We start from the raw sequence: 57,671 nt of genomic DNA, 5'->3' as shown, positions 1-57,671 counted from the left end.
CATATTCTTGCTCAACAGCCATCATAAAAATCATTCCAATGTTGGCTCCAACAGAGAAATTGGCTGCTTGATTTCCGATGACCAAACCTTGGTATTCTTTTTCAGATAAATCGATTGCTTTGTTAATAGCTTGTAAAACATCGCCACCAATGGTATTCATTTTAGATTGGAATTCTAAATTCAAAATTCCATCTCCTAAATCTTGTATAATTGCACCGCTATTGCTCCACACTTTTTTACTTTCGCGAATGTTGTTCAAGATGATAAATGCATCTTGTCCCGGAACTTTAGTTTGCAATTTCGTAGGAATATTATAAAAATAAGTTGCGCCTTCTTTGATGGTGTAAAAACTTGTATTACCAGCAGCCAACATTTTAGTTACCCAAACAGCAGGCTCTAAACCTTCTGCTTGCATCATTTCTATTCCCTTTTCAACACCAATAGCATCCCAGATTTCAAATGGACCATTTTCCCATCCAAAACCAGCTTTCATGGCATCGTCAATTTTATATACCTCGTCTGAAATTTCAGGAATTCTATTAGAAACATAAGCAAACATTCCAGCGAAGCTCTTGCGGTAAAATTCACCTGCTTTGTCTTTTCCAGTAACCAAAACTTTAAAACGATCAATTGGTTTATCAATAGTTTTAGTTAATTCTAAAGTTGCAAAAGAAGCTTTTTTAGCCGAACGGTATTCTAGAGTATCTAAGTCTAGGGTAAGAATTTCTTTTCCTTCTTTTTTATAAAAACCTTGTCCGCTTTTACTACCCAACCATTTATTTTCCATCATTTTGTTTACAAAATCAGGAAGTTTAAATAAGTCGTGTTGCTCGTCGTTCGGACAGTTTTCGTAAATACCGTTGGCAACATGTACCAAAGTATCTAAACCTACCACATCAACCGTACGGAAAGTAGCCGATTTTGGTCGACCAATTACTGGACCAGTCAATTTATCCACTTCTTCAATCGTTAATCCCATCTCTTTTACCAAATGAAACAAACTCTGAATGCCGTAAATACCAATTCTATTTCCAATAAAAGCTGGAGTATCTTTAGCCACAACCGACGTTTTTCCTAAGAATTTTTCACCGTATATGGTAAGAAAGTCCAGTACTCCAGTTGCAGTTTGTGGTCCGGGAATTATTTCGAATAATTTTAAGTAACGTGCTGGGTTAAAAAAGTGAGTTCCGCAGAAGTGTTTTTGAAAATCTTCGCTTCTTCCTTCGCTCATAAAATGAATCGGAATTCCCGAAGTATTTGAAGTAATTAAGGTTCCAGGCTTGCGGAACTGCTCAATTTGGTCAAAAACCAATTTTTTAATATCCAATCGCTCAACTACTACTTCAATAATCCAATCTACACCAGCAATCTTTGCCATGTCATCAGTTGTATTTCCAGTAGTAATTCTGCTTGCAAATTTTTGACTGTAAATAGGAGAGGGCTTCGATTTTAAGGCCGTCATTAAATGGTCATTCACTAAACGATTGCGAACTACTTTATCTTCTAATGTTAATCCTTTTTTAGTTTCAGCATCTGTTAATTCGCGCGGAATAATGTCTAATAATAAAACTTCCACACCAATGTTTGCAAAATGGCAAGCGATTCCTGAACCCATGATTCCGGATCCTACTACGGCAACTTTTTTAATTGTGCGTTTCATAAGTATTTTTTAATTTTTTTGTATTGGAAAAAGTGCTTTACTCAATTTTATTCAATTGCGGCACTTTCGTTGTCTTTCTGAGTAAATATATTTTTCTCTGCGATCAGTTCATTTATAATTTCTGCTACTTCAAAAAAATGCTCCAATTTTTCAGGAGATACATTTTGTTTGATGGTTTCATTAAATTTTAGAACTGTATTTTTAGATAACTCTCTTTTTTCTTTTCCAAATTCCGTTAAGTATATTAAAACACCTCTTCCGTCTGTTGGATTTTTTTTACGTACAATTAAACCTTTGTCTTCCATTGATTTTAACGTCCGTGTTAAACTAGTTGCTTCCATTCCCATGCGTGGTCCAAGGGCAGTTGAAGGTGTCCCAACTTCTTTGTCAATACTTAACAATGCAAATCCTGTGGCCATAGTTGCTTCATACTTTGAAGCTTCTTCATTGTACATCCGGGAAACTGCTTGCCAAGTTGCTCTCAGTATATAGTCTATTGTTTTTTCTTTCATCTATGCACGTATTATCGTTAGGTATTACAATTTAAGGACTCGTTTATACCTTATTTGATCGTTATAGTGCTTAAACAACTATATCGATTTCAAATATACTAAATAAATACTATGCGTGCATAATAAAAATACTTAAAATTTTTGTTTTGTTGAAAAAAAAATGATTTTCAATATTTTAAGTGTGAAATTTAGTGAAATTTAGCATTTATTTTTCGATTAACGAGCATTCCTGCAGTTAGATAATTGTTAAATCTATTTTTAAGAAGTTGCATGATTATTTTTTAAAATTGCTTCTCTCCCAAAAAAATGTAGGCATAAAAAAAAAGGCTGTCTTTATAGGACAGCCTTTTGTATTAATATCAAACAAGTACTTTTAATTATGAATGTAAATTTTGTCATACAGCCCCTTGTAGATTTCTTTTACGATTTTACGCTTCAATTTTAAAGTAGGAGTCAAGTGACCGCCTTCAATAGACCAAACATCTGGTGTTAATTCAAAACGTTTTACTTGCTCCCAATGTCCGAATTTTTTATTTATTTCGTTGATTTCTTCTTGAATTCGTTCGATAACTTTTTCATTCGTAACTATTTCTTCATTGGTTTTACCCACTTGAATTTTATGAATTTTAGCCCATTCTTTTACGAACTCAAAATTAGGTTGAATAAAAGCCGCTGGCATTTTTTCACCTTCACCAATAACCATAATTTGCTCAATGAAACGAGATTGTTTCATCATATTTTCAATCATCTGAGGCGCAATATATTTCCCACCCGAAGTTTTAAACATTTCCTTTTTACGATCGGTAATTTTTAAGAAACCATCTTTATCTATTTCTCCTATGTCTCCCGTGTGAAAGTAGCCGTCTATAATTGCTTCAGCAGTTTTTTCGGGGTCTTTAAAGTAGCCCAACATGACGTTTGGTCCTTTGCATAAAATTTCTCCATCAGCAGCAATTTTAACTTCTACATTCGGAATAATTTTACCAACGGTTCCCACTCTAAAACCTTTGTTCCTTTGATCGTTTACCGCAATTACTGGAGAAGTTTCAGATAAACCGTAGCCCTCCATAACTGGAATTTCGGCTGCAGCAAAAACGCGAGACAAACGAGTTTGCAAAGCGGCACTACCAGAGACCATTAAATCTAGGTTTCCACCCAAACCTTCTTTCCATTTACTGAAAATAAGTTTACGGGCAATGGAAAGTTGAAATTCGTACCAAGCACCATTTGCTCCGTACGGTTCATATCTTAATCCTAAGTCGATAGCCCAAAAAAACAATTTTTTCTTGATACCAGTTAACTCAGCTCCTTTCGTATATATTTTGTCGTATACTTTTTCTAAAAGTCTCGGTACTGCTGTCATCACAGTCGGACGAACTTCTTTTAAGTTGTCGCTAATCTTTTCGATAGATTCACCAAAATAAACAGATACACCATAATATTGGTATAAATATAAAATCATGCGTTCAAAAATATGACAAATAGGTAAGAAACTCAATGCGACACTATTACCAGCTTCAAACGGAATTCTAGTGGCGCTATTTAGTACATTACTAACGATATTTTGGTGCGACAACATGACACCTTTTGGGCGTCCTGTTGTTCCAGAAGTATAAATAATAGTAGCCATATCATCAGTTTTAATACTGTCTTTCAATGCTTCTACTTCTGGTTGGTTGCTCTCATCTTTACCTAAGTCTACTACTTCTGTCCAGTTTTTACAACCAGCAATTTTGTTAAAGGAATAAACTTCTTTTAAAGAAGAAACTTTGTCTTTAATTTCCATCACTTTGTTAAACACTTCTTCATCAGAAACAAATACATACGAACTTTCGCTATGATTTAAAATGTATTCGTAATCGTCGGCAGAAATTGTTGGATAAATCGGCACCGTTTGCGCTCCTGTTTGAAGCACTCCAATGTCCATAATATGCCATTCAGTTCTGTTATTTGAGGTAATTAAAGCAATTTTTTGATCTTTTTGCACGCCCATTTTAAGCAAACCTCTAGATATAGCGTTTGCTTTTGCAATATATTCGTCGGTAGATGTTTTCTCCCAAACTCCATTCTGTTTGGTTACTAAGGCGTCTTGTTTGTTGTATTTTTCTTTTTGATAATATGGGAAATCAAAAAGTCTTGTAATTGTAACCATAGCATGAAGTATTAGATTTGGATTGCAAATTAAATAAAATTAACGATAATTGTTATTTTTCTAACAATAAAAAGAAAAATTTAGCGGCATTGGCAAAAAGCACCAAAAACTATCGAATTTAAAGTTAATTATTTGTTGATGAGATAAAATTCTGAAGGTTTTTTAAATCATATTGCTACTTTAATTTGTTTTTTAGGTTCGCTGTATTTGCGTTCAACTCTTCTTCTGTGTAGCTTTTTACCCGTTCTCCCAAGATAAACATTTTCATCTTACTAAAATGTATCGAATATTGCACCTCATTCCAATTGTCTTCTCCATCATTTTTGTACCAAAGCGGATAGACGGCACTATTAAATCCTTCGGTGATATGCGGAATACCGATGTTTGAACATTCAATTCCCCAAGTCATAGCAGTTTGTGGTTTGTCGTGCAACTGAAAGATTCCACTTCCATTTTCGTTAAGTTGAATTACAGGTTCTTTTTTATTGTTAAAAAGATACGTGCCCGAAATAGGATATCCAATAACTGTAGTAATAAAGCGTGTTTTATTGTTCACTTCGATTTGATCGACTTTGATTTGTGCAAAAGTAGAAGTAGCCACTAAAATAAGAAGTGAAAAAAGTAATTTTCTAAGAGTCATAAAATGTAGGTTAGATGGGGTTTGGTATTAAATATTTGTTTGTTATCAATTTTTTTAGGAACGCAAATCTAGTAAAATAAGATTAAACGGCTAACCAAAAGCGACGCGGAATGCTGCAACAGCTTTTTATAAGATTAATGGTGAGTGCGTTAAAAAATAAAGGTCGATTCGTGATCTTTATTTTTGTAAGAGTTGTATGTTTTTTTTCTTAATAACACTAGTGAAAGTTGTATTACAGAAAAGTAATTCTTGAAAGATTGGCACTTGTTTATCTAATTTTATTAAAAAACGACTATAAAAAAATTAATATAAAATTATTCCGTTTATGCGTTTCTCTTGATTTTGCGAATCATGCTCAAGAATTTATTTAATACATTTATAAAAAAAATATGCGTTACTTTTTTTATCTTTTGATAGTGACCTTTGCTCTTACAATAGTTGGCTGTAGTTCTACAAAAATTACAGGTCAGCCGTATTTTACTGCTCCAATACCTCAAGAAACTGCGACACCGAAGTTGAATATTTTTGTTCCGAAGAATATTAAGTTTGATGCTCCAGTTTTAATCTTTGTTCATGGCGGGAATTGGAATAGCGGAAAAAGGAGCACTTATAATTTACTAGGTAGAAATTTTGCGAAAAAAGGTATTATTACTGTTATTCCAGATTATACGTTAAGTCCCGCGGCTAACTATAACGAAATGACCGAACAAATTGCTGCTGTAATTAAGTGGACGCAAGCGCATAGTAAAGAATACAAAGGGAATGCTAAACACATTTTTATATCGGGACATTCTGCAGGAGGTCAATTAGGAGCGCTAGCAGTTATGAATTCGAAATACGGAATTGATCCGAAAACAGTTTCGGGAATAATTTTAAATGATGCTGCAGGATTGGATATGGAGAGTTACTTAACGAAAATTCCGCCGACGAAGGAGAACGATTATTTGGCTACTTGGACTGCCAATCCTGAAAATTGGAAAGACGCTTCGCCTATTTATTTTATTGATAAAAATACGCCGCCGCTCTTAATTTATGTTGGCAAGAAAACCTATACTTCTATTAAAGAAGGAAATGCTAATTTTTTGAAAGCTTTACAACCGTTTCAACCCGAAGTGAGTCCAATTTATTTGAATAAAAAACACATTCCGATGGTTGTGCAATATTTTTTTCCGTGGAGCCATCGTTTTGATGAGATAAGCGATTTTATAAAAAAGAATAGCAATTAGAATTTGCCATAATCTAGTGTTGCAAAAGTATACGCAGAGATTTGCACTATATCTTCTTAATTTCCTTTGCTATTTCGTTTAGTCAAGTTAATGACTGGATGAGATAAAAGTTGTTTTTTTATTTCATTTATAGTAGTGAAAATAAACAGCAGTGCACAGTGGTTTGCGTGAGGGATGGAAGCGATATCCTTTTTGTACCGATTTTTATCGGGACAAAAAGATATAGTGTACAGCCCGACAGCATGGCTAAAAAAGAGCGCCTCAACGCAAAGTAGATGGCTCTTTTTTAGCTATGGTGGCACGCCCAAATGATATTTATACTATAAAAAAAAGCGGCAAATATAAATTTACCGCTTTTTGTATCGTGTTTATTATGCTGAAAATTATTTGTTTTCAAGCCATTTTCTTGCATTTACAAACGCTTCATGCCAAGGCGAAACTTCGTCGTTTCTGTCTTTTGGATAATGCGCCCAGTTCCATTGGTAAGTCGAACGCTCAATGTGTGGCATGGTTACCAAGTGGCGTCCTGTAAGGTCGCAAAGCATGGCTACATCAAAATGAGAGCCGTTTGGATTGGCTGGATAACCTTCGTAAGCATATTTACCAACAATGTGGTAGCGCTCTTCGCCGAGTGGCAATTCGAATTTTCCTTCGCCGTGTGAAACCCAAACTCCCAAGGTGGTTCCAGCCAAGCTAGACAACATCACTGAGTTGTTTTGCTGCACTTTTACCGAGGTAAAAATACTTTCGTGTTTGTTGCTGTCGTTGTACAACATTTTTGGCATTTGTTCGTGTTCTGAGTGGATGAGCTCCAGCTCGACAAACAATTGACATCCGTTACAAATTCCGACTGATAAAGTGTCTTCTCTTTTGAAGAAGTTGTTCAAGGCCGTATTTGCTTTTTCGTTGTATTTGAATGCGCCCGCCCAACCTTTGGCAGAGCCCAAAACATCTGAGTTAGAGAAACCTCCAACCGCTCCGATGAACTGAATGTCTTCTAGGTTTTCACGTCCCGAAATTAAATCGGTCATGTGAATGTCTTTGACGTCAAAACCGGCCAAATACATGGCATTTGCCATTTCACGCTCAGAATTACTTCCTTTTTCACGAAGAATAGCGGCTATTGGTCTTGGTTTTGAGTGGTCTATTTCTGGTTTTTTTCCCGTAAAATGAGTTGGGAATGTGTACTGTAAAGGTTGATTTTTGTAGTTATCGAAACGCTTTTGAGCCAATCCGTTTTTTGATTGTTTTTGGTCTAATAAAAACGAAGTTTTAAACCATACGTCTCTGTACTTTACAATATCTAATTTGCATGGGCCAAAGTCTAAAGTTGCTTCGCTAGTCGCTTTTCCTAATTTATAAAAAGAAACTCCGTTTGCGTTTAATTTACTTTCTAAAACAGCATCTTCTTTTGCTTGGAAAACGATTCCGATGTTTTCTGAAAATAAATATTTTATGATATCTTTTTCTTCAAAAACAGAGAAATCTATTTTCGCGCCCAAGTTTACATCTGCAAAACACATTTCTAATAAAGTAGTAATCAAACCTCCGCTACCTATATCGTGCCCTGCTAAAATTTGATTGTCTAAAATTAATTCTTGAACTGTATTGAAGGCTTTTTTGAAGAAAGCAGCGTCTTGGATAGTTGGTGTTTCGTTACCAATGGCGTTTAAAGTTTGCGCAAAAGACGAACCTCCTAATTTGAACTCATCTTGCGATAAATTGATGTAATAAATAGAACCACCGTCTTTTTGTAAAACAGGTTCTACTACTTTTCTAATATCGGTACAGTTTCCTCCTGCTGAAATAATGACCGTTCCTGGCGCAATTACTTCGTCATTTGGATATTTTTGTTTCATTGAAAGTGAATCTTTTCCGGTTGGAATATTGATTCCCAATTGGATTGCAAATTCTGAACATGCTTCAACTGCAGCGTACAAACGCGCGTCTTCACCTTCATTTTTACAAGCCCACATCCAGTTGGCCGAAAGTGAAATTCCGTCCATTCCGTCTCTAATTGGCGCCCAAACAATGTTTGATAATGATTCGCCAATTGCGTTTCGACTTCCTGCAACAGGATCAATTAACGCCGAAATAGGGGCATGACCTATAGAAGTGGCAACACCTTCAATCCCTTGATAATCCAAAGCCATAACGCCACAATTGTTCAAAGGCAATTGCAATGGTCCAGCTGTTTGTTGTTTGGCTACTTTTCCGCCAACGCAACGGTCCACTTTATTGGTCAACCAGTCTTTACAAGCCACGGCTTCTAACTGCAATACATTTTCTAAATAAGTTGATATGTTGCGAACGCTGTACTCCAAAGGGGGATAATTGTACGAAATAGTTTTGTCGTTCATTATTGTTTTTGGCGAACTTCCGAAGAAATCTTCCAAAGCATAATCCATTGGTTTTGCACCTGTAGATTTAGACTCAAAAGTAAAACGGTGATCACTAGTAACATCGCCCACTTCATAAATTGGAGAACGTTCTCTATCGGAAATGCGGTGTAAAATACCCAAGTCTTTGGTGCCAATAACCAATCCCATTCTTTCTTGAGATTCGTTACCAATAATTTCTTTGGCAGATAATGTTGGATCGCCAACAGGTAATTTATCTAAATTGATTAATCCGCCAGTTTCTTCTACCAGTTCAGACAGACAGTTTAAGTGTCCACCTGCGCCGTGATCGTGAATCGATACAATTGGATTGTGATCGCTTTCTACCAAACCACGAATGGCATTGGCCGCACGTTTTTGCATTTCTGGATTTGAGCGCTGAATAGCATTTAACTCGATTCCTGAACCGAAAGCGCCAGTATCTGCAGACGAAACCGCAGCACCACCCATTCCGATTCTATAATTTTCTCCACCCAAAATAACAATTTTGTCGCCTTCTTGTGGTTTTTTCTTAATTGCTTGATCTAGTTTTCCGTAACCAATTCCACCCGCCTGCATGATTACTTTGTCGTAACCAAGTTTGCGGTTGTTTTCTTCATGTTCGAAGGTTAAAACAGAACCAGTAATCAATGGTTGGCCAAATTTATTTCCGAAATCAGAAGCACCGTTAGACCCTTTGATTAAAATATCCATTGGGGTTTGGTACAACCATTTTCTTTCTTCCATGGCATCTTCCCACTTTCTACCTTCGGTCAAACGAGAGTAAGAAGTCATGTAAACCGCTGTTCCTGCTAATGGCAAAGATCCTTGTCCACCAGCCAAACGATCTCTGATTTCTCCTCCAGCACCAGTTGCAGCTCCGTTGAAAGGCTCTACCGTGGTTGGAAAATTGTGTGTTTCTGCTTTTAATGAAATAACCGAATCGAATTCTTTAATTTCGTAAAAGTCAGCTTTGTCGGCTGTTTTTGGCGCAAATTGTTCAACTCTTGGTCCTTTTACAAAAGCCACATTGTCTTTGTATGCTGAAACGATTCCGTTTAGATTTTCTTGAGAAGTTTTTTTGATTAACTTGAATAAAGAAGTTTCTTTTTCTACACCATCAATTACAAAAGTTCCGTTGAAAATTTTGTGGCGACAGTGCTCTGAATTGGCTTGTGAAAAAGCAAAAATTTCAGAATCTGTTAATTTGCGACCTAATTTAGTCGATAAATTGTTCAAATAATCTTCTTCCTCATTGCTTAAAGCCAAACCTTCTTGTTTGTTGTAAGCAGCGATATCATCAATTTCTAAAATAGGTTCGGGTTGAATGTGGATGCTAAAAATTTCCTGATTCAACGCGCTGTACTTTTGAGATAGCATCGGATCAAAATCAGTAAAATCTTCTGTAACATAGAAAAATTCCTCTATTCTAATTATGCCCGAAATAGCCATATTGTGCGTAATTTCAACAGCATTAGTACTCCAAGGAGTAATCATTGCGGCACGAGGTCCAACAAAAAAATCCGTCAATGCGGATTTTTCAATTTTATGTGCGTCGGCAAAAAGCCAGTTCAATTTTGAAATGTCTTGAGCTGAAATTTCGTTTTCCGTATGTACGGCAAAAACAGTTTTGCTTTGGTTTTCAAAGAAATGAATCATCGTTGTGAAGTTTGTTGTATTTCGGTGCAAATTTACGTTATTTTTTCAATCTCACAAAGGCCAAAAACAGCAAAGTTATGTGTGCAGTTTTTTAGTTGCGATTCGTGGGTTTATCTTTGCTTTATTGCTGCTTTCGAAAAGATTAGCTCAGTAGACGCGAAGCTTTTACGCCTTTTAAAATTTAATTGGTGATTTATTCATTTCGATTAAAATATAGAATTAAATCTCCTGATTTTTAATATTTTCTCTCTCTGAATCAATTGGATACACACTCAACTATTCCGTAATCTCATCGAAAACAAAGTCTGGTTTGCTAAAGTCAAAAGGAACCGTCTCATCAAAATAAGCAATTTTTAAGAAACTATGAACAAAGCCTTTTCCTAAAAGTAATTTGCCATTTTCTTCTAAAAAAATAATTGGTTTTCTCCGCCATTCGCCGCCGCCGTAAGGTTTAAAATGAAAAGTACCGCGAAGTGTATCTTTTTTGATGATACCCGTTACATCTCCTGAATCAATAAACGCTTTTCCATTATACCGAATTTCATATTGACCATAAAATTTATTTTCTAGACGAATAATAGATAAATAGGCAGTATCTTGATTCGCAATAGCACGATAAAATTGTTTGTTTTTTACATCGTGTTTCGCGCAGCCGAAGATTAGTTGTGTAATGAAAATCAATAAAAATACTCTTCTAATCATTTCTTTGCTAATTGTTTAGTTTGGTAAATACAAAGAAGCTTAAATAAACTTTTTTGTGTACTTTGAATTACTAATTTTTAATTTTTTTTTGCGATACAATTGTGAAACTATTTCTTTTTTTCTGGAAAATCTCTACTTTGATACGCACCCAAATCGGGAGGAAGTGTTCTTGTGTTGCCCAAAATATCAGCCGAAATTAAATAAGCTGGATATCCTTTCGCGAAAGCGCTAGAGGTTCTATCGATGTACAACTGATTTTTTGTCACGTTTAAGAATTGCGGACTTTCATTCAAAATTATATTTGCATAATGCTCACTATCGGCACCGATTTCTTTATTGGAAGATTTTAATAGACAGTTAGTGAGTTTATAGTTAAATGTCACATTAGCGGCTTTATCAAGTCGCAATGCATCAGCATAAGTACTATAAATGATGCAATTGTTGAAAGCAGCTTCAATTAAATCATTTCCATCATTTGAAGTGTTCTCTTTTAAATTACTAATGGAAACTGCCACTTGGTTATAGTTATTCCAATTGTTATTAAAAGTGCAGTGCGTAAACTCATAATTACCGCCAAAAGAACAAAATAAGTTCGCTTTTCCTGAATTATTAATGACAATATTAGAACCTTTAATTTTTGCATTCTCAGCTAAAATGCCATAATTGACGCAATTGTAAATTTGTGTGTTTTTAATTAAGGTTATTGTTTTATTGGTGTTTTGAATGTACAATCCTTCGGTTGCATTTTTTAGGGTCAGATGATTGATGGAATTGTTTAGACTTCCCTTTCCTAACCAAATTTTTCCCCATTGCCCAGCAATTTCATCGTAATTGGATTCTAACCGGTCGCCTTCAAAAATAACTTCGTGTTCTAAAAATTCAGTTGTAGAAACAAAGCCGTTAATCTGTAAAGTAGCATTTTTTCCCACATAAATACCAGAATTCGCATGAAAATATACACGAGTTCCCGCTTGAAATTGAACCGTTTTATGTTCGGGAACCGATGCATATCCGTAAATAACATACGGTTTTTGCTTGGTAAAAATCAGTTCGTTCCCGTTTTCTGGATCATTTTCGTTCAGATAAAAACCTTCTATATTTTTATCTTCGATAGTAATGGTTTCTTTACTTCCATCTGCATTTTTAGATGGATATAAAAAAATGGCATCTTTAATTAAAGTCACCAAATCGACCACTTGCTGATTCGGGCCAGTGTCAAATAGAATTTTATCGGTATACAAAAAAGATTTAGGGTCCGCATCGCTTACATCAGCCGTGGTTTCTATGAAAATAAAGAGACTGTCTTTGGCAAGTAATGTAACATTGCTGAAGATCCTTCCGTTCGTGCCAGACATGCCGTCAACGCTCATTCGATATTTTGAATGCAGTCCATTTTTAAATTGAATAGTCGGAATAGAAATGTCTTTTTTACTCTTATTATACACTTTCAGTTGATACGTACTTGAACCGATGTTTCTAAAAACGGTATCCAAATAAACCGTGTCTCTCGAAAAAAACAAATCGCCTGAACTCGGTACAGTTTCGAAATCACTTCGACATGAGCTAATACAGCTAAGAAGTAGGATTGCGAGAAAAAGAAAAAGGGTCCGCATTGTTATAAAGTTTATGTAAAAATAGAAAAAAACTAATTGCAGTACGTTTTGATTTAATTTTAGAAATACATTTAGACTTTGCTCGATTATCTTTTAGTAATTTTACGTTTCTAAAAACAATTTCAATGATATTTAGTAAAGAACAAGTTTTAGAATTTTGCAATCAGTTTTCAAAAAACACGTTAATGCAAACTCTACAAATTGAATATATAGATGCAGGCGAAGATTTTTTGGTCGCTAAAATGCCGGTCACTCCAGCGGTTCATCAACCGATGGGAATTTTACATGGAGGTGCTTCGGTTGCTTTGGCAGAAAGTGTGGGTAGTGCAGCTTCTCATTTTTTTATCAATCCAGAAAAGCAAGAAATTCGCGGAATCGAAATTTCGGCCAATCATCTAAAAAGTATTCGAGAAGGAGTTGTTTTTGGAACAGCCAAAATAATTCATAAAGGTAAAACACTACATCTGTGGGAAATAAAAATTACAGACGAATCTGGAAATTTAATTTCGCTTTGTAAATTGACCAACATGGTTTTGGATAAAAATGTAAAGTAAGACTAAAAGATGGATGATTTTTTTGAAAAAGTAGCGGAGCACAAAACGAGTCAACTTCCTTTTGTGATGTACAGTAAACCCAATTCGGATACCGTTTTTGGAATTTTACAAAATAACACTATTCTTTTTGAAGTGACCGATTTTTCGGAGAAGGGATTTGTTTTTGCATCATTTGATAAAAGTAAAATGATTTTAATTCCGGAAAATGAATCAAAAATAATTAAAACAGTTTTTAAGAACAACTCGAATTTTAGCATTGCGAACAACGATTCGCAGCACGATAATTTGGCTAAAATTTCGTTTGAGAATTTGGTAGAAAAAGGAATAAATGCGATCGTTGCGAAAGCATTCAAAAAAGTAGTTTTATCTCGAAAGGAAGAAGTTTCATTGACTGATTTCAATTTTATTGAAACTTTTCAGAACCTGATTCAATTGTATCCTGCAACTTTTACCTATTGCTTTTATCATCCTAAGGTTGGTTTTTGGATGGGAGCCACGCCAGAGCAATTGCTTAAAGCATCAGAAAACACTTTTGAAACTACAGCTTTGGCGGGAACACAGCAAGCAAATGATACTTCGACTGAAATAGTTTGGCAACAAAAAGAGAAAGACGAACAACAGTATGTAACCGATTTTATTGTAAAACGCTTGCAAAATGTGGCATCGCAAATAACTGTTACGAAGCCATACAGTTTAAAAGCAGGTGCAATTTGGCACATTAAAACCGATATTTCGGGCGTGTTAAATGAAGAGTCTACTTTAAAAGAAGTGGTTGATTTGCTACATCCAACTCCAGCGGTTTGCGGACTGCCAAAGGATAAAGCAATGCAATTTATTGTCGCCAATGAAAATTATAATCGAACGTTTTATACTGGGTTTTTAGGCGAACTGAACAGTAGTTTAACTTCAGTAACAAAAAGTTCTGATTTGTTTGTGAATCTTAGATGCATGCAAATAGAGAATGATAGCGCGATGCTATACATGGGTTGCGGGATTACTAAAGAAAGTATTCCCGAAAAAGAGTGGGAAGAAAGCGTGAATAAATCCATGACAATGAAGAAGGTTTTGTGGAAGGCAGAGAGATTAGCGCCAAGAAGCAAGATTTGAAATGCAGACGACAATACGCAGGAGTAATTAAGAAATAGATAGGAAAGAAAAACAAGAAAAATAATATAGTGGAAAATTGGGGAATTCATGAATTAATTTTTACCCTCAATTTAGCCAGACTTAAATATAAAAAGAATGAAATTAGACATATTAGCTTTTGGTGCGCATCCAGATGATGTAGAATTGGGTTGTGCAGGGACAATTTTGAAAGAAGTTTCATTAGGTAAAAAAGTGGGAATTGTAGACTTGACGCGCGGCGAATTAGGAACTCGTGGTTCGGCAGAAATTCGGGACCAAGAAGCGGCTGCCGGCGCCAAAATTTTAGGAGCCCAAGTCCGTGAGAATTTACAATTCCGCGATGGTTTTTTTACAAATGATGAGCAACATCAATTGGAAATTATAAAAATGATACGCAAATACCAACCTGATACTGTTTTGTGCAATGCTATCGACGACAGACACATTGACCACGGAAAAGCAAGTAAATTAGTATCGGATGCTTGTTTTTTGTCGGGCTTAATGCGAATTGAAACCGAATTGGATGGACAAAAGCAACAGCATTGGAGACCAAAAGCAGTATATCATTACATTCAATGGAAGGATATCAAGCCTGATTTTGTTGTTGATATTACTGGTTTTGAAGAAAAAAAAATTGAAGCTGTTTTGGCGTATCAAACTCAGTTTTATAATAAAAATTCAGACGAGCCAGCAACGCCAATTACCAGTAAAAACTTTTTAGAAAGCTTAAATTATCGCGCGCAAGACCTAGGAAGATTGGTAGGTGTCGATTTTGCCGAAGGTTTTACAGTCGAAAGATATTTGGCTGTCAACAGCTTAGATGATTTGATCTAAAAAGACGATACTTTTTTTGATTTTTTGTTTGCAAAAGTAAACATTAGTTGTATATTTGCAACCGCTAAGGCAAATGGTGGTTGTAGCTCAGTTGGTTAGAGCATCGGTTTGTGGTACCGAGGGTCGCGGGTTCGAGCCCCGTCTTCCACCCAGAAAGCAAAAGCCTCTCAGAAATGAGAGGCTTTTTTTGTGGACTAAACTTTCGTTTGATATTTTTTAAAATTATAAAACGAAAACATAGATATATGTGAAATTTTGCAATTGAAAATATTACGAAAAAACCACGGTCTTATTGCTATAAACCATTGTTTTTCGCTGCGCATGTAATTTGATAGCTCTCGCCAAAACAATCCGTTCTAAATCGCGACCTTTCATAATAAAATCTTCTACCGAATGAATGTGAGATACGCGAGTAATATCTTGCTCGATAATCGGACCTTCATCCAACTCCTCGGTAACATAGTGACTGGTTGCTCCAATAATTTTAACACCCCGTTTAAAAGCCGCATGATAGGGCTTTGCACCCTGAAATGCAGGTAAAAAAGAGTGGTGAATGTTAATTATTTTATTAGTGTATTTACTGATAATCGTAGGTGTGATAATTTGCATGTAACGTGCCAAAACGATAAAATTAATCTGGTAGCGTTCTAACAATTCCAACTGCAATCTTTCTCCTTCTTCTTTCGTTTCTTGCGTAAACGGAATATAATGAAACGGAATGTCAAAGCGCTCGGCAACCGTTCGCAAATCATTGTGATTGCTAATAATTAGTGGAATTTCAACATTCAACTCTTCCGCGCTGTATCGCCCTAAAATATCAAATAAACAATGGTCGTACTTACTGACGAACAAAGCCATTTTAGGTTTTTGTTCTTGGTTGTACATTTCCCATTGCATTCCAAAATCAGCAGCAATGGTTTGGCCAAAATCAGGTTTAATTGTTTCAAGTGTGTTTTTAACGTTTGTTAATTCGCATTCCAAACGCATAAAAAACACATTCTGCTCGTGATCTACATGCTGATCAATGTAGGTAATATTTCCTGCAATTTTTAAGATGTAATTGGTAACGGCTGCAATAATTCCTTTTTGATCTTTACAATGAATTAGTATTGTTATTTTTTGCATTGCGGTGGTTTGTGTAATTTATAGTTTTTTGGTTTATTTGCGATCCTGCATGGCAAAAACTTGCTTTAATAAAGGTGAAGTTCTTGCATTTAAGTTGGTTCGAATGTTTTTTTCTTCTACAGAAATCATCTTAAAAACACCAGTCATCGCTTGACTGGTCACGTAATCTGTCAAATCTGGATTAACATCTTTCGTTAGCGGTAAACTGTTGTATTTGGTAATTATGTTCTTCCAAATTTTATCAGCACCTACTTTACTAAAAGAGTTTTGTACCACAGGACTAAATTTGCTGTACAATACTGTAGAGGTACTTCCTTGCAAATAGGCAGTCGCCGCAGAATCATTCCCCAATAAAATATTTTTGGCATCCGTAAATGTCATTTTTTTAACAGCATCCACAAAAATCGGCGTAGCTTCTTTAACCGCGTCTTCAGCCGCACGATTCATCACTTTAATGCCTTCGTCTGCCAAAGAACTCAAACCAAATTTGCGCAAGGTCGCATCGACTTTTTGTAATTCTTCGGGCATCAAAATTTTTACTAAATCATTTTTATAAAAGCCATCAACGGCAGTTAATTTAGTGACTTGTTGAGTAATTCCTTTATTCAAGGCTTCTTTCAAGCCAGATCCGATGTCAATGCCGGACGCACTTTTTACCTGTGCTAATTCTCGTATTTGTGTCAATGTTGGGTATGTTTGAGCGCAAGATGCAATCGTAAAGCCCAACATCAAAAAGATAATTTTTTTCATTCTAGATTATTTATAAGAGTTTCAAATTTACTATTTATTCAAAATAAAAGCACACGAATTACAACAAGAGCAGAATTATTTGTGTTTTTACTACTAGTTGTCTCGCTGTACACTATATCCGCGCAAAAAAAAGCGCGGGATGCCGTTTCAATCGGGTCTAAGTCTGGGGTTTTGTACTTTTATTTACTTATTTTAAAATGTTTCAGTAGCACTGATTCGTCTGTTACATTTTGATCATTTGCGCTTTTTAACGTGACTTGTAGTTCTCCAACTTATTCAATTCTTGTTCAATTTCTCTAATCCACTGTTCTTGTGATTCAGTATTGCCGTAAACTTGGTTGTCATAGTCTATTTGCATTTTTTTCCAAGCCCTAGTATTTTCATCATAAACTTTATTGTAGTTCTGTACCGAATTGTCATTTCTAGCAGCCAAGATGTCAAACGCCTTTCTAATTTTTCTGGCATATAACTCTGTAATATCAAAATGAAGTTGCTCGTGCGCTAAAACAGCTTTTTTGTCGGTTTTAGTCCAAGAATTTTGTTTGGAAAAGGCAGCTTCAACGGTGTAATTACTAATTCTATTTTTAGAATATTGATAGCTTATTTTGATATTCGACGAAGTTTCAGCAACTTTATTGGAGTTTGCATCTCTCCGTCTTCCCTGAAAATCGTTCCAGATTAATTTTCGATTGCTAGACCAAATAATTTTGTCTCTTTCGTCAGCAATAGTTGTTGCTGTTGGTAATTCGAAAGGTATGTTTGAACTACAAATAAAAAGTAGTAGAAAATAGAATGTCATTTGCTTCATCATATTATTTTTTGCTTTCAGTAAAAAGTAGCGTATCTTTAATAGTAGGCGATCTGTTTTTACAATTAAATTGATATATGCCAAAAACTGAGCCACATTATAAAGAATTTAATTTTTTTATTTAAGGGAACGGCGGGAAGTAACGAATTATTAAAATATTTTGTAAATTGCACCTGTAAAATTATCATATTCATAAAATGGAACCACAAAAACCGTATATTCCTAAATATAAAGTAAGAATTGTAACTGCAGCCTCTCTTTTTGATGGTCACGATGCCGCAATTAATATTATGCGCCGAATTATTCAATCTACAGGAGTAGAGGTAATTCATCTGGGACACGATCGAAGCGTAGAAGAAGTGGTTAATACCGCAATTCAAGAAGATGCAAATGCTATTGCTTTGACCTCGTATCAAGGAGGTCATAACGAATATTTTAAATACATGTATGATTTGCTTAAAGAAAAAGGAGCAGGGCACATTAAGATCTTTGGTGGTGGTGGTGGTGTTATTCTTCCTTCTGAAATTAAAGAATTGCAAGAGTACGGTATTACACGTATTTATTCGCCAGATGACGGTCGTTCGTTAGGTTTACAAGGAATGATAAACGATTTGGTACAACAATCAGATTATGCAATTGGAGATAAATTGAATGGAGAGCTTGAAGGTATTGAAGATAAAAATCCAAGAGCAATAGCTCGATTAATTTCGGCAGCAGAGAATTTTCCAGAAATCGCCAAACCAGTTTTTGATCAAATTCATACCCTAAATAAAGATTCTAAAATTCCAGTTTTAGGAATTACTGGAACAGGAGGTGCAGGTAAATCATCTTTAGTGGATGAATTAGTACGTCGCTTTTTAATTGATTTTCCCGAAAAAACAATCGGAATTATATCGGTCGATCCATCCAAAAGAAAAACAGGCGGTGCTTTGTTAGGCGATAGAATTCGTATGAACGCTATTAATAATCCGAGAGTTTATATGCGCTCGCTGGCGACGCGTCAATCTAATTTAGCGTTGTCAAAATATGTTGCCGAAGCCATTCAGGTTTTAAAAGCAGCTAAATATGATATTATAATTTTAGAAACTTCAGGAATTGGGCAATCTGACACCGAAATTATGGACCATTCCGATGTTTCATTGTATGTGATGACGCCTGAATTTGGTGCGGCCACTCAGTTGGAAAAAATTGACATGCTTGATTTTGCTGACTTAGTAGCGCTAAATAAATTTGACAAGCGCGGTGCTCTCGATGCCATTCGTGACGTAAAAAAACAATACCAACGCAATCATAATTTATGGGATAAAAAGCCAGACGATATGCCTGTTTTTGGTACAATTGCTTCGCAGTTTAACGACCCAGGAATGAACACCTTGTACAAAGCGATTATGGATACGATCGTGGAGAAAACGGAATCGGATCTGCAATCTACCTTTGAAATTACGCGCGAAATGAGTGAAAAGATCTTCGTAATTCCGCCACATAGAACGCGCTATTTGTCTGAAATTGCTGAAAGCAACCGTTTGTACGATGCAACAGCAATAACACAACAAGACGTAGCTCAAAAATTATACGGAATATTTAAAACGATAGAGTCGGTTTCAGGAAAAATTCCGCAAATAAATAAAGCAGGAATTGATGAAGATACGGTTTTCCCTAGCGCGATCGAAGAAGACAACCAAAATAAAATTTTCTTAAATTTACTTTTAAACCAGTTTGACAAAGTAAAAATGGACATGGATCCATACAACTGGGAGATGATTTTGACTTGGGATGAAAAAGTAAACAAATATAAAAATCCGGTTTACAGCTTCAAAGTGCGCGATAAAGAAATAAAAATTGCTACGCATTCAGAAAGTTTATCACATCAGCAAATTCCGAAAATTGCCTTACCAAAGTACCAAGCTTGGGGTGATATTTTGCGCTGGTGTTTGCAAGAAAATGTTCCTGGAGAATTTCCGTTTACTTCTGGATTGTATCCATTTAAAAGAGAAGGTGAAGATCCATCGCGCATGTTTGCGGGAGAAGGAGGGCCAGAACGCACCAACAAACGTTTTCATTATGTGAGTGCAGGAATGCCAGCCAAACGTTTATCTACCGCCTTTGATAGCGTTACCTTGTATGGAAACGATCCCGATTTGCGTCCAGATATTTACGGAAAAATTGGTAATGCGGGAGTATCTATTTGCTGTTTAGACGATGCTAAAAAATTATATTCTGGTTTTGATTTAGTGCATGCGTTGACTTCGGTTAGTATGACGATAAATGGACCAGCACCAATGTTGCTTGGCTTTTTTATGAATGCTGCCATAGATCAACAATGCGAGCATTACATTAAAGAAAATGGATTAGAGCAAGAAGTACAAGCGAAAATTGCAAAAATATATGCAGCAAAAGGCGTTAAAAGACCACATTATCAGGGCGATTTACCCGCAGGAAATAATGGTTTAGGTTTATTTTTACTTGGCGTTACTGGTGATCAAGTTTTACCACTAGATGTGTATGATGAAATTAAAGTAAGAACATTATCGCAAGTTCGTGGAACCGTTCAAGCAGATATTTTAAAAGAAGATCAAGCACAAAATACTTGTATTTTTTCTACAGAATTTGCGCTTCGATTGATGGGCGACGTTCAAGAATATTTTATCACTAAAAACGTACGTAACTTTTATTCGGTTTCTATTTCGGGCTATCACATTGCCGAAGCTGGAGCAAACCCCATTACACAATTGGCGTTCACGCTTTCGAATGGTTTCACTTACGTGGAATATTATTTGAGTCGAGGCATGAGTATCAATGATTTTGGACCTAATTTATCGTTCTTTTTCTCGAATGGAGTTGATCCAGAATATGCAGTAATAGGTCGTGTGGCTCGTAGAATTTGGTCAAAAGCTTTAAAAAATAAATATGGAGCCAACGAACGCGCACAAATGTTGAAATACCATATTCAGACTTCAGGGCGCTCGTTACACGCTCAAGAAATTGACTTTAATGATATTCGTACCACCTTGCAAGCCTTATATGCGATTTACGACAACTGTAATTCGTTGCATACCAATGCATATGATGAAGCGATTACCACTCCAACCGAAGAATCGGTACGACGTGCAATGGCGATTCAGCTGATTATTAATAAAGAATTAGGTTTAGCAAAAAACGAAAATCCGATTCAAGGTTCGTTTATAATTGAAGAATTAACGGATTTGGTTGAAGCGGCCGTTTTACAAGAATTTGATCGAATTACAGAGCGTGGCGGCGTACTTGGTGCGATGGAAACCATGTACCAACGTTCTAAAATTCAAGAAGAAAGTTTGTACTATGAAACCTTGAAACACAATGGTGATTTTCCTATTATTGGCGTAAATACTTTTTTAAGTTCCAAAGGTTCTCCAACGGTGATTCCTGCCGAAGTGATTCGCGCTACTGAAACCGAAAAACAGTACCAGATTGAGATGCTGCAGAATTTACACGAAGGAAATAAAGACAAAGTAGAAAACCATCTTAATATTCTGCAAGAAGCAGCAATCAAAAATGAGAACATGTTTGAACATTTGATGGAAGCCTCTAAAGTATGTTCGTTAGGGCAAATTACTTCAGCTTTGTTTGAAGTAGGAGGTCAGTATCGAAGAAATATGTAAAACAAATGATCCTCTAAAAGAGCAGCTCCAATCCGAGAGCTGCTTTTTTTTTGCATTAAATTAAGATAGGAATTGAAGACAAATTCAGATGTAAAAGCAGTTTGCTTTCATAAGATACTTAATGGCTGTTAAATAAATCAAAATTATTCACTTCAGTACATCAGATGGATTAGTTTTTAATTATTTTCGCGACATGAAACGTAGCCGAAATAATATCATCAGTTGTATCATACTCGTATTGGGTTTGTTATTATTTGTTGATGTTTGTGTGCAACAAAAGGACACTTCTTTATTAACAGAATTAAACGCCGAAAACACTCCAAGTTTGGATGCTGTTGATCCTGATTTAGATCTTACTGAAGAACATCAAATTACCTTTTCAATTGAATTATTAGCAGTAGTAGAAAAACTTACTGTTCACAACCATTTTCACTTTACCAATAGGTCAGTTCGACCTTGCTTTTCTGTTTGGCAACCGCCAGAACTTAGTTAGTACATTCTAATTTATATGTAGTGCTTGAATTTTTTCATGGTCTTAACTGTGGTACAATTTCGTATTACTGACAAATCGTGCTCAATAACTAAAATTCTTACTGATGGGTTTTGATATCTTTTAATGAAAATGAACAAATTATAAAAGAGGAGTTCAAAGTCTAACTAGTATCAAGATCATGGATTTCAACATAAATTTTATAAACGAAATAAGCAATGGCTCAAAATAACAAAACAATCACGAATCAAAGCGGAATTACAAAGTTGTCAGTACTGAATAGGTATTATAAAATAACACATTTTTATTCTTTTTTAAAGAGTACGGCGATTAAAGGCGGAATTGTTATCGTGATTTTCGTTGCAGTATTGTTGGCGTTAGAATACTTTTTTTTAGATTTTAATTCCCTTCTTAATACGCTAGTAGCAACTTATTCACCAAAAATAATCTTCTCTTTTTTCTTGTTGTCAGAGACCGTTTTAGGATTGGTGCCACCAGAAATTTTTATAGCATGGGCGTCGAAATCAGGAACTCCTTGGTTGTTCTTATTCACATTGGCAACGATGTCATATGTTGGTGGTATCATCGCTTACTTTATTGGGAATCGCTTGTTTTTGATACCGGCTGTTAAAAATCATATAGAGAATAAAATAGCACTGCACATTTCAAATTTGCGAAGATGGGGCGGGCTTTTTGTTTTTATCGGAGCCATGTTGCCGCTGCCACATTCCATTGTTAGTTTGGCTTGTGGACTCATCAAGTACAATTTTAAGCACTATCTATTGTGGGCGTTATTCAGATATGTGCGATTTGTGATTTATGCCATGGTCATTTTTCAAATCTTTTAGAATGTTTTTCAGAGTATTTTATATACTTAAACTTTTGAAATCATTGCGTCAAATCTCGAGTGATTTCGTTTCAATCAAATAAATAATTTAAAATTATATGGTAGTAGATAGTTTTGTGTGGATATGCTTTTTGGGCTTTATCCTAGCAATGTTAGCATTAGATTTAGGGGTTTTTCACCGTAAGTCGCATGAGGTTAAAATTAAAGAAGCGCTAATTTGGAGCGCGGTTTGGATTGGGCTTGCGTTACTCTTCAATTACGGAATTTACGTTTTTATGGGTAATGAAAAAGCTGTGGAGTTTTTAACGGGTTATGTTCTCGAAAAATCCTTGAGCGTCGATAATCTGTTTGTAATTATTATGCTTTTTACCTATTTTAATGTAGAAACCAAGTACCAACACAAAATTTTGTTTTGGGGAATTTTAGGGGCTTTAGTAATGCGAGCCATTTTTATATTTGCAGGTGTTGCGCTCATCAATAAATTTCATTGGATTATTTATGTATTTGGCGCATTACTGATTTTTACTGGTATTAAAATGTTATTTCATAAAGATGAAAATATTGAACCAGATAAGAATCCATTAGTACGCTTGTTTAAGAAATTTTTTCCAGTTACCGAAGAGACGCATGGAGGTAAATTCTTTGTGAAATTAAATGGTAAAACGATGGCAACACCATTATTTGTGGTACTGCTTATTGTCGAATTCACCGATTTAATTTTTGCCGTCGATTCCATACCGGCAATTCTTGCTATAACAGACGATACCTTTATCATTTTTACGTCTAACGTTTTTGCAATATTAGGTTTACGATCTTTATATTTTGCTTTGGCAGGAATTACTAAATACTTTCATTATTTACAATACGGATTGTCTGCAATATTAGTTTTTGTAGGGGTAAAGATGGCGATTGTCGATCTCTTTAAAATTCCGATTGTCTATTCATTACTAGTAATTACCGGTATACTTTTTATCTCGGTGCTACTTTCTGTTGCTTTTCCAAAAAATGAAAATTTAATTAATAAATAAAAATATACACGATGAATTGTCCCACTTGTAAAGTTCCATTAGTAATGTCAGATAGACAAGGAATTGAAATTGATTATTGTCCTGAATGTCGCGGTATTTGGCTAGATAGAGGCGAACTTGATAAAATAATAGAACGGTCGCTAAATGAGCCAAAAAGTACTTATCAGCCAACGCAACAATCTTTTGGCAGCCAGCCACAGCAAGGGTATTATAGAGAACAAAAGAAAAAACACTGGTTGAATGAGTTATTCGATTAACACTTTCTAATAAATTTTTAAAACCTACAGTATTGTAATGCATACTGTGGGTTTTTTATTTCGTACTTTAGTTCTAGTATTTCTACTAAATTTATAATCTGAACTAAATGAGAAAGTAATGAAAAGACAACTTCTACTTTTATTTGTATTGTTCTCTATTTGCGCACAAGCGGCCAAAGTTGACACCTTACAGATTGCAAGTGCAGCAATGCATAAAACATACAAGGCAGCAGTAGTTTTACCTAATTCGTATGCAAAAAGCAAAAATACCTATCCTGTTTTATATTTACTGCATGGTGCATACGGTCATTTTGGAGATTGGTTAAAAAATACACCAAACAAAAACCTAGTTAAAAATTTATCAGATCAGTACGATATTATCATCGTCATGCCCGAAGGAGAAACGTTTAGCTTTTATTTGGACAGTCCTGTTAACAAAGGAAGTCAGTTTGAGACTTATATTACGCAAGAAGTCGTTGAGAAAATGGATCAAACGTATCGTACAATTGCAGAAAAAAGAGGTCGTGTCATTTCTGGTCTTTCCATGGGAGGACATGGCGCATTGTATTTATCGACCAAACATCCAGAGTTGTTTTGCGCGGCAGGAAGTATGAGTGGTGCAGTCGATATGGGAACAATGTTGAACAGAGAACCGAAAGCAGATATTATAAAATTGTTCGAGCCGGTTTTTGGTGCAAATGGAGTAACACAAGAGTTGTGTGAGAAACATGCCGTTCTTGAAATGGTTGGGAGAATGAAAATTAATAACATATCTTTAATTATAGATTGCGGAGTGGATGATTTTTTAATAGAGTCCAATCGAGAATTGCACCGCCGATTGGTATATGCAAAAATTCCTCATGATTACACCGAACGACCTGGAGCGCATACTTGGACGTACTGGGAAAATGCACTACCGTATCAACTGTTGTTTTTTAGCAAAATTTTGAATAAATTAAAATAGAAATAAAAAAAAATTGTACTGATAAATAGCGTTTTAAATAAATTTTTAGAGAATTAATTAAAATTCCATTTTTTTGGTTTGGTTTTTGGAATACCTTTATAAACCTTAAAAAATAAATATTATGAAAAAGATACTTACCCTTTTTGCAGTTGTTGGAATGTTGGTTGTGCAAGGTTGTACAACGAATGATGATTCAAATTATGTAGACACAGATACGGATACAATCAGTGAAGTTTTCGAGGTAAAGAATGTTTCTTTTAATTCTGGAAATGGATTTGAAACTATGATAAACCTGAAAGAAGCAATATTTGATTCTGATGTAGTACTAGTTTACAGATTGTCGGGACAATTAAATGGTAATCCAATATGGACTCCAGTACCTCATACTTATTATTATGATGATGGTACTTTAAGTTTCAGTTATAATTTTGAATTTAGTAAAAATAACATAAGTGTTTATATGTTGGGTGATGACTTAAATTCTGTTACTGGCGAGTACAGATCGAATCAGGTTTTTAGAATTGTAATTGTTCCAGGATACTTTTCGTCAACGTTGAAAAATAGTAGTTATTTGGAAGTTATAAAAGCTTTGAATTTGAATGAAAGTAAAGTACAAAATATTCAATTCTAAATTTAAAATTTAGAATATATAAAAAAGGAAATCGAAAGATTTCCTTTTTTTGTTTTTAATATTTTTACTTTGAAGTATCCGTGCTAAATTTCAACGAAACAATAATTCCAACGCTTAGCGATAATGCAATGAAGGCTAAAGAACCCCATTCTGGAATTTCGATATAATCATGCAAAAGCATTTTTAAACCTACAAAACTCAAAATTGCAATCAAACTGTATTCTAGATAACCGAATTTTTGTAGCATATTAGCTAAGAAGAAATACATCGAACGCAAACCTAAAATGGCGAAAATATTCGAACTAAAAACTAAAAAAGGATCAGAGGTAATGGCTAAAATTGCGGGAACGCTGTCTACAGCAAACAAAACATCCATAACTTCGATAACAATTAAGGCCACAAACAATGGTGTTGCCGCTCTTGTTCCTTTATGATTTATAATAAAAAATTTCTCTTTATCCGTTTCAGAGGTAATAGGTATTATTTTGCCCAACGCTTTGTAAACAAAAGAATCCTTTGGATGAAAATCTTCATCTTCTTTAGAAAACAACATTTTTATCGCCGTGAATAGTAAAAAAGCTCCAAAAACATAAGTGGTCCAAGTAAATTTGTTGATCAATAATACTCCGAAGAAAATCATTATTCCTCTAAAAAAAACAGCTCCCAAAATTCCCCAAAATAAAACACGATGCTGGTATTTTTGCGGAATTTTAAACGATGCAAAAATAATGGCGATCACAAATATGTTGTCAACACTTAAAGACAATTCGATTAAATAACCAGTAATGAACTTCATCGAAGCTGCCATTGGTTTTAAATGGTCTGGATTGTCTATAAAATCGGTAGTGTACAACCAGTAAATTACTCCCGAAAATAAAAAAGATAATGTAACCCAAATAAGCGTCCATTTACTAGCTTCTTTTGTACTAATAATATGTGGATTTTTATTAAAAACACCTAAATCCAATGCGAGAATTGCTACTATTAAGACAAAAAAGAGAATCCAGACTATCATGATTTTTTATTTACGGTTTTAACAAAGATAGTCGATGCATTTTATTTTTGAAATTTATTTTTTAACCCTAATGCATAAAAAAAGTGCCTTCAAATACTGAAGACACTTTTAAAAATGAAATATAGTGTTGCATTACAAAACCGACTTAACTGTCTTAATAATTCGTGCTGCAATTTTGTATGGATCACCGTTTGATGCTGGTCTTCTATCTTCCAGCCAACCTTTCCAACCTTTTTGAACCGCCATTAACGGAATTCTAATCGAACATCCTCTATCTGAAACGCCATAAGAGAAATCATGAATAGAAGCCGTTTCGTGTCTGCCTGTCAAACGTTGGTCGTTATAAGCGCCATAAACTTCCATGTGCTCGGCAGTTACTGGACGGAATGCTTCACATATTTTTTCAAAAATTTCTTGAGAGCCACAAGTTCTCAATACTTCGTTAGAAAAGTTAGCATGCATTCCAGAACCATTCCAATCCGTATCACCTAAAGGCTTTGGGTGGTATTCAATATAATAACCGTATTTTTCGGTTAAACGATCTAATAAATATCTCGAAACCCAAATTTCATCTCCTGCTTTTTTAGCACCTTTTGCAAACAACTGGTATTCCCATTGTCCGCAAGCAACCTCTTGATTGATGCCTTCAAAATTAAGTCCAGCAGCAATACACAAGTCCGCGTGCTCTTCGACCAATTTTCTTCCGTGTGTGTTTTTGCCACCAACAGAGCAGTAGTACATCCCTTGTGGCGCTGGATATCCTCCAACAGGAAAACCTAAAGGCAATTGTGTTTTATTGTCCATGATGAAATATTCTTGCTCAAAACCAAACCAAAAATCATCATTATTATCATCAATCGTTGCTCTACCATTCGATTGGTGCGGCGTACCATCTGCATGCATTACTTCGCACATCACCAAATAGCCATTAATACGAGTAGGATCTGGATAAATAGCTACGGGAACTAAAAGACAATCAGAAGAACCGCCTTCAGCTTGCTTTGTAGACGAACCGTCAAAAGACCAATTTCCAATTTCTTGCAAAGTGCCTTCAAAATTTTCATGATCTTCTACCTTAGTTTTACTTCTAAGATTTTGAGTTGGTTGGTATCCGTCTAACCACAGGTATTCTAATTTTATTTTAGCCATAACAATATTGAATTGATTGATTTTTAGTGTGCTGTTTCAACACGACAAATATAAATTTATTTTTTTTATTAGATTAAATTAGGGGGTACGATTTACTTATTAATCTTTATTTTTAGGAACACCGTAATTTGAAGGGGGGTGCGGTAATAAATTTGATATAAATAAGACGTTTTTTAAATAATCTGCTAAAAAAACCGATGGTCAAAAATAGTTTCATTTTTGTTGTATCGTTAGAGTTGAACTGTAAAAGATTAAAATTTGTTAAATTATTGTGATCTGAATGCATTTTTGTTCACTAAAATCAACTTTAGTTGCTGATACCGTTTTGTAAGCGACCTATACCTCCATTTAAATGTATATTTATTCTTTATATTTGTAAAACTCGAAACTCGAGAAGTATTAATTAAAAAAATAAATAATGTCGACATTACGTTTTCAAGCACTAAGAGAAGCCTCAAATAGAACTCCTGTACAATTTGAGGAAATAGGAAAAAAATCGGAATTATTCGGCTCCAATGTCTTCAATGAGAAAACAATGAAACAGTATTTAACTTCAGATGCTTTTAAAGGAGTTAGAGATTCGATACGACACGGTAGTAAAATTGACCGAAAGTTAGCCGATTATATAGCAATGGGAATGAAAGAATGGGCGATGGCCAAAGGAGTAACCCATTATACGCACTGGTTTCAACCACTTACGGGAATCACTGCCGAAAAACACGATGCTTTTTTTGAAACTTTTTATGATGGATCAGATCCTGTAGAAAAATTTGGTGGCGCGCAATTGGTACAACAAGAACCAGATGCTTCTAGTTTCCCTAATGGTGGAATTAGAAATACATTTGAAGCAAGAGGTTATACGGCTTGGGATCCAACTTCGCCAGCATTTATTTTTGGAACTACCTTATGCATTCCAACTGTTTTTATTTCTTACACGGGAGAAGCTTTGGATAATAAAATTCCGCTATTGCGTGCTTTATCAGCAATAGATGATGCTGCTACTGAGGTGTGCAAATATTTTGATAAAAATGTAAAAAAAGTAACCGCAACTTTAGGTTGGGAACAAGAATATTTTTTAATTGATAAGTCACTAGCGCAAAGCCGTCCCGATTTAATGATGACAGGTCGAACGCTATTGGGTCATACTTCTGCCAAAGGACAACAATTAGACGATCACTATTTTGGCTCAATTCCAACGCGTGCTTTGACGTACATGAGAGATCTGGAGCAAGAATGTATGTTACTTGGAATTCCAGTAAAAACAAGACATAATGAAGTAGCGCCAAATCAATTTGAATTGGCTCCTATTTTTGAAGAAACCAACTTAGCAGTGGATCACAACTGTTTATTGATGGACATTATGCAAAAAATTGCCGAACGTCATGACTTAAAAGTGTTGTTTCACGAAAAGCCATTTAAAGGAGTAAACGGTTCTGGAAAACACAACAACTGGTCGTTAGCGACAGATACTGGTGTGAACTTGTTGAGTCCGAGCAAAACGCCGATGAGTAATTTGCAATTCTTGACTTTCTTTATCAATACTATTAAAGCGGTAAACGATCACGAAGCCTTACTAAGAGCAGCAATTGCAACGGCAAGTAACGACCACCGTTTGGGCGCTAATGAAGCGCCACCAGCTATTATATCAATATTTATTGGAGAACAACTGACGAAAGTATTGGCCGAGTTAGAAGGCGTAACAGACGGTAAATTATCGCCAGAAGAAAAAACCGACTTAAAACTGAATGTAGTTGGCAAAATTCCAGATGTATTACTAGATAATACGGATAGAAATAGAACATCATCTTTTGCATTTACAGGCAATAAGTTTGAGTTCAGAGCTGTTGGTTCTACTGCAAACTGCGCTACGTCAATGACTACGCTAAATGCGATTGTTGCCAAACAATTAAAAGAATTTAAAATTGCTGTCGATGCTTTGATTGATTCGAAGTCAATGAAAAAAGACGATGCTATTTTTAATGTGTTGCGAGAATACATTAAAAAGTCTAAAAAAATCCTTTTTGAAGGAGATGGTTACAGTGAAGCTTGGGAAATTGAAGCAGAAAAAAGAGGATTGAGCAATCACAAAACGACGCCAGAGGCACTAAAAGCAAGAGCATCACAGCAGGCAATTGACTTGTTTGGTGATCTTAAGATTATGAACCAAGTTGAGGTTGAAGCGCGTTACGAAATTGAATTGGAAGAATATACCAAGAAAATTCAGATCGAAGGCCGCGTTTTGGGTGACATGTCAAGAAATCATGTAATACCAACTGCGATTCGCTACCAAAATACAATCATCGAAAATGTACGCGGCTTAAAAGAGATTTTTGGTCAGGATTTTGAAAAGTATGCTAAGGAGCAAATTGAAATTATCAAAGAAATATCAGGACATATTGCTGCTATAAATTCTAAAGTAAATGCCATGACCGATGAGCGCAGAACCGCCAATCACTTGACTAATGCGCAAGAAATGGCAGAAGCCTATTGCAACAAAGTAAAACCGTACTTTGACGAAATTAGAAATCATTGTGACAAACTAGAACTCATTGTGGACAACGAAATTTGGACATTGACCAAATACAGAGAGTTGTTGTTTACCAAATAATAAATATTTGTTACTTACAATCAAAGCCTATTCTTAATTGAGTAGGCTTTTTTTTTTAGCTAATTTCCCCATTTCTGCTCAAATATTTATCTTGTCAATCAAAAACGTAGAAAGAATATCAAAATTCCAGTACTTATTTCATTTTTTTAGGATTCCAATCTCTTATTAAAGCCACATTTAAAAAATCTGGTTATCTTTGCACGAAAGCAACATACACTAATTTTATGAGTTCAGATACAAGCAAAAGGTACGCGCAAAGAGGCGTTTCGGCATCCAAAGAAGACGTACACAACGCCATAAAAAATATTGACAAAGGTTTATTTCCACAAGCATTTTGCAAAATCGTTCCCGATTATTTAACGCAAGATCAAGACTATTGCTTGATTATGCATGCCGACGGTGCTGGTACAAAATCGTCTTTAGCGTATATGTATTGGAAAGAAACTGGAGATATTTCAGTTTGGAAAGGTATCGCGCAAGACGCATTAATTATGAATATTGATGACTTATTGTGTGTGGGAGCAACCGATAATATTTTGCTTTCCTCAACTATTGGTAGAAACAAAAATTTAATTCCTGGCGAAGTACTTTCTGCAATTATAAATGGTACTGAAGAACTTATAAAAGAACTAGAATCTTTTGGCGTGACCATTCATTCTACAGGCGGAGAAACTGCCGATGTGGGTGATGTTGTGCGTACTATTATTGTCGATTCGACTGTAACGGCTCGCATGAAACGTTCTAAAGTTATCGATAATGCCAACATAAAAGCAGGCGATGTAATTGTTGGTTTGGCTTCTTTTGGCCAGGCAACTTACGAGAAAAGCTATAATGGCGGAATGGGGAGCAATGGCTTAACCTCTGCGCGTCACGACGTTTTTGGCAAATATTTAGCTACTAAATATCCAGAAAGTTTTGATGCTGCTGTTCCTGAAGAATTAATATATTCAGGCCAAGTAAAACTGACCGATTCAGTAGAAAATAGCCCGATTGATGCGGGACAATTAGTGCTTTCTCCAACGAGAACCTATGCGCCAATTATCAAGAAAATTTTAGACCAATATACTTCCGCTGACATTCACGGAATGGTGCATTGCAGTGGAGGTGCGCAAACAAAAATTTTGCATTTTGTAAATAATTTGCACATTATCAAAGACAATTTATTTCCGGTTCCACCTTTATTTAAACTGATCCAGGAGCAATCAAAAACAGATTGGAAAGAGATGTATCAAGTTTTTAACTGCGGACATCGTATGGAAATTTATGTTCCAGAAGCGGTTGCACAAGATATTATTGCCATTTCAAAATCATTCAATGTGGATGCTCAAATTGTCGGTAGAGTAGAGGCGGCAGATGCTAAAAAGTTGACCATTACAAGTGAATACGGTACTTTTGAGTATTAATTTAATAGCAAATATTTGGAGCTAATCCCGCTATTCGCTGTATCTTTTCCTGGCTAAAGAAGCCAGAAAAAGGATGCAGCTGCTATCGGGGCTAAAAAGTGTAATTTCATAGCATATTTAATTTTTATATTTCACATTTCTGTTTTCAATCTTAAATCTTTTAATTTAAATTATATGTACGAACTAGTTTTTTGGAAGTATTTAGAGGAAGTTTATTTAAACCACCAAGAAGTATACGAAGCAATTCTTGAAGACGAAGAAGTGCAAGGATTAGAAGAATTGCCAACACAAGTAATCCTTAATCGCTTGGCATCTGTTTTTTCAAAATGGGATAAAGTCGACGAAAACAGTTGGGAAAGCCCAAACGGTAAAGGTGCTTTTCAAGTACTTGCCACACCAACAAGCATCAAAATAGATTGCTACGGAACCGAAGGCAAAACAATGGATTTATTAGTAGATACGCTCGAAGAATTCAAATGTCCCTTATACGATCCTCAAGTTCCGCAACGATACGACGAGATGTACGAAGTAGAATAGTTTATATAATGGACTTTAATTTCAATAAAAACCATATTCTTGAAGATGCCGCTGTTTTACTGCGACCGCTTCAGGAATCCGATGCGGAGCACTTACTCGAAATTTCAGAGAATGAACCCGAAACTTGGACGTATTCTCAAGTTAAAGCCAACGGAAAGGAAAATTTAAGCAACTACATTAAAATTGCAGTTGAAGCTCGTAAAAGAAAAGAGCAATTTCCTTTTATAGTATTGGATAAGAAATCAGGACAATACGCCGGAAGCACTCGCTTTTACGATATTAATTTTCCACAAAAAACACTACAGTTGGGTTTTACTTGGTACGGAAGCGCATTTCGCGGAACCGGCCTAAACAAACATTGTAAATTTTTGCTACTTCAATTTGCTTTTGAAACCTTGCAGATGGAACGCGTCGAGTTTCGTGCTGATGCTAACAATGAACGAAGTATTGCCGCCATGAAAAGCATTGGTTGCACTGTCGAAGGTATCTTGCGAAGCACTATGTATACAGGGGAAGGAGAGTCACGAAGGGATTCAATAATCTTAAGCATTCTAAAAAAAGAATGGTTCGACTCCGTTAAGTAAAATTTAATGAAAAAGCTTTAAAGTAGCTCACAGTCAAAAAAAAATGGACTGTAATTATAGGGAGCTGGCTTTCTAATCTTTAGTTGTAGTGATTTTTATGTTTGTATTAATTTCTAATATTTTGTCGACAAACAGTTCATTGCTTTCAGGACTAATGTAAATTTCATCAAATTTCCCAAATTTTATAATTAATCCCTTTCTTGCTGTAGCTGGTTTTAAACCGGACCACAACGTTTTACCTTCTATTATTTCAGTAATTTCTGCAATCTTTATTTTTCCTCGTATCGGACCACTTTTATAATGTAGTTCACTTTCAGTCAGGACATAGTGCGTTACGTAATGCATCCAAAGTAATACTCCAATAACGAACAACATTATAATGTTAAATACAATGACGTCATTTGTATATTTTTCAAAGAATATTTTGTATAGTAAAAGTGCTAAAAGCAATGAACTTATGAGCAAAATAAAAAAGCGTATTTGTATATCAATTTTACTTCTAAATTTCATCTTTTTATATTTTTAACACTCTTCATGTCTCAGCATATTACGCGGTTACAGAATTTTAACTAGAATAGTTTCTGCAGTAAAAATATACTAAAATAAGCGAATTCCATTAGACTATAATCTCGTTAAATCATTTTCTTAATTAATTTAAAATATTTAAAAGGTACGTATTTAAAAGGTAAATCAATCCAAGTAGGTGTAGTTACAACTGCTCTTTTATTACTGAAAGCCAAGAAGCTTTCCTGCCCGTGGTATTTTCCTAGTCCGCTAGGACCTACGCCACCAAAAGGCAAATTGTGATTGCTAATATGCATTAGTGTATCATTAAGACAAGCGCCGCCTGAAGTTGTTTTTGCCAATACTTCCTTCGCATTTCTGTTTGTACCAAAATAGTAAAAAGCCAATGGCTTTTGATTTTTATTAATGTAGGCAATTGGGTCATCAATATGTTCGAAAGTCAGCACGGGTAATATTGGTCCAAATATTTCTTCTTTCATAATCAGAAAATCAGGCTTTACCTGATCAATAATTGTAGGAGCAATAAATTTTTCTTCTTCGTCAATCTCGCCGCCAGTGTGAATTTCCCCTTCGTTCAGCAAGTTCTTCAGTCGCTGCATAGCGCGTTGATTTACAATTCGCGGATAAAAACGACTTTCTTTAATGGTATTACCATACATTTCTTTTATATTCTTCGCAATTTTATCCAATAACTCATCCTTAATAGAGTGATGTGCAAAAAGATAATCTGGTGCAATACACGTTTGACCTGCGTTAATCAATTTTCCCCAAGCAATGCGCTTTGCGGCAACATCAATGTTTGCATCAGCATCAACAATACAAGGACTTTTGCCACCTAATTCCAATACAACAGGAGTTAAGTGAGCTGCTGCTGCTTTCATCACTACTTTTCCAACATTTGTACTTCCCGTAAAGAAAATGATATCAAAACGTTCGTTAAACAGAATTGTATTTGTCTCTCTTCCGCCTTGAACAACGGCAATATACTTTGAGTCAAAAGTTTCCTCAATCATTTCCTGCATTACTCTTGCAATTGTTGGTGCATCTGGAGATGGTTTTAAAATACTGCAACCACCAGCCGAGATTGAACCCACCAACGAATTAATTAACAACTGAAAAGGATAATTCCAAGGGGCTACAATAAGTGATAACCCAAGTGGTTCAAACATTACTTTACTCGAAGAAGGCCACAAGTGAATGGGCGTTGCAACTCTTTTAGGTTTTGCCCACTTTTTCAAATTTTTAATGTGATTGTCAATTTCTCCTGTTACAATACTAATCTCAGTTAAATAGGATTCTTCTGGTGATTTATGCAAATCTTCCCATAAGGCATCTTCAATTTTCTTCTGATTTTTATGAATAGCATTTTTGAGTTTGTGAAGCTGCGCTAACCTATATTCAGTGTCTTTTGTTTTGTTTGATGCGAAAAATGCCCTTTGATTTTCAATGTGCTGAATAATTTGATCTCTTGATGTATCTTGCATTACTTTGACTTTTTTGGTGTTACTACTTTGTGCGACCTGTAAAATGCTCCATTGTTTTGTAAATGCCAAGAACATCTCCTGCGAACCAATCAAATACATTTATAGACATTATTGCTTGACCTAAACGTGTAAATCTGTAAATATATCCAGGCATACTCAATATTTTTTTGTTTTTCTGAATGGCTCTTACAATTGTTAGTGCTGCTGCTTCAGGCTCAAGAATAGCAATCTTAGATTGTACACCATCAAACATTCCGGTATTGATATAGTACGGCATAATCGTGGTAACATGTACTTTTTTATTCAGCTGTTTCATCTCCAAACGCAAGCTATCCGACCAGCCAATGAGCGACCATTTGCTTGCAGCGTAAACAGACATTTTAGGATTTGAAACGAGTCCGCCAGAGGAAGCAATGTTACAGATATGTCCAGAATTTTGATTCAACATATCATCAAGAAAGGCCTTGGTGATAAACATGGGTGCATTTGCATTTATTTCCATTGTTTTTGCAATTTCTGACAAGGAATGTTCGCTAAAAAATTTACCTACAATTATTCCTGCGTTATTTATCACGACATCAACGATCCCAAGTTCTCGCTTCACTTTCAGGGCGGTTTCTTGTATTTGGTCCACGCTAGAAACATCTACCTTATTGCCAAAAACACTTCCTTTGGTCGAAAATTCGGATACGGTTTGATTAATGCTTTCTTGATTGATATCCCAAATTATAACTTTTGCTTTTCGTTCTAACAGTAGACGAACCATTATTTTACCAATACCCGATGCTCCTCCCGTAATTAAAACTGTTTTATTTTCTAATTTTTTCATCTTTGTATACTTTGATTGTTGCTACAATTACAAAGTTAAAAGACTAACTGTCCACCGACGATAACATATGTTATCAGTTGAGCGTATTGTTAAGCATTTTTTAATCGGCTGAGATGCACGGAGCTGATATTAAGATAAGAGGCAATGTAATGCTGAGGTATGCGTTGGAGAATGTCTGGGAATTGTGCAATTAGAGTATTATATCTTTCAATTGGACTTTGTGTGTACATCGCTTGAATTTTATCATTAAAGATAAAGAAGTATTCTTCTGCAAGTAATCTGCCCAATCTTTCTCCGTTTCTCAGACTCTTATACCCATCGTGCAACATTTTATGTGACATTAAAACAATGGTTGTGTCTTCCATTGCTTGAATGGAATAGTTGGAAGGTATTTTCTTTAAAAAACTTTGATAATCGGCAGAAAAAGTATTCTCAAAGGAGAAGTGAAACGTCTTTTCTTCTCCATCGTTATCTACAAAAAAAACTCTTAGCAGTCCGTTCACCACAAAAATAACCTCTTGACAAATAGCACCTTGGCGCAGGACTATTTCCTTTTTCTCGATTTCTTTTACGTAAAAATTAGAAGAATAAGAAATCCATTCTTCCTCGCTAATTTTGATATAATTTGAAATTAAGTTCTTTATACTCTCCAGCTTATTCTCCATTTTTAATTGATTCGATGCTTTTTTTATGGACACAATGTTTGTTAAAAGAAACGTAAGATACTAAAAAAGCACTTTCGACTCAGTCCAGTACTTCGCTAATTATAAACGGTGAAAATTCGTTTATAAAATTGCGTTAGATTCTTGACGCTTTGGTAAAGTGCGGCATCACGTCTTACTACTTTAGTGTTTTAAAGATTTTAACGCAGATTGTATTTTAACAAACAAAATATAATAAAAAGCGGTACTGCCACTAAACCTAAATCGCTCTAAACTAATTTTCTAGATTGACTTCTCTTACTCTTCAGCTGTGTTCTCTTGCATCCAAACTGGGGTTGTGTCCGATTTATGATCTCCGCCAATTATGTCTCTGTACAGTTCTGGTCTTCGGGCATTTTTATACCTCCAACCGCCGGAGAGTTGAATTTTCTCTTTTGTAATTTTTGAAATTGTAATGTCGTTATCAAAGGATTTTATTTCTGATAAAACTTCTCCATACGGATCAATTATCATAGAATTACCATTTTTCAGGTGTTCACCATCATAGCCAATCGGATTTGTAAATGCGTAATAAACGCCGTTATCGTAAGCTCTTGCTGGTAACCAACGCATTAACCAACGTCTGCCTTTTGGACCATCAAATTCCATTCGTAACGAAACAGGATCACTTTCTCGATTCTGCCAATATTTATCTGCTACATAATCCCGATGTGGCATTGCCGAAGGCGTACATCCTGTAACGTGAGGTGCGAAAATTAGTTCTGCTCCCAATAACGTTGTTGCTCTAACATTCTCAATTACATTATTGTCATAGCAAATTAAAATTCCGCATTTCCAGCCTAGTAGGTCAAATACGCAATAATCGTCTCCAGCAGACAAATATTTACTAATAAAAGGGTGTAGTTTTCGATATTTTGCAACCAATCCATCACCTGTTACGCAGATGTAAGTATTGTATAATTTGCCGTCTGATTTTTCGACCAAACCTGCCAAAATCGGAATATTCAATTCTTTAGAAATCGCAATCAGTTCCTGCGTACTTTTTCCGTTAGGAACTTCTTCTGCTAGATCTGTCAATTGCTCTACGCTTAAATCCTTTGTAAAAGTGTAAGCTGTAATAGACATTTCATGAAAGCTAATTACGTCAGCTCCTTTGGATTTGGCTTGTTCCGCAAGGTTTCTTATGATTGATAAATTATAGGTTTTATCTCCATCTTTAGGTTCAAATTGAGCTACTGCAATGTTCATTTGTTTTTTGCTTTTGAGTATTGGGTTCTTCTTTTGTTTTTTGAGATTTTATCGAATGTCTTGTTGTTTAGAAAGTGTGTGGTTTTTTTAGTGTATTATTTGCTGAAAAGTTAAAAGACAATCATAGAAGTAAATTATTTTCCAAATTTAATCTTGCAAAACGACTATTACTGGCAGTTTTTTTAATTTCTTTACTATTACTGTTTTATAAATATGTCTACAAATGCTCCGATAGCAAGCGCGAACAAAGTTGCACATATCATCCCTAAGAAATATGAAGCAAATGCTTTGAGATAATTACTAAATTTCTTTTCTTCAAAAAATTGTCCAATTGCCCAAATAATATATATTAATCCAATTATGCTTCCAAATTGCATCATGTTAATTGTAGTCAAACCTTCTAAAAATGAAGATAATGAAAAAATCAGCATTTGCATTCCCATAATAAAGCATAATAATATTAAAATTTCAAAAAAATTATAGCCATATCTTTTAAAGAAAATTTTTATCCAAAATGCAATAAAAATTCCTATAATTATATTTGCATATCCATAATGTGCTTGAACCCAATTAAAAATTTTATTTGTTGTTGATAATTTATCTCCGTCGAATTTTACGTAACCATCTTCGAGCTGAAAAAAGTGGTTTATAAGTGTATATATCAAAGAAGTTATTATTATAAATATTATTGGTTTTACAAGTCTAACTCTGTTTTCATTTATAAAGTGTCTAATATTTTCTCCTGGATTTAATAATAATTCTTTAATAGTGTATAAGATTCCTTTTTCGAAATGCAAAACGTGTTTAATTTCGTGTATTATATAAAGCCCGTCGATTCTTTTTAATTTTGTAGGTTCTCCGCAATCTGGACAAAATTTTGAATCTATCTCTATGTTGCAATTTTTACAATTCATTTATATTATTATATTTAAAATTTGTCAATTAATAGATTTTTAGTGTTTTAATTAAAAATCCACTAACATTTCGCTGCTTGGCGAGGTTGCGACTTCGAAACCGAGTATTTTCTGTTAAAGATAAATTTTCTTGCAAAAGTTAAACGTGATTTTACCACATATTTCGCCATTTATGCAAACCGCTGTTGTACGTTCGCTTTTTTATTTATTCATCTCTTTTTCAATTTCTTTAATAAGTTTAATTGCTTGTGGTTTTACATTTTGGTCATAAACTCTTATGTTATTTTTACCTATCGTGATAAGAAAAAACATTGTTTTTTTAAATTTTGGATCTGAATATAGTTCTGCATCTGACTTATCTGCACTTTCTATCATTTTGTCAAAACACTTGAACAGAAAATCATTATAAATTTTATCTACTTCATTAGTTGTCGGTGACCATTGTTGATAATAGGTTAATATTTTCTGTTTTAATATTTCGTCTTCAATGTAGCCAATTTTACCACTGGACTTAAAAGCTTCATAATTAGCATTATTTAGTTTTCGTCCTTGTGCATTAACAGGAAAATAAACTTTAGTACTAGATTTTTGTATACTGTCAAGTTGAAGAGGTGTAAGTGCTAAAAGTTTTTCATAACCAATATTTGTCTTCTCATATTCTCCTTTTACTTCATCCAAAATTTTAATATCATTTTGCAAATCACTTTTTAAATTACCAAGAAAAATAGAAACTTCTTTTTGTTGGTGGTTATGTTCATTCCAAGAATGTAGCCATATTGAAAGTGTTATCGCAAAAACGATTATTAAAATTTCAATAATTATTTCTGTTACTTTTTCTTTAATTGAATGGTCTTTGTTGCTCATAGCTGAATGTAATTTTTTTGTATGTTTTATTATTTCGTCTTGCATATTTTAGTTCTGTTATTTTATATGTTTATTATTTATTCTCTGTAGATTTAAAGTGAAGCACAACTTATAAGTAAGCACTAATTCAACATTTTAGTAGTGATTTAAAACTGTTTCACACTACTAAACGTGCTTTTATGCTTACGAATGTAATTCATTTATTTTAAAATTAACGCTCTTTATCGCACTTAAATTGTGACCTTGATTGTAAGTAAATGAATGAAGTATAGTATCATTTGCAACAACAGTAAACAAATGTTGCATAGTAATATGGAATTGCTAAAAAACTTTCCGAAATTTGCAATCTAAATAAATGGAGATTATGAAAATAAATTTAAAATCAGGTATTGATCAATTGGTTTTTGGAATGAAACAAAATGACGTCACTGCTGTTTTTGGCAAACCAGATAAAAATTATAAAGACGAAGATGACAATGTGATTTTTGTTTACAACAAACACAAAATGCGTTTGACTTTTTACGAAGAAGAAGAGTTGAAATTAGGATATATTGTAGCTTCTGGAGCTGATCTTGACTTATTTGGCTTTAAATTATTAGGCAGAAACATTAAAGATGTCAAAAAAGATTTAGAAACGAAACAGATCACCAAATTCACTCAAGAAGAGTTTGACACCTTCGAGAATTACTTTAACGATGAAAACTGGTTTATTTTGCAAACAGAATTCAATGAAATTGTAAAATTTGAAATTGGTGCGATCATCAACGGTAAAGACGAATTTGACTGGAAGTTTACTTCAAAAAAATAAAAATAAAAACCCGATAATTAATATTATCGGGTTTTTTTTACGTTTAGTCTGTTTCCAGAATAATTATTTTTTTGAGCCTGGTTGCTCTTTTGTAATTTCAATTTCAAATATTAAAGTGGCATTGGGCGGAATTACATCTCCTGCGCCACGCTCACCATAGCCTAAAGGAGCAGGAATATAAAAAATGCCTTTGTCTCCATAATTCATTAGTGCAAGTCCTTCGGTAAAACCAGGAATCATTCCGTCTTTTTTACCAACAGGAAAAGGAAATGCATTATAACCACCTTGAGCTGCACGATTCACATCATGCTTCCCATTTGCTGTAGCAACATTTTCCATACTACTGTCAAACAAAGTCCCATCTTCAAAATAACCGGCGTAATGAAAGTATAATGTTTCTCCAGCTACAGGTTTTCCAGCAGTTCCTTTAGTAACTATTTTATAAGTTAAGCCAGTTGCTGTGGTTGTTGCAGATTTTTTATTTTCGTCAAAATAAGCTTTTTTCGCAGCGCTTACCGGAGCGTATTTAATTTGATGCTCTTTCTCTTTTTCAAGTGCTAAAGCTGCTATTTGCTTTTTCTTTTCTTCTGCTAGTAACGCTTCTTTTTTCTCGTCTTCTGCTTTATTTTCGTAGTAGGCGATAAATACTTTGGCAGCATCAAACTTTTTGGCAGTAGAACCTTTTTTTACGATGGTAACTTTAGTAATGACATCATCCATTAAAATTTTATTTACTACATCCATACCTTGAATTACATGACCAAAAATCGTATGCTTATTGTTAAGCCAAGGCGTTTCTTTGTGCGTAATAAAAAATTGACTTCCGTTGGTTTTTGGACCTGAGTTCGCCATTGCTAAAACTCCGCCTGCATCAAACTTTAAGTCGTCGTTAAATTCATCTTTAAACGAATATCCTGGATCTCCTGAACCATTTCCTAACGGATCACCACCTTGAATCATAAAATCACTAATAACACGGTGAAATTTTAAACCATCAAAAAATGGAGTTCCTTTTAAATTTCCTTTTGATACATAAGGATTTTTTCCTTCTGCAAGTGAGACAAAATTGGCAACCGTTACTGGTGCTTTTTGATAGTCTAATTGCAATACAATATCACCTTTATTAGTCGCAATTGTAGCAAATATACCGTCTGTATCTGCAGCTTTTTTGGCAGTTTGAGCTTGAAGGTTTAGTAGTCCGATTAAGCTTAAAAGTAAAATTTTAAATTTCATGCTTTTGCATTTTATAGTTTAAACAATTATTGTTGCGGCATTTTCTCTAGCAACTCAATCTCAAAAATAATATTAGCATTGGGTGGAATTACTCCATTTCCTGCTCCAGTTACACCGTACGCCAAATGCGAAGGAATAAATAAAGTGGCTTTGTCTCCAAAAGACAATTGCTCAATTCCTTCAATAAAACCAGGAATCATTCCGTCTTTACGACCTGCTTCAAACGGAATCGCATTGTATTGTCCTGCTTGTGCTCTCGCTGGATCTAATTTTCCAAAGGATTCGGCTGCGCTTGCCATGCTAGTATCAAATAGAGTTCCATCTTCTAAAAAACCAGTGTAATCAATATAAATTTCTTGACCAGTTGTCGGTTTTTTTCCACTTCCCTTTTTGGTAATTACATATTCTAAACCCGAACGAGTTTTGATTGCTTTTGTTCTTAGTTCTGCTAGTGCACCTAATTTTTGTTCGATAACTGCCTTGTATTTTGCGCTGTATTCTTCTTTATTTTTAGCTTCTAATTCTTGCTGAACTTTTAACGCTTTTGACTCGTCTTTAAAGTAATCTCCAAACGTTTTTTCGGCATCAAATTTCTTAGCTGCTTCTCCGTTTCTAATAATAGTAACCGAAACAATATGATCTTCTTGTTTTACTAAATTAACAACTTCCATACCGTTTGCAACTACATGTCCAAAAACAGTATGTTTTCCTTCAAGCCAAGGCGTTGCTACGTGCGTGATAAAAAACTGTGAACTGTTTGTTGCTGGTCCATTATTGGCCATGGCTAGAACGCCACCGTTTTCAAAGTTTAAGTCGGTTATTTCATCTTTAAATTTGTAACCTGCATCTCCCGAACCAGTTCCTAACGGATCCCCAGTCTGAATCATAAAGTTTTCAATAACTCTGTGAAATTTTAAACCATTAAAAAAAGGCTTCTCTTTTAATTGTGGATGCGTAACAAATTCGTTCTTGCCTTCGGCTAAAGTGACAAAGTTTGCTACTGTAATTGGTGCTTTTTTATAATCTAATTCAACTATAATGTGGCCTTTATTGGTTTCAATATCAGCATATAATCCGTCGGGTAAATCACTGTGCTTGTCTTTGCAAGAATAAAACGCGGTAACTAGCAATAGTAGAGCGAATACTGTTTTTTTCATTTTAAAAGTATTGATTGTTAATTTAATGTGTCATTAATGGTAGCACTTGGTGCAGGTGTAATTGCTGGTTCTGTCGTTTCTTTTTTAACGCCAGTATATTTTTTGTAAGTAGCTTCAGAAACAAAATTGGTTAAAGTTACTGTGCACATTATAGGTTGGTTTATTCCTATTTTTTTATTGTCTCCATGATATCCGTAAGCGATGTGTGAAGGAAAAAGAAAATTAACTGTTTCTTTTTTATGCATTAACTTGATGGCATCACGCAATCCCATCATAATTTCTTGTTTGTCTACAAAATAAGTTTGCGGACGCAGTTCCAATTCAGAATAAATGATGTCTCCTTTTAAATTTTTGATTTCGTAAGTAAAAAAAGCAACATCTCCTCTTTTTGGAGTTAAGGTGTCGGTCGCATTTTTAACATCGTAATAGTACCAATATCCCTTTGTAGAAGCAATATATTCGATTTTAGGATTTTTTTTGATAATCGCTTTAATTTGATCTTCTTCGCTCGCGACTAGCTTTTTGTTTCGCTCTGCAGATTGTTTCATGAAACTGCCTGAGCTTCGAGAAATTGGCTTTCTGGCTGACTCATGTTGTTTGCAACTCGCTAACAAAAGCGCGACAGCAAAGAGCATTAAACTGATTTTTAAATAGTTCATTCGTTATTGGATGTTAAGATTTGTAAGTAAACCTTCAAATTTTGTTATTGTTTCACTCATGCTTAAATCTGATTTTCCACCAGCCGCATTGCTATGGCCTCCGCCGCCAAAATGAGTTCTAGAAAATTCATTCACGTCAAAGCCACCTTGAGATCTAAATGAAATTTTGATTATTTTTTCTTCTTTATTTTCGATGAAAATCGCTGTAAAAACAATCCCTTTCATACTCAATCCGTAATTAACAATTCCTTCCGTATCCCCTTTGATATAATCAAAAGCATCTAATTCTTCTTGTGTTAAAGTAGTGAAAGACGCTTTGTATTCTTGAAAAACTTTCATATTCTGCAGCGCTCTTCCCAACAATTGCAAACGACTGAATGAACTATTCTCAAAAAGTAAAACTGGGATTTGCGTATTTTCAACTCCTAAATCAATTAATTCTGCAATAATTCTGTGCGTATTCCCCGTGGTGCCAGGAAAACGGAACGAACCCGAATCAGTTAAAATTCCCGTATAAATACAAGTAGCTATGGTTTTATCAATAGCGTGTTTTCTATCTAAAAAGGAAATGAAATTATAAATCATTTCGCAAGTGGAGCCAAACGAAGTGTCAGAATAGGTAAAAGCAGCATAATCGTCCGGTTTTTGATGGTGATCGATCATGATAAATGGCGCTTTTAATTTTGCCAAAGTATGTTCCATTTCCCCTGTGCGATGCAATGCATTAAAATCTAAAGTAAAAATTACCTCGGCCTCTTCTAGGATTTTAGCGCAATTTAATTTGTCTTTTTCAAAAACTTTAACTGTTTCTGAACCAGGTAACCAAGCTAAAAAATCAGGAAATTCATTGGGAGCAATCACCGTTGGTTGATGATCGTATTTTAGTAAAAAATGATATAACGCTAGCGTAGAGCCCATAGCGTCTCCATCAGGTCCGCGATGAGGAATAATGGCAATTTTTTTGGGTGTAGCTAACAACTCTTGTATGGCTTGGATATCTTCTGTTTTCATGTGTGCGAATTTACATTTTTTTAATGTAAACTTGAAAACATTTACCAGATTAACATCCTTTTAAGTATCACAGGTTTTTAAGGTCGCGTCTGCGCAATTTTTGGTAGAAATGATATTTTGGTCCTTTAACGATTTGCGATTTATAAATTCCGATAGAACCCGAAGCAAAGTACGCAATTACACAGGCTACGGCGACAAAAAGTCCGCATTCTAAACCAAACAATTCCATTCCCATAACGGTGCAAGCGATAGGGGTGTGAGTCGCTCCAGAAAATACTGCGACAAATCCCATGGCGGCCAAAAGTGCCATTGGCAATGGTACTACCAACGATAAGGCACTACCCAAAGTTGCACCTACAAAAAACAGTGGGGTTACTTCGCCTCCTTTAAATCCAGCACCTAAAGTGAAACTGGTAAACAAAATTTTAAGTAAAAAATCATACCATTCGCTTGTAATTGAAAAGGAATCTACAATGGCAGGAACACCTAAGCCTTCGAACTTTAAAAAGTTGAAATTTAAAAATACAACTGCTAAAATAGCGCCGCCAACAAAAGGACGTAGCGGCGGATAGGGAATTATTTTGCTAAAAAGTCCGCTCCAAAAGTGCGTTCCTCTCGAAAATAGTAAGGCTGCTATTCCAAATAAAATACTGACTCCAACGGTGTAACCTAAGTTGGTTATCGTCATTGCAGGCACAAACGGAATGCTATAATGTGTATGTGCAACTTGCCAAATTTCGACCGTAAAATAAGAAACATAAGCCACAATAAATGAAAGCGGAATGGCTTTGTAGTTAATTCTACTAAAAAAAACGACTTCGATAGCAAAAATAGCGCCCGTAAGTGGAGTGCCAAAAACCGAAGCAAAACCCGAGCTAATTCCTAATATCAATAATGTTTTTCGATCGTTATCGGTGAGTTTAAAAATCGATTTAAATTGGTCTGCAATCGCTCCACCCATTTGCACTGCGGTACCTTCTCGTCCAGCAGAACCTCCAAATAAATGGGTAATTATTGTGCCAAAAAGTACGAGGGGCGCCATTTTAAACGGAATGACTTTTTTGGGTTCGTGGTATTCTTCTAATAATAAATTATTGCCTTTTACGACATCATTTCCCCAATAATAATAGCTTAAACCTACTAAGAAACCGCCAATTGGCAACAGCCAAATAAGCCAATGACTATCTAATCGTAAATCGGTTGCCCATTGCAAAGCAACGAGAAAAAATGCTGAGGCTGTTCCTGATAAAAACCCGATTAAGAGGCAGATTAAGAGCCATTTTAAGGCCAAAGGAATAAGAGTATTGCGTTTTTTAGTGTGGATCAAAATTAGTCGATGTTTTGTAGATCGCAAAAATAATTAAATCAAACCGTTTAAACTTGCTATTTCTGTTTTTTTACCACAAATCTGTAGGAATTGAAAACTTAAAAAGTCAACCCTTTATAATGTAAGATCAGATTTAACCGAATGGTGATTTGTTGTAACGAACTTTTTTCGATTTTAAATGCACAGTTTTTCTATTGTAGTACAGCAGTAAATTCGATTTCTACCAAATAGTCAGGTGAGACCAATTGATTAATTCCGTAAAAACCTGTTGTGGGTTTGATATCCTTAAAAAAAGAAGCGTGCGCTCTGGCTACGTCTTCAAAAGTATCGACATTGGTGGTGAAAATTCGGGTGCGAATGACATCTTTCATTCCTACGTTTAAATCTTCAAGTACTTTTTCAACTCGTTCTAGTATGTTGATGGTTTGAGCAAAAGCATCGTCTGCTTTTACTTTGTCGCCATCAACTATAGCAACAGTTCCAGAAACTTCGATAATATTACCAATGCGCACGGCACGACAATATCCCATTTTGTCTTCCCAAGGAGAACCTGTTAAGATGTTTTCTCTTTTCATTTTTTGTGGTTAAATTTTGAATGTCTTTTGAACAGAAATTGTTTTATACTAATGTCATTTAATAGATTGCAATTTAAGAAAAAACAAGAAAGAAGATTAAGTTTAAAATTGCTGAAAATCGGAAATTTTGTTATTATTTTTCAATACTATAGCTAAAATAAAATCTTTTTTTGTCACTCTGATTTATAAGATCGGGATTATCTTTTTTCTTTTTAATGTGTATAATTTGCATGAGATGGCTGTAAAATTTTCAGGGTATGATTTAAAAATTTAATTAGACATTATTTGAAATTTTTTGTCACAGATTAGTGGCATCAGGGTCATTTTTTATGTGTGCAAGTCAGTATAATATCTGTTTACTTTTTCTTCATGAAATTTGTAAAGAAATATAAATTAAAATTTTTCCCTTTCGTACAATCTTAATTTATTTTGGCTCGAAGTTAAATTTTGCTGCAAGTTTTCAATTTTTTCTAGCAAATTGGTAATTACATCAATTCCTTCTAGGTTTACTTTTAAATCATAATGCAAACGGATCATTTTTTCTACGGTAGGAAGTTGCTCGTGGTGTAGAAACTCCTCATTTTCTTCTATCACAACGTCAATTAATCCATAATTTTTAAGGTCAGTAATAAAGGTATATTCTATTTCATGTACAACACAAAATTGTCTAATTAGTATTAAGTTAGCATTACTCATTGTTTCTTAATTTAGATAGTTCTTCAACTAATTTTTTCTCTTGTTCGCTTAAGTTTGTTGGCAATTTTACATTATAAGTGATGTATAAATCGCCAAAATGATTGTCTTTTTTATAAATCGGGAAGCCTTTGCCTTTTAGTTTTACTTTCGTTCCATTTTGAGTGCTTTCGGCCACTTTCACTTTTACTTTCCCATCAAATGTGGGCACAAAAAAATCGCCACCTAATAAAGCGGTATATAAATCTAGGTCTACAGTAGCATACAAATTGGAACCTTCTCGTTGAAAATCACCTTCATTTGGAATAATAAAAGTAATAAACAAATCGCCATTAGGACCTCCATTTGATCCAGTGCCACCGTGATTTGGAATCTTGATTACTTGACCGTTTTCTACACCAGCCGGAATAGTAATGCGAATATTTTTACCGTTTACGGTCAAACTTTGCTTATGGGTGTTGTAAGCTGATTTTAAATCTAAATTTAATTCGGCATTAAAATCTTGTCCTCTGTATTTAGATTGTCTTCCGCCTCCCGTTCCGCCGTACATCGAACTAAAGAAATCTGAAAAATCTCCTTCAGAAAAATCCGAATAGGCCTGTGATTGTGAACCTTGTGGTCTGCGCGAACTTTGCTGATTCGGGTTATAACCTGCCTTTTCATATTCATCTGCATGCTGCCAATCTTTTCCGTATTTATCGTATTTTTTTCTGTTCTCGACATGGCTAAGTACTTCATTTGCCTCGTTTATTTCCTGAAATTTATGTTGCGCTTCCTTGTCGTTCGGATTTACATCGGGGTGAAATTTTCGCGCCAATTTGCGGTATGCTTTTTTAATTTCGGCTTCTGTTGCCGATTTGGTAATGCCTAAAGTGGCATAATAATCTATAACTGCCATATGTTTTTATTTAATTTTTTTAGATCTGCTATTCTCAAAGTTAGTGATAAAAGTTTAGTAATGGTTTTGTTTTGAATGATTTAAAACAGGTGTTTGTCACATTTAATTTATCGATTGCGTTGACTAATGAGTAGTTTTTGACATCTATTTGTTTGTGTTTTTATCTTATTACTTATGAATTAAAGTAATCAACTGGATCAGAATTTAATTCTATTTCTGGCTGATCTGTCCAGTACTAAAACAATATTTATTTTATTGAAATATATTTAATACCGTTGTGCTTCTGATTTTGTATATTTGTCCGTCCAAATATTTCACTTAACTATGAGTCAAAAAGTATTACTTAATGCTAAAGAAGTTACTATCATACTGCATCGTTTGGCTTGTCAGTTGATAGAAAAACACCTTGATTTCTCTGATACTGTTTTAGTAGGTATTCAGCCCAGAGGCGTTTTTTTAGCAGAACGCTTGAAACAAATTTTAGAAGAAGAATATAGAACACCCGAAATTACTTTAGGATATTTAGACATTACTTTCTTTAGAGATGATTTCAGGAGAACCGAAAAACCTCTTGAAGCCAATAAAACCAAGCTTAATTTTATAGTCGAAAACAAGAAAGTTATTTTTATTGATGACGTCTTGTACACGGGTCGAAGTATTCGTTCGGCATTAACGGCTATTCAATCGTTTGGACGACCTGCAGAAATAGAATTATTAGTGTTAATTGACCGTCGTTTTAGTCGAAATTTACCCATTCAGCCCGATTATCGAGGCAGGCAAGTAGATGCTATTAATGATGAAAAAGTTAAAGTGAGTTGGAAAGAAAATGAGGGTGAAGATGCTGTTTATTTAGTAACGAATTAATTCGGAAACCATTTTACATTTAAACTTTAAAAAATAATAACCGTATAAAAATGAAAGAATTAAGCGTAAATCATTTGTTAGGAATTAAGTACATCAATGAGAATGATATTAACCTAATTTTTGAAACTGCCGATCATTTTAAAGAAGTCATTAATAGGCCAATTAAAAAAGTTCCTTCATTACGAGATATTACCATTGCCAATATTTTCTTTGAAAACAGTACCAGAACTAAACTTTCTTTTGAGCTGGCTCAAAAAAGACTTTCTGCCGATGTAATTAGTTTTTCTGCCGCACAATCTTCGGTAAAAAAAGGAGAAACACTTATTGACACGGTAAACAACATATTGTCTATGAAAGTAGATATGGTTGTCATGCGACATTCTAATCCTGGTGCCGCTTATTTTTTATCCAAAAACGTAAAAGCAAGTATAGTAAATGCAGGCGATGGTGCACACGAACATCCCACACAGGCATTATTGGACAGTTACTCTATTAGAGAAAAACTAGGCGATGTAGCGGGTAAGAAAGTAGTAATCGTGGGCGATGTTTTGCACTCGCGAGTAGCTTTATCTAATATTTATGCATTGCAAATGCAAGGAGCCGAAGTAAAAGTTTGCGGACCCAAAACTTTGATCCCTAAATACATTGAATCTTTGGGAGTTACTGTTGAATCCAATTTAAGAAAAGCTTTAGAATGGTGTGATGTTGCCAATATGCTTCGCGTACAAAACGAGCGCATGGACGTAAACTTTTTTCCATCAACTCGCGAATACTCACAACAATATGGTGTTGATTTGCAATTGCTGAATTCTTTAAATAAAGAAATTGTAATTATGCACCCTGGACCAATTAATCGTGGGGTAGAAATTACTTCAGAAGTGGCCGATTCGAGTCACTCAGTAATTTTAAACCAAGTCGAAAATGGAGTGGCTATCCGTATGGCTGTTATCTATCTTTTGGCTTCAAAAATTCAATAGTTTTAAAAATAGTAACTACCTTAGCTTATTGAATCTAATTTGTTTGTATAATCTGTAAAATAAGCACAAAAATGAAAGTTGATCAAAAAGGACATACCGTTTCGATTAAAAATACTGAAGGCGACTTTACAGCATTTGTAATGAAAATTACCCACCAGTATAAAACTTTTGAGAACAGTAATATTATTATTGATTTACTGCGTTGTTCAGACATTAGCATCAAAGATATCACTCAATTCAAGCCTCTTTCTAAGATACATAAAAAATCAAAAAAATCATTTGTTATTGCAGTTGATGATATTGATTTTAATGAAGTTCCAAGTAAATTAACCGTCGTTCCTTCTTTATTAGAAGCGCACGATATAATTGAAATGGAAGAAATTGAGCGTGATTTAGGTTTTTAAATTGGATTAACTGTTTATTCGTGGAATCGTTTACTTGTTATTCTCGGATAACATAACCCCGTAACGATAAAATAAACGAAAATTGAAACTTACTATATTAGGCTGTTACGCCGCAACTCCACGTACATTCACCAATCCTACCGCACAAGTTTTAGAGATTAAAAACAAACTCTTTTTAATTGATTGTGGCGAAGGAACTCAGGTACAATTGCGCAAAAATAAAATTAAGTTTTCTAAAATCAATCGCATTTTCATTTCGCATTTGCATGGCGATCATTTTTTTGGACTAATTGGTTTAATTTCTACTTTTTCTTTGCTAGGTAGAACAACCAATTTGCATATTTACGGTCCAAAAGGAATCAAAGAAATTATATTATTGCAATTAAAGCTTTCTAATTCTTGGCCAAACTACGAGTTGTCTTTTACCGAATTAGCAAGTAAAGAAAGTGAAATTATTTTTGAAGATGACAAAGTAATTGTGCGCACTATTCCGCTTAAGCATAGGGTGTACACCAACGGATTTTTATTTCAGGAAAAACAAAACGATAGAAAATTGAATGTTGCTGCAGTTGAAAATTATAAAATTGATACCTGTTATTTTCTTAAAATAAAAAAGGGAGGAAGCGTGACCTTAGAAAACGGAACAGTAATCGCAAATGAAGAATTGTCTTTTGACGGACCAGCTCCTCAGAGCTATGCTTTTTGCTCCGACACCGCTTATTTTGAAGCTATTATTCCGATTATTGCAAACGCTACTGTGCTATATCACGAAACAACATTTTTACAAAGTGAAGCAGAATTAGCCAAAAAAACACTGCATTCTACTGCAAAAGAAGCGGCAACAATAGCCTTAAAAGCAAATGTAAAACAATTAATTTTAGGACATTATTCCACTCGCTATGAGCGGATTTCCTTATTTAAAGAAGAAGCGCAAACTATTTTTGAAAATGTAAAATTAGGAGATGACGGCGCTTCTTTTGAATTTGATTCTTTAATTTTAAAAAACAACCAATGAGCGATTTAAGCAATTATAGAAAATCATACGAGAAAAGTGAATTATTAGAAACGACAATTCCAGAAGATCCAATTAATCTTTTTAACAAATGGTTTCACGAGGTAGAAGAATTGGGTGACGGCCGTGATGAGGTAAATGCAATGTCGGTTGCGACTATTGGTTTAGATGGTTTTCCGAAAACGAGAGTAGTTCTGCTCAAAAAATTTAATGAAGAAGGCTTTATTTTTTATACTAATTATAATTCCGAAAAAGGAAAAGCAATTTTAAACAATCCAAATGTTTGCTTGTCTTTTTTTTGGCAAGGAATGGAGCGACAAGTAATTATAAAAGGTAAAGCACAAAAAGTAGCCAGCAACATCTCTGACAACTATTTTGACAGTAGACCAGACGGCAGTAAGCTTGGCGCAATAGTGTCTGATCAAAGTCAGGTTATTCCGTCTCGTGTCTTTTTAGAGCAAAATTTAAAGCAATTAGAAACACAATATAAAGGCAAAGAAATTAATCGTCCTGAACATTGGGGAGGCTTTCTAGTAGTCCCTGTTTCTGTTGAATTTTGGCAAGGAAGAGCAAATCGTCTTCACGATCGCATTAGATATCAGTTGCAAGACAACTATTTATGGAAAATTGATAGGTTAGCTCCATAGCTCTTGTCTAGTTTTGTAAGTTAAATTTTATTTAATTACGAAATCGATGTAGTTCATCGGTTTTTTTTGGTGTTTAAACGATAACTGTGTTAAGTTTATCACAACGAAAAAATGTAATATTAAATAATAAAAAGAGTTTGCCCCACAATCTACTTTAATTTAAACTACAAGATTATGAAACCTACATCAAAATTACTAGCGGTTTTTTTCTTAGCATGCACGTTCGTTTCTTGTTCTGGCGAATCTTTCGAATCAGATTTGTTAGACGGTAAATCTTCTACAGCTAAAAATAGTAACTGGACCGATACTGCTTATGACTACAGTAGTGCTGAATCAGCAACACTTCAATTAGTGAACGACTATCGAGTGAGCGTTGGGCTATCGGAATTGCAAAAAGCGAATTATATTTCTACAGTTTCTCAAAAGCACAATGCGTATATGATTATTCAGCAACATATTAGTCACGATGATTTTGTGTCAAGATCAAATGATATAATAAAAAAATTGGGAGCGATAAAAGTAGGAGAGAATTTAGCTTACAATTATAAGACTCCCGAAGCAGCTTTAAAAGCATGGTTAAATAGTCCCGATCATAAAATAAACGTTGAAGGTGATTACACTCATTTCGGAATTTCAATTACCGTGGATAGTGAAACCGGTAAAACCTACTATACAAACATTTTTGCAAAAATATAATTTCTTTCGAGTATTGACTACAAAGAAAAAAGAGCCCTTTTAATTATTTTCGTTTTATTTATTTAAGACATATTGTCTTTTAGCCGCTAATAAATTAGCGGCTTTTTTTGGTAAAAAAAAAGCCTTTTCGGGAAGAAAAGACTTTTTTAAGGAAATATGGTTTGGTTAAAGAGTGGTTATTATAAATTCACTTCGTCTGTTCATCTGATGTTCTGCTTCTGAACATTTTACCTCATCAGCGCACTGATTTACTAATTCGCTTTCGCCGTACCCTTTTCCGGTTAAACGGGCTTGATCAATGCCATTTTTTATCAACCACTGAATGGTCGATTTAGCTCTTTTGTCAGAAAGTTTCATGTTGTATGCTGCGGTTGCGCGACTGTCAGTATGCGAGCGAACGTCTAATTTCATATTGGGATTCTCTCTCAATACGTCTACTATTTTTTCTAAATCTAACGCTGCTTCTGGTCGAATATTCGATTGGTCTAAGTCAAAGTATATCATTTTAATTCCGAAACATTTTCCTAAATCATCTCCTACGGCTACTTTGCATTTTGCTGATTCCAAAGCGATTGGTAGATTTGTTTTTCCGCTTAATGAGCCAATGCTAATCATCACTTCCTTAGTGCTGTAGTTCTCTTTTTCGGCTCTAACAAGATACTCTTTTCCGCAGTCTACGTTGAGGGTGTAATTTCCCGTCGGATCTGAAAATGTAGAATGTATTAATTGTGCTTGATTATCATAAAGAGAAACTTTAGTATTTGGTAAAATTTCTTCAGTTATTATATCGGTTACTAAACCAAATAATTCTTGAGTGCAGGATAGTTTTTTATTTTCAAGAAATTGATAAATATCGTCATTTCCTTCTCCACCTTTTTTATTGGCACTGTAAAAACCTTTCCTTGATTTGGTATCAATAATGTATGCAAAGTCATCGTTAGGCGAATTAATGTCAGCACCAATATTTTGAACATTTTTAGCGTTTCCTTCTTTATCAATTGCTGCAACAAATACATCCAAACCACCTAAACCGGGATGTCCGTCAGAGGCAAAGTAGAGCTCGTTTTCGCTGCTTATGAACGGAAACGTTTCTTTTCCTTCGGTATTTATTTCTTTTCCTAAGTTTTCAGGTTGGCCAAAAGATCCGTTATAATTAACTTTTACTTTATATAAATCTGATTGCCCCATACCGCCAGGCATATCAGAAGCAAAGTATAATATTTGCTCGTCTACACTTAAGGTGGGATGAGCGGTGCTGTAATTATCACTGTTGAAAGGTAATTCTGCAACATCAGTCCATTTCCCATCTTTCATGGTTGCTTTGTAAATTTTCACTAGCGTAGTCTTATTGGCATCTTTTCCTTTTTTTCCATTTATATAATTATTTCTAGTAAAATAAACCGTTGATCCATCTTTAGTATAGGTTGGACTCGCTTCGTGAAATTTGCTATTGACTGTTTTGTCAAATTTTCTAACATTGGATGGATTGAAATCTTGATCTAGATCGGCAACATACAAATTTGTAAAATATTCGCCTGTCCATTTGTGTTTACGTTGCATAAAACTACCCGTATCTCTAGCAGAGGCAAACACAATTTTATCTAAATAAAATGCAGTACCATAATCAGAGTACGAACTATTAATATCGCTGTTAGCAATCGTATAGCGACCAGAGTTGGCCTTAATTTCACTTAAGTAATCACGATCTTCAGTAAAAAGTTTGGCTCGAGAATCATTATTGGATCTTTTACTAAAGCTTTCTAGAATTTGGTTGGCTTTTTCTATTTCTCCAATTGATTTTAAAGATTGCGCATAACGGTAATAATATTCAGCTTCTACCTCTTTTGTCATTGCAAATAATTCACCGTACCACTTGGCAGATTGCTCTAAATCGGAATTGAAATAATAGGCATTACCTAATTTCTTAAACATTTCTTCCGATTTGTAGCCTTTATTTGCAACACGTTCATACGTTTTTATTGCATCTACGTAGGCATAATTGTCGTATTGCTTATCTGCAGCTGCAATTTTATTTTGTTGCGAATAACAGTTAAATGAAAAAACAGGTATTATTATTAGGCAAAGGAGTATATAATTTTTCATAGGATTTTTTTTAGAAGAAACGTGGAGTAGTCATTTTATTATTGTTTTTGAAGAGTTCAAAACGCAAAAATATTTCGTGAGAGCCCGAATTATAGCGGTCTAAGTTAGTTGTTTCCTGATCATAACCGTAGCCTAAATAAAAACCTTTACTCACTTGAAAACCTACCATCGCACTTACAGCTGCACTCCATCGGTAGGCTACTCCAACCACAAACTTTTCATTAAACATAAAATTTCCTGAAATGTCCGCTTGCAAAGGAGCGCCTTCGACTAGTTTAGTTAAAACAGCTGGCTTAAATTTGATGTCTCTGCTTAAGTCAAAAACGTAACCAGCGATCATGTAGTAATTTATTTTTTCTTTATAAATTGCGATTTCATTATCATTATATTGATTGGTTTCTATAAACTTTGGAACAGATAATCCTAAGTAAAACTTATCAGAATGCCAGTAAATACCCGCTCCAATATTGGGTGTAAAATCAGTATCAAAGTTTTGAAATTGCGGATCATTCGCGTCCGTAGGATTTAACTTGTTGACATCTAAATTAAAAATAGTTGCGGTAGCCTTAATACCAAATGATAATTTAAATGTTTCAGAAGTATTTATTGTATACGATAAATCGGCAGAAATGTCGTTGTTATTGGTGGGTCCAATTTTGTCATTTATAACTGAAACTCCTAAACCTACTCGACTACCATTTATGGGTGTATGCACAGAGAATGCGCTTGTTTTTGGAGCACCGTCTAAACCTACCCATTGCGCACGGTACAAACCAAAAACACTTAAGGCGCCGCGTGAGCCAGCATAAGCAGGATTTATAGTAATTGTGTTGTACATATATTGGGTGAATTGAGCATCTTGCTGAGCAAAACTGACAATAGCTGTACACATCAAAACGAAAGTAAATAATTTTGTTTTCATAGCAGATATTTATGGTGAGGTGATTATATGAGTTGAATAGCCAAACATTTGATATTGAATTACAATTAAATTTGAATTCTTATTTTTAATGGTATTGCATTAGTTGTAAAAGCAAGAAAGGGAGTTCAGGAACTCCCTGTTTTTCTTATTTAGAGAGATATAGATAGCCGTCTTTTCTATTGCTTATTGTCGTACCACTTCCATCAACAGAGGTGAAGTTTAAAATGTAGAAATAAGTTCCGGTTGGTAACCCATCACCCTTTTTAATAGTAGTTCTGCCTCTAGATGTTCCATCAAAGTAATTGCTACTATTGCTGTAATTTTTAGTTTCGAAAACTAATACTCCCCAACGATTGTAGATCTCAACATTATTTTCTGCATAACAATTTGTTTCGTCGATATTGTCGATTGCAAAATAGTCGTTTGTACCATCTCCGTTAGGAGAAAATGCATTGTGCACCAATACAGTTCCGCAAGGCAAAACTTTGCAATCATCATTAATCTGTATGCTTATTAAAAAAATTTTAATTCCTGTTTCTTCAATAATTTTATATTCAAAAACGTACGTACGAATTTCTAATTCAAATGCGGATAATAGAGAGCCATTTAATGCATTTGATTGATCTGTATCAGTCCACGTTCCATTAGTAGAAGTTCCTGAAGGCAATAAATTTGACAAATCTGTAACTGAGGTGTCTGCATTACAAGCGTCGCCTGTGATATTTAGCACCTCATTTTGTATCACTTTTATAGTGACTTTTGCCGTGTCGCAATTGGTAGAATTTAGAATTTCACAGATTTGGTACGTTAAAGTGTAAGTTCCTGCAGGAGTTCCTTGTTTTACATCAACAGAACCATCCGGATTCAAGGATAACATTCCAGTCGCATCAGCAGTAACTAAATTTAAAGTCACATTTTGCAGGATAACTGGAATTTGGTTTAAACGATCATTTGTCAAAACATTCAAGACATTTTTAATTCCACTAGTTGCATCAACTGAATCTTTTGAATCATCAACAGCGTCAATAATCATTTTACTTTGGTTGACCGTAACGGTATCACTTCCATTTATTAGGGTATTACTTGGACTAAGACCTTCAGCAGTAGCGATATTTGTCACCGACTTATTAATTAAGTCTTGTTGTGTGACAGTATAACTTTGACTGTATTCTTTAGATTTTTGACCTGGTTGTAATTCTTCGATAGTCACATCAAGACCTGTTAGTGGATCTTGAACACGTATTTGATGAAGAGTTACATTTCCAGTATTTTCGACAACAATCGTGTAAAGAAGTATATCACCAATTTTACTGAAGCTAGTAGTCAAAGTATTTTTTATAACTTTTAAACTCGGATTTTGGTTTAAGTCAGTAGTCGTACAATCAGCACACTCATTAGAAAGAGGACAAGTTGTACAAGGGGTCGGATCTGTAGAAGTAGCCGTAATTAAATTTCCTTTCGGATCATAGCTCTTTACCGTTGCAAGGTTGTAAACAATTCCAGCATCAATGTCTTTTTGTGTAATGATGTGCGAAGCAGTGAATGTTGTGCTGTTTGTTTCGCCAGCAGCAAGCTTATCAATCGCTTTATTAGAAACAATAGCATTGTCATCAATAATTGTAAGGTTTATAAGAGTTACATTTCCTGTGTTTTTTACTACGAAAGTATAGGCCACTACATCACCAATATTTGTGATTCCGTCATTGTTTGAATCAATATAAGTACCTTCTTTAGTAATGCTAATTCCAGATTCAGTAATAGTATAATTGTAATTTACAGTACAACCTTTCGAGTCTTTTATTGCTACACTGTAATCTCCTTTATATAAGTTCGAAATATCTTTAGTAGTCTCATTATTGGACCATAAATACGTGTATATACCGTCATTTCCGCCAGAAACAGTTAAATTTATAGCTCCTTTCGAACATCCTATACAATTGATATTGTTGGTGATGACAGCAGTTGCACTTAATGAAGTAGTTGGTTGACTAATAGTAACGATGAATGGCTCGGATGAGCAGCCATTAGCACTAGTGGCAGTAACGGTGTAGGTCCCTGCTGATAATTCTGTTAAGTCTTCAGAAGTGGAATAGGCAATATTATTTTTTGTCCATGCGTAAGAATTAGCGCCTGAGTTTTCTGAAGATGTAATAGTTATTGCACCATTGTTTCCATCTAAACAATAAATGTCCACTTTAGATGAAAGAGAGATGATAGGAACTGCATTATCAAGAGTGGTAGTTGCACAAGTAGTGGCTGTACAACCGTTA

The 57,671-nt window shown here is 34.7% G+C and carries 52 protein-coding genes and 1 tRNA gene (1 of these 53 running past the window's edge); 23 read left to right on the top strand and 30 right to left on the bottom strand.

Annotation, left to right across the window (positions count from 1 at the left end):
• The 4 genes from AP058_RS09505 to AP058_RS09490 all read right to left on the bottom strand — a co-directional run.
• Positions 1–1,660 carry the 5' portion of a 3-hydroxyacyl-CoA dehydrogenase/enoyl-CoA hydratase family protein gene (locus AP058_RS09505; RefSeq protein WP_066309769.1) on the bottom strand. The gene continues 731 nt to the left of window position 1, outside the view, so only the first 1,660 of its 2,391 coding nucleotides appear in the window; its start codon is at positions 1,658–1,660; the stop codon falls past the left edge of the window.
• A 47-nt stretch (positions 1,661–1,707) separates the two neighbouring features.
• Positions 1,708–2,172 (bottom strand): MarR family winged helix-turn-helix transcriptional regulator, encoded by a 465-nt coding sequence (locus AP058_RS09500; protein WP_066309767.1) that lies wholly within the window; start codon positions 2,170–2,172, stop codon positions 1,708–1,710.
• A gap of 373 nt (positions 2,173–2,545) precedes the next feature.
• Positions 2,546–4,324 carry a long-chain fatty acid--CoA ligase gene (locus AP058_RS09495; protein ID WP_066309765.1) on the bottom strand — a complete coding sequence of 593 codons (1,779 nt, stop codon included), beginning with the start codon at positions 4,322–4,324 and terminating at the stop codon, positions 2,546–2,548.
• Between the two features lie 175 nt (positions 4,325–4,499).
• Positions 4,500–4,964 (bottom strand): hypothetical protein, encoded by a 465-nt coding sequence (locus AP058_RS09490; protein ID WP_066309762.1) that lies wholly within the window; start codon positions 4,962–4,964, stop codon positions 4,500–4,502.
• A gap of 389 nt (positions 4,965–5,353) precedes the next feature.
• On the opposite strand from AP058_RS09490, the gene AP058_RS09485 reads away from it, so the two are divergent.
• Positions 5,354–6,190 carry an alpha/beta hydrolase gene (locus AP058_RS09485; RefSeq protein WP_066309759.1) on the top strand — a complete coding sequence of 279 codons (837 nt, stop codon included), beginning with the start codon at positions 5,354–5,356 and terminating at the stop codon, positions 6,188–6,190.
• A gap of 383 nt (positions 6,191–6,573) precedes the next feature.
• Here AP058_RS09485 and purL read toward each other — a convergent pair whose 3' ends face one another.
• The 3 genes from purL to AP058_RS09465 all read right to left on the bottom strand — a co-directional run bounded on the left by purL (position 6,574) and on the right by AP058_RS09465 (position 12,542).
• Positions 6,574–10,227, bottom strand: coding sequence for a phosphoribosylformylglycinamidine synthase (gene purL / locus AP058_RS09480; protein WP_066309756.1), 3,654 nt, complete (start codon positions 10,225–10,227; stop codon positions 6,574–6,576).
• 276 nt (positions 10,228–10,503) lie between these two features.
• On the bottom strand, positions 10,504–10,929 hold the full coding sequence (locus tag AP058_RS09470) for a hypothetical protein (RefSeq protein WP_066309750.1): 426 nt from the start codon (positions 10,927–10,929) through the stop codon (positions 10,504–10,506).
• A gap of 107 nt (positions 10,930–11,036) precedes the next feature.
• Positions 11,037–12,542 (bottom strand): hypothetical protein, encoded by a 1,506-nt coding sequence (locus AP058_RS09465; protein WP_066309746.1) that lies wholly within the window; start codon positions 12,540–12,542, stop codon positions 11,037–11,039.
• A gap of 125 nt (positions 12,543–12,667) precedes the next feature.
• On the opposite strand from AP058_RS09465, the gene AP058_RS09460 reads away from it, so the two are divergent.
• From AP058_RS09460 to AP058_RS09445, 4 genes are all read left to right on the top strand, one after another.
• The gene (locus AP058_RS09460) at positions 12,668–13,096 is read left to right on the top strand and encodes a PaaI family thioesterase (RefSeq protein ID WP_066309744.1); all 429 of its coding nucleotides are present in this window, start codon (positions 12,668–12,670) and stop codon (positions 13,094–13,096) included.
• Positions 13,097–13,105: 9 nt separating this feature from the next.
• Positions 13,106–14,203 (top strand): chorismate-binding protein, encoded by a 1,098-nt coding sequence (locus tag AP058_RS09455; RefSeq protein WP_066309741.1) that lies wholly within the window; start codon positions 13,106–13,108, stop codon positions 14,201–14,203.
• Between the two features lie 135 nt (positions 14,204–14,338).
• The gene (bshB1, locus tag AP058_RS09450; RefSeq protein ID WP_066309737.1) at positions 14,339–15,055 is read left to right on the top strand and encodes a bacillithiol biosynthesis deacetylase BshB1; all 717 of its coding nucleotides are present in this window, start codon (positions 14,339–14,341) and stop codon (positions 15,053–15,055) included.
• A 75-nt stretch (positions 15,056–15,130) separates the two neighbouring features.
• Positions 15,131–15,206 (top strand) — tRNA-His (locus AP058_RS09445).
• Between the two features lie 119 nt (positions 15,207–15,325).
• Here the strand turns inward: AP058_RS09445 and purU are convergent.
• The 3 genes from purU to AP058_RS09430 all read right to left on the bottom strand — a co-directional run bounded on the left by purU (position 15,326) and on the right by AP058_RS09430 (position 17,834).
• Positions 15,326–16,180: a formyltetrahydrofolate deformylase gene (purU, locus tag AP058_RS09440; protein WP_066309735.1), complete on the bottom strand. Its 855-nt coding sequence runs from the start codon at positions 16,178–16,180 to the stop codon at positions 15,326–15,328.
• Positions 16,181–16,213: 33 nt separating this feature from the next.
• Complete coding sequence (locus tag AP058_RS09435; RefSeq protein ID WP_066309733.1) at positions 16,214–16,930, bottom strand: DUF4197 domain-containing protein; 717 nt, start codon at positions 16,928–16,930, stop codon at positions 16,214–16,216.
• Between the two features lie 247 nt (positions 16,931–17,177).
• Positions 17,178–17,834: a hypothetical protein gene (locus AP058_RS09430; protein WP_157492673.1), complete on the bottom strand. Its 657-nt coding sequence runs from the start codon at positions 17,832–17,834 to the stop codon at positions 17,178–17,180.
• 101 nt (positions 17,835–17,935) lie between these two features.
• Between AP058_RS09430 and AP058_RS09425 the strand changes: the two genes are divergently transcribed.
• The 7 genes from AP058_RS09425 to AP058_RS09395 all read left to right on the top strand — a co-directional run bounded on the left by AP058_RS09425 (position 17,936) and on the right by AP058_RS09395 (position 25,593).
• A complete protein-coding gene (locus AP058_RS09425; RefSeq protein WP_066309725.1) occupies positions 17,936–21,376 on the top strand; it encodes a methylmalonyl-CoA mutase family protein in 3,441 nt (1,146 codons plus the stop codon).
• 193 nt (positions 21,377–21,569) lie between these two features.
• Entirely contained in the window at positions 21,570–21,869 is a 300-nt protein-coding gene (locus AP058_RS09420) for a hypothetical protein (protein WP_157492672.1), read from the top strand.
• Between the two features lie 215 nt (positions 21,870–22,084).
• Positions 22,085–22,714, top strand: a complete 630-nt coding sequence (locus AP058_RS09415) for a YqaA family protein (protein ID WP_066309717.1) — start codon at positions 22,085–22,087, stop codon at positions 22,712–22,714.
• Between the two features lie 97 nt (positions 22,715–22,811).
• Positions 22,812–23,741 (top strand): TerC family protein, encoded by a 930-nt coding sequence (locus AP058_RS09410; protein WP_066309715.1) that lies wholly within the window; start codon positions 22,812–22,814, stop codon positions 23,739–23,741.
• 44 nt (positions 23,742–23,785) lie between these two features.
• Positions 23,786–23,998 (top strand): zf-TFIIB domain-containing protein, encoded by a 213-nt coding sequence (locus AP058_RS09405; RefSeq protein ID WP_231739619.1) that lies wholly within the window; start codon positions 23,786–23,788, stop codon positions 23,996–23,998.
• Positions 23,999–24,116: 118 nt separating this feature from the next.
• A complete protein-coding gene (locus tag AP058_RS09400; protein ID WP_066309710.1) occupies positions 24,117–24,962 on the top strand; it encodes an alpha/beta hydrolase family protein in 846 nt (281 codons plus the stop codon).
• 121 nt (positions 24,963–25,083) lie between these two features.
• Positions 25,084–25,593 carry a hypothetical protein gene (locus tag AP058_RS09395; protein WP_066309706.1) on the top strand — a complete coding sequence of 170 codons (510 nt, stop codon included), beginning with the start codon at positions 25,084–25,086 and terminating at the stop codon, positions 25,591–25,593.
• Between the two features lie 64 nt (positions 25,594–25,657).
• On the opposite strand, the gene AP058_RS09390 is transcribed toward AP058_RS09395, so the two are convergent.
• Complete coding sequence (locus AP058_RS09390; RefSeq protein ID WP_066309704.1) at positions 25,658–26,608, bottom strand: TerC family protein; 951 nt, start codon at positions 26,606–26,608, stop codon at positions 25,658–25,660.
• 132 nt (positions 26,609–26,740) lie between these two features.
• Positions 26,741–27,757 (bottom strand): glutamine synthetase beta-grasp domain-containing protein, encoded by a 1,017-nt coding sequence (locus tag AP058_RS09385; protein WP_066309701.1) that lies wholly within the window; start codon positions 27,755–27,757, stop codon positions 26,741–26,743.
• 418 nt (positions 27,758–28,175) lie between these two features.
• On the opposite strand from AP058_RS09385, the gene AP058_RS09380 reads away from it, so the two are divergent.
• The 4 genes from AP058_RS09380 to AP058_RS09365 all read left to right on the top strand — a co-directional run bounded on the left by AP058_RS09380 (position 28,176) and on the right by AP058_RS09365 (position 32,889).
• The gene (locus AP058_RS09380) at positions 28,176–30,365 is read left to right on the top strand and encodes a glutamine synthetase III (protein ID WP_066309698.1); all 2,190 of its coding nucleotides are present in this window, start codon (positions 28,176–28,178) and stop codon (positions 30,363–30,365) included.
• A 224-nt stretch (positions 30,366–30,589) separates the two neighbouring features.
• Positions 30,590–31,768 (top strand): AIR synthase related protein, encoded by a 1,179-nt coding sequence (locus AP058_RS09375; RefSeq protein ID WP_066309697.1) that lies wholly within the window; start codon positions 30,590–30,592, stop codon positions 31,766–31,768.
• Positions 31,769–31,942: 174 nt separating this feature from the next.
• On the top strand, positions 31,943–32,305 hold the full coding sequence (locus AP058_RS09370) for a hypothetical protein (protein ID WP_066309695.1): 363 nt from the start codon (positions 31,943–31,945) through the stop codon (positions 32,303–32,305).
• 8 nt (positions 32,306–32,313) lie between these two features.
• Entirely contained in the window at positions 32,314–32,889 is a 576-nt protein-coding gene (locus tag AP058_RS09365) for a GNAT family N-acetyltransferase (RefSeq protein WP_066309690.1), read from the top strand.
• 72 nt (positions 32,890–32,961) lie between these two features.
• On the opposite strand, the gene AP058_RS09360 is transcribed toward AP058_RS09365, so the two are convergent.
• The 7 genes from AP058_RS09360 to AP058_RS09330 form a co-directional block, all read right to left on the bottom strand.
• A complete protein-coding gene (locus tag AP058_RS09360; RefSeq protein WP_066309688.1) occupies positions 32,962–33,399 on the bottom strand; it encodes a PH domain-containing protein in 438 nt (145 codons plus the stop codon).
• Between the two features lie 122 nt (positions 33,400–33,521).
• Positions 33,522–34,898 carry an aldehyde dehydrogenase gene (locus AP058_RS09355; RefSeq protein WP_066311087.1) on the bottom strand — a complete coding sequence of 459 codons (1,377 nt, stop codon included), beginning with the start codon at positions 34,896–34,898 and terminating at the stop codon, positions 33,522–33,524.
• 22 nt (positions 34,899–34,920) lie between these two features.
• Positions 34,921–35,727: an SDR family oxidoreductase gene (locus AP058_RS09350; protein WP_066309686.1), complete on the bottom strand. Its 807-nt coding sequence runs from the start codon at positions 35,725–35,727 to the stop codon at positions 34,921–34,923.
• Between the two features lie 89 nt (positions 35,728–35,816).
• Entirely contained in the window at positions 35,817–36,392 is a 576-nt protein-coding gene (locus AP058_RS09345; protein WP_157492670.1) for a Crp/Fnr family transcriptional regulator, read from the bottom strand.
• 294 nt (positions 36,393–36,686) lie between these two features.
• Positions 36,687–37,637: a nitrilase family protein gene (locus tag AP058_RS09340; protein ID WP_066309682.1), complete on the bottom strand. Its 951-nt coding sequence runs from the start codon at positions 37,635–37,637 to the stop codon at positions 36,687–36,689.
• Between the two features lie 197 nt (positions 37,638–37,834).
• Positions 37,835–38,551, bottom strand: coding sequence for a DUF3667 domain-containing protein (locus AP058_RS09335; RefSeq protein ID WP_066309676.1), 717 nt, complete (start codon positions 38,549–38,551; stop codon positions 37,835–37,837).
• A 201-nt stretch (positions 38,552–38,752) separates the two neighbouring features.
• Complete coding sequence (locus tag AP058_RS09330; protein WP_066309673.1) at positions 38,753–39,460, bottom strand: DUF6090 family protein; 708 nt, start codon at positions 39,458–39,460, stop codon at positions 38,753–38,755.
• Between the two features lie 319 nt (positions 39,461–39,779).
• Here AP058_RS09330 and AP058_RS09325 point away from each other — a divergent pair, with 319 nt between their 5' ends.
• A complete protein-coding gene (locus AP058_RS09325; protein WP_066309670.1) occupies positions 39,780–40,223 on the top strand; it encodes a hypothetical protein in 444 nt (147 codons plus the stop codon).
• A 63-nt stretch (positions 40,224–40,286) separates the two neighbouring features.
• On the opposite strand, the gene AP058_RS09320 is transcribed toward AP058_RS09325, so the two are convergent.
• From AP058_RS09320 to AP058_RS09285, 8 genes are all read right to left on the bottom strand, one after another.
• Positions 40,287–41,456: a peptidylprolyl isomerase gene (locus tag AP058_RS09320; protein WP_066309669.1), complete on the bottom strand. Its 1,170-nt coding sequence runs from the start codon at positions 41,454–41,456 to the stop codon at positions 40,287–40,289.
• A 26-nt stretch (positions 41,457–41,482) separates the two neighbouring features.
• Positions 41,483–42,613, bottom strand: coding sequence for a peptidylprolyl isomerase (locus AP058_RS09315; RefSeq protein ID WP_066309667.1), 1,131 nt, complete (start codon positions 42,611–42,613; stop codon positions 41,483–41,485).
• Between the two features lie 17 nt (positions 42,614–42,630).
• Positions 42,631–43,272, bottom strand: a complete 642-nt coding sequence (gldI, locus tag AP058_RS09310) for a gliding motility-associated peptidyl-prolyl isomerase GldI (protein WP_066309665.1) — start codon at positions 43,270–43,272, stop codon at positions 42,631–42,633.
• Positions 43,273–43,275: 3 nt separating this feature from the next.
• Positions 43,276–44,283 (bottom strand): bifunctional oligoribonuclease/PAP phosphatase NrnA, encoded by a 1,008-nt coding sequence (locus AP058_RS09305; RefSeq protein ID WP_066309663.1) that lies wholly within the window; start codon positions 44,281–44,283, stop codon positions 43,276–43,278.
• Between the two features lie 67 nt (positions 44,284–44,350).
• On the bottom strand, positions 44,351–45,607 hold the full coding sequence (locus AP058_RS09300) for a voltage-gated chloride channel family protein (protein WP_066311082.1): 1,257 nt from the start codon (positions 45,605–45,607) through the stop codon (positions 44,351–44,353).
• Positions 45,608–45,801: 194 nt separating this feature from the next.
• Positions 45,802–46,185: a RidA family protein gene (locus AP058_RS09295; protein ID WP_066309660.1), complete on the bottom strand. Its 384-nt coding sequence runs from the start codon at positions 46,183–46,185 to the stop codon at positions 45,802–45,804.
• Positions 46,186–46,578: 393 nt separating this feature from the next.
• Positions 46,579–46,881 carry a chaperone modulator CbpM gene (locus AP058_RS09290; RefSeq protein WP_066309658.1) on the bottom strand — a complete coding sequence of 101 codons (303 nt, stop codon included), beginning with the start codon at positions 46,879–46,881 and terminating at the stop codon, positions 46,579–46,581.
• A complete protein-coding gene (locus AP058_RS09285; protein WP_066309656.1) occupies positions 46,874–47,776 on the bottom strand; it encodes a DnaJ C-terminal domain-containing protein in 903 nt (300 codons plus the stop codon). Before AP058_RS09285 ends, AP058_RS09290 begins: the two co-directional genes overlap by 8 nt.
• A gap of 324 nt (positions 47,777–48,100) precedes the next feature.
• Between AP058_RS09285 and pyrR the strand changes: the two genes are divergently transcribed.
• The 6 genes from pyrR (at position 48,101) to AP058_RS09255 (ending at position 52,376) form a co-directional block, all read left to right on the top strand.
• Positions 48,101–48,640, top strand: a complete 540-nt coding sequence (gene pyrR, locus AP058_RS09280) for a bifunctional pyr operon transcriptional regulator/uracil phosphoribosyltransferase PyrR (protein ID WP_066309654.1) — start codon at positions 48,101–48,103, stop codon at positions 48,638–48,640.
• 50 nt (positions 48,641–48,690) lie between these two features.
• Positions 48,691–49,617 (top strand): aspartate carbamoyltransferase catalytic subunit, encoded by a 927-nt coding sequence (locus tag AP058_RS09275; protein WP_066309652.1) that lies wholly within the window; start codon positions 48,691–48,693, stop codon positions 49,615–49,617.
• A 71-nt stretch (positions 49,618–49,688) separates the two neighbouring features.
• Complete coding sequence (locus tag AP058_RS09270; protein WP_066309646.1) at positions 49,689–50,021, top strand: ribonuclease Z; 333 nt, start codon at positions 49,689–49,691, stop codon at positions 50,019–50,021.
• Between the two features lie 82 nt (positions 50,022–50,103).
• Positions 50,104–51,036 carry a ribonuclease Z gene (locus AP058_RS09265; RefSeq protein ID WP_066309644.1) on the top strand — a complete coding sequence of 311 codons (933 nt, stop codon included), beginning with the start codon at positions 50,104–50,106 and terminating at the stop codon, positions 51,034–51,036.
• Positions 51,033–51,680: a pyridoxamine 5'-phosphate oxidase gene (pdxH, locus tag AP058_RS09260; RefSeq protein WP_066309642.1), complete on the top strand. Its 648-nt coding sequence runs from the start codon at positions 51,033–51,035 to the stop codon at positions 51,678–51,680. The genes AP058_RS09265 and pdxH overlap by 4 nt, the downstream gene beginning before the upstream one ends.
• Positions 51,681–51,854: 174 nt before the next feature.
• Complete coding sequence (locus AP058_RS09255; protein WP_066309640.1) at positions 51,855–52,376, top strand: CAP domain-containing protein; 522 nt, start codon at positions 51,855–51,857, stop codon at positions 52,374–52,376.
• Between the two features lie 165 nt (positions 52,377–52,541).
• On the opposite strand, the gene AP058_RS09250 is transcribed toward AP058_RS09255, so the two are convergent.
• The 3 genes from AP058_RS09250 to AP058_RS09240 all read right to left on the bottom strand — a co-directional run.
• Positions 52,542–54,479, bottom strand: coding sequence for an OmpA family protein (locus tag AP058_RS09250; RefSeq protein ID WP_066309635.1), 1,938 nt, complete (start codon positions 54,477–54,479; stop codon positions 52,542–52,544).
• 10 nt (positions 54,480–54,489) lie between these two features.
• Positions 54,490–55,401: a type IX secretion system membrane protein PorP/SprF gene (locus AP058_RS09245; RefSeq protein ID WP_066309632.1), complete on the bottom strand. Its 912-nt coding sequence runs from the start codon at positions 55,399–55,401 to the stop codon at positions 54,490–54,492.
• A gap of 145 nt (positions 55,402–55,546) precedes the next feature.
• Positions 55,547–57,671: gliding motility-associated C-terminal domain-containing protein (locus tag AP058_RS09240; protein ID WP_066309629.1), on the bottom strand; the 2,125-nt coding region annotated here is incomplete at its 5' end.

The organism is Flavobacterium sp. TAB 87 (assembly GCF_001529295.1).
Lineage (GTDB): Bacteria > Bacteroidota > Bacteroidia > Flavobacteriales > Flavobacteriaceae > Flavobacterium.
Note: the sequence above shows the minus strand (reverse complement) of the source record. Positions and strands in the feature narration are given on the sequence as shown.

Bases quoted from the DNA above. Each gene is read 5' to 3' on its own strand.
- AP058_RS09500 (WP_066309767.1), bottom strand. From the start codon at position 2,172: ATGAAAGAAAAAACAATAGACTATATACTGAGAGCAACTTGGCAAGCA.
- AP058_RS09495 (WP_066309765.1), bottom strand. From the start codon at position 4,324: ATGGTTACAATTACAAGACTTTTTGATTTCCCATATTATCAAAAAGAA.
- AP058_RS09490 (WP_066309762.1), bottom strand. From the start codon at position 4,964: ATGACTCTTAGAAAATTACTTTTTTCACTTCTTATTTTAGTGGCTACT.
- AP058_RS09485 (WP_066309759.1), top strand. From the start codon at position 5,354: ATGCGTTACTTTTTTTATCTTTTGATAGTGACCTTTGCTCTTACAATA.
- purL (WP_066309756.1), bottom strand. From the start codon at position 10,227: ATGATTCATTTCTTTGAAAACCAAAGCAAAACTGTTTTTGCCGTACAT.
- AP058_RS09470 (WP_066309750.1), bottom strand. From the start codon at position 10,929: ATGATTAGAAGAGTATTTTTATTGATTTTCATTACACAACTAATCTTC.
- AP058_RS09465 (WP_066309746.1), bottom strand. From the start codon at position 12,542: ATGCGGACCCTTTTTCTTTTTCTCGCAATCCTACTTCTTAGCTGTATT.
- AP058_RS09460 (WP_066309744.1), top strand. From the start codon at position 12,668: ATGATATTTAGTAAAGAACAAGTTTTAGAATTTTGCAATCAGTTTTCA.
- AP058_RS09455 (WP_066309741.1), top strand. From the start codon at position 13,106: ATGGATGATTTTTTTGAAAAAGTAGCGGAGCACAAAACGAGTCAACTT.
- bshB1 (WP_066309737.1), top strand. From the start codon at position 14,339: ATGAAATTAGACATATTAGCTTTTGGTGCGCATCCAGATGATGTAGAA.
- purU (WP_066309735.1), bottom strand. From the start codon at position 16,180: ATGCAAAAAATAACAATACTAATTCATTGTAAAGATCAAAAAGGAATT.
- AP058_RS09435 (WP_066309733.1), bottom strand. From the start codon at position 16,930: ATGAAAAAAATTATCTTTTTGATGTTGGGCTTTACGATTGCATCTTGC.
- AP058_RS09425 (WP_066309725.1), top strand. From the start codon at position 17,936: ATGGAACCACAAAAACCGTATATTCCTAAATATAAAGTAAGAATTGTA.
- AP058_RS09420 (WP_157492672.1), top strand. From the start codon at position 21,570: ATGAAACGTAGCCGAAATAATATCATCAGTTGTATCATACTCGTATTG.
- AP058_RS09415 (WP_066309717.1), top strand. From the start codon at position 22,085: ATGGCTCAAAATAACAAAACAATCACGAATCAAAGCGGAATTACAAAG.
- AP058_RS09410 (WP_066309715.1), top strand. From the start codon at position 22,812: ATGGTAGTAGATAGTTTTGTGTGGATATGCTTTTTGGGCTTTATCCTA.
- AP058_RS09405 (WP_231739619.1), top strand. From the start codon at position 23,786: ATGTCAGATAGACAAGGAATTGAAATTGATTATTGTCCTGAATGTCGC.
- AP058_RS09400 (WP_066309710.1), top strand. From the start codon at position 24,117: ATGAAAAGACAACTTCTACTTTTATTTGTATTGTTCTCTATTTGCGCA.
- AP058_RS09395 (WP_066309706.1), top strand. From the start codon at position 25,084: ATGAAAAAGATACTTACCCTTTTTGCAGTTGTTGGAATGTTGGTTGTG.
- AP058_RS09390 (WP_066309704.1), bottom strand. From the start codon at position 26,608: ATGATAGTCTGGATTCTCTTTTTTGTCTTAATAGTAGCAATTCTCGCA.
- AP058_RS09385 (WP_066309701.1), bottom strand. From the start codon at position 27,757: ATGGCTAAAATAAAATTAGAATACCTGTGGTTAGACGGATACCAACCA.
- AP058_RS09380 (WP_066309698.1), top strand. From the start codon at position 28,176: ATGTCGACATTACGTTTTCAAGCACTAAGAGAAGCCTCAAATAGAACT.
- AP058_RS09375 (WP_066309697.1), top strand. From the start codon at position 30,590: ATGAGTTCAGATACAAGCAAAAGGTACGCGCAAAGAGGCGTTTCGGCA.
- AP058_RS09370 (WP_066309695.1), top strand. From the start codon at position 31,943: ATGTACGAACTAGTTTTTTGGAAGTATTTAGAGGAAGTTTATTTAAAC.
- AP058_RS09365 (WP_066309690.1), top strand. From the start codon at position 32,314: ATGGACTTTAATTTCAATAAAAACCATATTCTTGAAGATGCCGCTGTT.
- AP058_RS09360 (WP_066309688.1), bottom strand. From the start codon at position 33,399: ATGAAATTTAGAAGTAAAATTGATATACAAATACGCTTTTTTATTTTG.
- AP058_RS09355 (WP_066311087.1), bottom strand. From the start codon at position 34,898: ATGCAAGATACATCAAGAGATCAAATTATTCAGCACATTGAAAATCAA.
- AP058_RS09350 (WP_066309686.1), bottom strand. From the start codon at position 35,727: ATGAAAAAATTAGAAAATAAAACAGTTTTAATTACGGGAGGAGCATCG.
- AP058_RS09345 (WP_157492670.1), bottom strand. From the start codon at position 36,392: ATGGAGAATAAGCTGGAGAGTATAAAGAACTTAATTTCAAATTATATC.
- AP058_RS09340 (WP_066309682.1), bottom strand. From the start codon at position 37,637: ATGAACATTGCAGTAGCTCAATTTGAACCTAAAGATGGAGATAAAACC.
- AP058_RS09335 (WP_066309676.1), bottom strand. From the start codon at position 38,551: ATGAATTGTAAAAATTGCAACATAGAGATAGATTCAAAATTTTGTCCA.
- AP058_RS09330 (WP_066309673.1), bottom strand. From the start codon at position 39,460: ATGCAAGACGAAATAATAAAACATACAAAAAAATTACATTCAGCTATG.
- AP058_RS09325 (WP_066309670.1), top strand. From the start codon at position 39,780: ATGAAAATAAATTTAAAATCAGGTATTGATCAATTGGTTTTTGGAATG.
- AP058_RS09320 (WP_066309669.1), bottom strand. From the start codon at position 41,456: ATGAAATTTAAAATTTTACTTTTAAGCTTAATCGGACTACTAAACCTT.
- AP058_RS09315 (WP_066309667.1), bottom strand. From the start codon at position 42,613: ATGAAAAAAACAGTATTCGCTCTACTATTGCTAGTTACCGCGTTTTAT.
- gldI (WP_066309665.1), bottom strand. From the start codon at position 43,272: ATGAACTATTTAAAAATCAGTTTAATGCTCTTTGCTGTCGCGCTTTTG.
- AP058_RS09305 (WP_066309663.1), bottom strand. From the start codon at position 44,283: ATGAAAACAGAAGATATCCAAGCCATACAAGAGTTGTTAGCTACACCC.
- AP058_RS09295 (WP_066309660.1), bottom strand. From the start codon at position 46,185: ATGAAAAGAGAAAACATCTTAACAGGTTCTCCTTGGGAAGACAAAATG.
- AP058_RS09290 (WP_066309658.1), bottom strand. From the start codon at position 46,881: ATGAGTAATGCTAACTTAATACTAATTAGACAATTTTGTGTTGTACAT.
- AP058_RS09285 (WP_066309656.1), bottom strand. From the start codon at position 47,776: ATGGCAGTTATAGATTATTATGCCACTTTAGGCATTACCAAATCGGCA.
- pyrR (WP_066309654.1), top strand. From the start codon at position 48,101: ATGAGTCAAAAAGTATTACTTAATGCTAAAGAAGTTACTATCATACTG.
- AP058_RS09275 (WP_066309652.1), top strand. From the start codon at position 48,691: ATGAAAGAATTAAGCGTAAATCATTTGTTAGGAATTAAGTACATCAAT.
- AP058_RS09270 (WP_066309646.1), top strand. From the start codon at position 49,689: ATGAAAGTTGATCAAAAAGGACATACCGTTTCGATTAAAAATACTGAA.
- pdxH (WP_066309642.1), top strand. From the start codon at position 51,033: ATGAGCGATTTAAGCAATTATAGAAAATCATACGAGAAAAGTGAATTA.
- AP058_RS09255 (WP_066309640.1), top strand. From the start codon at position 51,855: ATGAAACCTACATCAAAATTACTAGCGGTTTTTTTCTTAGCATGCACG.
- AP058_RS09250 (WP_066309635.1), bottom strand. From the start codon at position 54,479: ATGAAAAATTATATACTCCTTTGCCTAATAATAATACCTGTTTTTTCA.
- AP058_RS09245 (WP_066309632.1), bottom strand. From the start codon at position 55,401: ATGAAAACAAAATTATTTACTTTCGTTTTGATGTGTACAGCTATTGTC.